Genomic DNA, 57,671 nt, shown 5'->3' on the forward strand with positions numbered 1-57,671 from the left:
ATTGCCCAAACAATGGGCGTTTTTTCGCTGGTAACTACTTTACTAGCGATTTCAGGTCTGTTTTCGTTGGTATCGCTCAACGTGATCAAACGGATGCGCGAAGTCGCCATTCGTCGGGTGTTGGGAGCTACAGGTGTTCAAGTCGGCTGGATTCTGCACAAGCATTACGTCTGGATTCTGGCTATCTCTACCGTAATAGGTTGCGCTATGGGGTATTTCCTGGCAATTTCACTCATGAATAGCGTCTTCAAAATCAATAACGGCGTGTCAACCAGCAGTATCATCATGGCGGCCATTTGCGTATTGCTGGTCGCTTTTTTCACGATCCTCCTAAAACTCTGGCAAACGCTTCAAATCGATCCCGTCAAATCGCTGAAAATGGACGCATAAGGGGTTATGGGCAGAGGGCATGGGGTTGGGGTATGAGCGACTATTTGCCATTGTTTACTGTTCTGATTAGCTGCAATTCAGCTGATCCTCAGCCCTTTCCCCTATGCCAGAAAAAAAATTTTCATTTTTTCTGTAACCTTGCTGAATTCGCGAAGTTTCCAGTTCAAAATCCATTAAACCAGTCACTTTTCGTTTGAACGCGCTAACAGATAATGCCCTGATGCTACAGGTAAAAGCAGGTCGTATCGATACGATGGGCTTACTATTTGAGCGTTATAACCGACCGCTGTTTGGGTTCCTGTTTCACATGACGGGGCAGCGCGAAGCCAGCGAGGATATGGTTCAAACGGTTTTTTACCGCATGCTGAAATACCGCCATACGTTTACCGGCGAAGGTGAGTTCAGAAGCTGGATGTATCACCTGGCCCGCAATGTACTGGTCGATCACAGCAAGCAAAACAAACGGTCGTCGCAGCAGTATGATCTGACCGACGTAGCCGAGAAAATTGGGGGTGGACAAACCGCCGACGAACAGTTTCAGAAAAATCAGGAACTGGAAACACTCCACCGGGCCATGGCCAAACTAAGCGAAGACAACCGCGAAGTGCTGGTACTGAGTCGGTTTCAGGAGTTGAAATATGAAGAGATTGCGCGGGTACTCAACACGACGGAAGGCGCCATAAAAGTACAAGTACACCGCGCAATGAATGAGTTACGGAAGATTTATTTGACGATTGAAAATGGAAAAACTGCCTATAAACTGTGAGCAAACTCAGGAGCAACTGACTGAATTTCTCAGCAATCAATTGCCCGATGCTGAGCGAGTCATCATGGAAGCGCACCTGGCCCAATGCTCAGCCTGTGAGGCAGATGCAGCCTCCATTCGGCAGCTTTGGCAAATGATGGGGCAGTTGCCCACCCCTGAACCAAGTCCGCTGGCCCGCGTACGGTTCGACGCCATGCTGGATACCTACAAAGAAACCATTGCGAGTCAAGAGCCAAGCGTTTTCGAGAATTTGTTAGCGAAACTTCGGGGGCTCTGGACACCAGCCAATGCCCTTCGTCTGGCGTATAGTATCGGTTTGCTGGTGGTTGGCGTAGCGGCCGGGTATTGGTTCCAGCGCTCCAGCGCGCCCACGGTAGCCTATCAGCAACAGGTCGATACGTTGTCGAAGCAGGTTCAGGATATGCGCCAGATGATGATGTTATCGCTGCTCGAAAATCCGGCGGCTTCTGAACGGCTTCGGGCAGTAAGTTACACGGAAGAAATTAGTGAAGTCGACGGTAAAGTCGTCGACGCCCTGCTGACAACATTAAACAACGATGCCAATGTGAACGTACGTCTGGTGACGCTGGAAGCTCTAGCGAAACTGGCTGATAATCCGAAAGTTCGGGAAGGTTTGGTCCAATCCATTACGCAACAGGATTCCCCATTAGTACAGTCAGCGCTGGCCGATGTGATGGTGAAGTTGCAGGAAAAACGATCCATCAAACCACTCCGGCAATTGCTCCACGACGATAATACCAACCATCTGGTGAAAGGTAAAATTGAGCAAAGCATCCGGGAGTTATCCTGATTTGATTAAAAGACAAGAAACCGCCCCCGTGTCTGTGTCCTCACAGACACCTGCGCGTCAGCAAACACTTTCCTTCCGGGTGGGTGTCTGTGAGGACACAGACACGGGAGTCGGGAAAATACACAAACCCCTTAAATCCAAACAAACTATGCGACTATTACTAATCTCCGCGCTGGCGGGGTTGGCCTTCTCTTGTGCCCAATTGCCAGCCAACGCTCAGGAATTTAAAGAGCACATTACCAAAGAATTTACGGTTTCTAAAAGCACAACAGGCAGTTTCCTGGGCATTTACAACCTCAACGGCTTTGTGAAAGTTGAGGGTTATTCAGGCGATAAGATTGTGTTTGAAGTCGATAAAACAATATCGGCCAACACAGCCCAGGATCTGGAATTTGGCAAGAAAGAGTTTCAGCTTCAGATGGAGCAAAAAGGTGATAGCGTTATCGCATACATTGCTGAACCTTACGATACGCGTCCCCGGCGCTATCGCAACCGCAACAACTGGAACAACGACCGCGATGTGGATTATAGCTTCACCCTCAATTTCACGGTGAAAGTGCCGAATTACATGAATCTTGCCGTTTCGACCGTCAATCACGGTGACGTTACGGTGAAAGATGTAAGTGGCGCACTGAAGGTCAATAACGTGAACGGAGCCATTGCGCTGACCAACTTAAAAGGCACGACCAGCGCTCATACGGTGAATGGAGCTGTGGATGTCACGTACCTGGCTAGTCCACCCGATAACTGTTCGTACCATACAATCAATGGCGAAATCAGGGTAACGTATCCCGCCAACCTCTCGGCCGATCTGCAATTCAAAAGCATGCACGGAAGTTTCTTCACCGACTTCCCAAATGCGGAAGCGATACCCATGCAAGCGGTGAAAACAGAGCAGAAAAACGGGAACGGTACGACCTACAAAATCAACAAGACGACCGCCGTCCGCATTGGTAGTGGCGGCAAGACATTCAAGTTTGAAACACTAAACGGAAGCATTTACATTAAAAAACAATCCTAATGAAAACGATTAAATTGACAATTGGAGTTCTGTTGATCAGTCTATTCACCATCAACGCATTATTTGCTCAGAATGAAGTAAAAGAACAATTGGTTGTGCCGCTGAGCGACCCTGGCAAACCCGGTTCTTTAAAGGTAGGGTTAATAAATGGCTCGATCAGCGTAGTCGGCTACAGTGGTAAAGATGTTGTGATCGATATTGCGTCTAGTGGAGGTCGAAAGGGTCGACGTGATGACGATGATCGGGACCGCCCTAGCGATCGGTCGTCGGCGGGCATGAAACGCATCAACGCTGGTAACCCTCTTGACGTGAGCGCTCGCGAAAAAAACAATACCGTCAATATTGATGCGAACTCAACCAATCAGACAATTGATCTGACGATTAAAGTACCACAACAATTTAACCTTCGCATCAGTACGATCAATCATGGCCAAATCAACGTCGAAAACGTATCAGGCGAACTGGAGGTGAATAACGTAAACGGCACTATTGAGTTGACCAATATCAGCGGTTCGGCAGTGGCCAATACGGTAAATGGCGGAGTGATCGCTACGTTCAAAAGTGTAAACTCCGACGCGCCAATGGCTTTCTCGACCCTAAATGGCAATGTCGATGTAACGTTCCCGGCCAGTGCCAAAATGAACGTGAAACTCAAATCAGATCGGGGCGATATGTTCAGTGATTTTGATATTGACATCGACAAGGGGCAATCAAAAGTGAATCGGACGAATCAGAATGGCATGTACCGCGTAAGTATCGACGATTGGGTACAAGGCAAAATCAATGGTGGTGGCCGTGAGATCATGATGAAGAACATGAACGGCAATATCTACGTCCGCAAAGCGAAGTAACCGTTTCAAGTTTGGCGTTCAAACAGTGCATTTGAACGCCAAACTAAATCTAGCCTACGCAACCTGTTTAGGTCAACCTGCATCTACTGGTTATCTGACGAAATCCTCTAATCGACCTGATCCCATGAATGCCTGGCTTACAATAGCTCTTTTGCTCGTAACGATCGTGCTGGAGCCTGTCCATTCAAAGCAGACTATCGTACCGACTAAATTCCCCGAAAAAGCATCGACGGATAACCCCCTCGAAACGTCGGTCGATTCGGTGGTAGAACGCGTGGCGCAACAGTTCATGGCGGCACCTCAGGCTGTAGGGCTTTCAGTAGGCATTTTTAAGGATGGCCAAACGTACGTCTACAATTATGGTACAGTAGAAAAAGGTCGACACCAATTACCCACCCGCCACACAGTTTATCCAATTGCTTCCATTACCAAAACGTTTACCGGTGCATTACTGGCGCAAGCCGTCGTAGAGGGAAAGGTAAAGCTGGATGATGATGTTCGTAAGTACCTGACCGGTGATTACCCAAACCTGGCCTATCAGGGGCAACCCATTCGGCTATTTCACTTGATTAATCATCGGTCGGGCTTACCGTTTCTGTTGCCCAATCGCCCGGAAGCCTTCAATAATACGAATACACCCGCATCAGCAGTGGCTATGGAATTACTACGCCCATATTCGCGCGCGGATTTTTACGCTGATTTACACGAGGTGAAACTCGATACGATTCCCGGCACTACGTTTCGCTATTCCAATACAGGCGCTCAATTGCTTGGGTATATTCTGGAGCGGATTTATGGCAAAACGTTTGAGCAGCTCGTTCAGCAGAAAATCGCCCAACCGCTGGCCATGAATGACACCCGGATTACGCTGACTCCATCGGTGCAGAATCGGTTGGCGAAAGGGTATGATTGCGATGGTATTTTGATGCCCGATAGCCCGGATGAACTACAAGCTGCCAGTGCCCTCAAATCAACCGTAGCCGACATGCTCCACTATATTCAATGGAACGTCGCCGAGCAAACCGAAACGGCCAGATTAGCCCATCAGCCAACCTGGAAATCAGGAAACAGTTATTCGGCAGGACTAAACTGGCAGATGCTGCAATCGTCGGGAAACCGGGTTATCTGGCAGGATGGTAACATTCCCGGCTTCAGTTCGCTATGCATAAATTACCCTGAACTGAATATGGGAATCGTCGTCCTCTCCAACGAGTGCGACCGCACAACCGCTTCCCGGATCACAACGCTAGCTAATCAGGTTGCCAAAGCCATCGACAATCGGGCATTGTTGTTACCTAGATGAATATACTGTAAAGGTTCAAGCGGTATTAGTTCGCCCTGCCTTTGATCCGATAACTCACCACGACCAATAATAGCAGCAAGGCCGCGAAGTATAGCGCCACGGATAAGGAAAAATGGTGAGCGATAAAACCTAGCAAAGCCGGTCCGGCAAGGAGTCCGGCATAACCAATAGTTGTAATCGCCGGCAGGCTTACTGTTGGCGAAATACCGGGTAATCTCCCAGCTTCGCTAAAGAATACAGGGACGATATTAGCCACTCCTAGCCCCATTAGCACAAAGCCAAGTAAGGCTCCCCATGCCCAGGGGCTTAAGACCGCAATAACCAGTCCGATAGCGCCCATCAAGCTACCACTTACTACGACCGTTCTGGCATTCAAACGGGCTACCAGTTTATCCCCAACTAATCGCATGATCGCCATGGCAACCGAAAAGGCTGCATAACCTGCGCCAGCAAGCTCCGATGGCATCCCTTTTGTATCTCGCAGAAAGATGGCACTCCAGTCGAGGATAGAACCCTCGGCAAGAAAAGCAGCAAAGCACATGGAACCCAGAAATAACACACGGCCATCTAGCCACTGGAATCGCTGATTGCCCGACTCAGGCTTTTCGGCAGTAGAGAATTGAGCAATAGCCCGTCGCTCAACATCGGCAGGAAACAGGTTTCGATATTGGGTTAAGGTAATAACGATCATCAGTCCGGCAATACTGACAATAGCCCAGATCGGATTGAATCCCAGCTTGATCAGAAAGCCTAAACCCAGCGACCCGAATAGGCCACCTACACTAAACAAACCATGTAAAGACGACATAATCGGCCTTCCATAAAGGTTTTGCACCTGTACACCATGCGCATTCATTGCGACATCAATAGTGCCAATGCTTGAGCCAAAAATAAAGAGCGTGATAGCCATAGCTGGCGTCGACGAAAGGATAAGCAGAAGCGGTAGCGCAAATGCCATCACCAGCCCCGCGCAAGCCATTATAATTCGACTCCCGAAACGGCTCACCAATATACCCGAAATGGGCATCATCAGTAAGGCTCCTCCGCCTAGCAGCAGTAGTAACAAACCTAAATTGGCGTCGTTCAGAGCTAATCGGTCTTTTGCATAGGGAACCATCGGCGCCCAACTAGACATGCCCAGACCGCAAACCAGAAAAATCAATTGGGTGGCCAGACGGGCCTTTAACACCTGTCTTGAGGGTGTTGCCAGCGCTACATTCATACGGCAAGCAGGTTATTCTTGTTCGAATCTGGGAAACTAGTAAAATACTATTGAATAACCTGTAGATTGATCACGAGTTTTTATAGGGTACTCATCATTATCCAGCAACCGAATCTGTAGCTCGGTTGCTGGATAAGTCGTCTATTTATAGAAATAATAGACCGGTGGCTGCCGAGGAATAGAAGTCCCCTGTTGTACCATGATGCTACTCGATAAAGTTCCAGATGGATTATAACTCAGCTCGTAATTAGTGTAACTGGTCATATCCACATTGGTATAGCGGACCGTTTCACTCAACTCATTGTTAGCACTGACGGGATTGTAAGGTAATTCAAGCTTTTTCAGCGGGTTAACCTTATCATCGTGCGTATAGGTATAGCCGAAACCTATAGGAGTGCCATTCCCATAGTAATCCTGACGGCTAATAATATTATCGCCTTTCCAGGTAAATACAGGGTAAGCAGTATTCTCTCTTCGATCCTTTATTGCCGTTATGTGCCCCTGCGGATCCGTTTCAAAATCAGTTATGCCATTGAAATAGGCTTCGCCCTTGGCTAAATTGAGGTAATACAAGTACATGGTCTTCAGTCGGCCATTGTCGTAGTGCAGTTCGTTCAAGAAATAAATAAAATCTCTAGCCAGTTCACCTTCATACACTTTGGTGTAAACGCGATAAATACGGTTGTCGGCATACTCGTAATAGAATGTATGTCCTCCCCATATTTTGTCTTGCGGAAACGAAGCTGACCCCATCGGTTGCCCCTGGTCGTTATAGAGATACTGCGTACCTGCATCGGATTTGTTATACCAGTTACCTACGGTTCTATCGAGCTGACCAGCTGGTGTGTGACTCAGCCGAACAAGGGCGTCGAAACGGGGGAGCTTCATGGTAATCGTTGGGCTGGCCGGTTTGCCATCCGAAACATTACTGATGAGCTTGAGCGTAATCAGCGAGTCAATGGGTTCACTCGCTTGTTGGGGAGTTACTGGTTGATCGGGGTTACAAGCCAGGATGGCGGTACACAGCCCTCCAACAAAAAGAAAATGTTTAAACATACGTTTGTTCTGTAAAATAATGGCCCAGGCATTAGTAGACGTCAATGAATAGGACATCATTTGAAAAGGTAATTGTACTTGATCGCAAATATTAGTCGGCTGGGTAGCTTATGGGCGTAAAAGCTAGTGACTGTGTTGGCCGGTTCGTCGGTAAAGCCGAAAAGCGGCAATCAAATAGCCAATAGTAGCCAGCCCATAGGCAATGGGCAGAGCCTTCTTGCCATCCTGAAAATACAAGACACTTACTATACCCAGCACTATGGCTTCAACGAAAAACACCAGGCTATCGAAGCTCTTGATATACCTGGCTAAGCGATGGTGAAAGATCGTCAGCACGAACACAAAGAGGCCAAATGCAATTAAAATTCCCCCGGCTATAGTATGATGGTGCTCAGCTTTATCAATTCCCTTAATCATGATAATCACTCCGGCCAGGCCATGAGCTAGTTGCTTGCGTACTTCTAGAGATGGTGGGCGCATTCGATTTAGACGCTTAAATAAGGGAGATGATTAGCAGACGAGAAACTAATTTCAGAATAGGCATTCTCTACCCTGTAAACGCAAAGATGATAAAAGCCTGATCTAACACAAACATCCTTCTATAAGAATATTTCCCGGTACGATCAGGCCAGATTTCCAGTTCTGATTTTGCGCTTGAAACCTGCTCATTATCTCTTGTCCGCATTTGAACGGATTCCGTCCGATACCGGACGGAATCCGTTCAAATTTCAAAGGTAACAATCTTAAAATCAGACGCTTAAAAGCAATGGTATAATATTTGAGCGAATCAACAGAAACGCATGCGTCCAGAATAAAAGCCAGGATATACCCTATGCCCTTACCCCTCTGCCCCATGCCAATCCTATGCTAAGGAATTACCTAAAAATAGCCTTGCGAAATCTCTGGCGGAATAAGTTGTATTCCGGCTTGAATGTGGGTGGTCTGGCGATTGGATTGGCAGCTTGTTTGCTGATGACCCTGTACGTCGATCATGAATTTTCGTACGATAACTATCATCCCAAGGCAAACCGGATTGTTCGGGTAACGTCTGAGATGAAAACACCGGAGTCAACGCTGGCTATAGCTTCAGACCCGCTACTGCTAGGCCCGACTTTAAAACGCGATTACCCAGAAGTTGAAACGGCGGTTCGCTTTTTCCCCACTGCGGCCACGATCAAAACAAAGGATAAACTGGTCAGCCAGGGCGATGTCTATTATGCTGACAACGATGTTTTTTCCGTTTTCTCCTACAATTTTCTGGCAGGAAATCCAGCAAAGGCGTTAGCCAATCCTACCTCTGCCGTCGTTACCGAACGCTTTGCCAATACTTATTTCGGGCGAACCGATATTCTGAATCAATCGATTGAGATTAACAAACAGCCGTACCGGATTACAGGCGTTATCGAGAATCTACCCAGCAATACAGACCTAACGTTCAGCGCATTATTGTCCAGAAAACCGGATAAAACAACTAATTGGCTGGAAGAAGATTTTGCGGCTTACACGTTTGTTCTGTTCAAGCAAGAACCTGATCTGGCCAATTTCAGTAAGAAACTGGCTATACTTTCGAAAAATGTGCTGGGTCCTGAATTGAAAAAAGCCGGTGCCGAAAATTACTCGATTACTTTCCCGGTTGAATTACTAAAAGACGTTCATTACAGTCAGGGAAAACTAGAAGACACGCCTAAAGGCAATAAGCAATACAGCTATTTGTTCGCCTTTCTGGCCGTATTTGTTCTGGTGATTGCCCTGCTGAATTATATCAATCTAGTCACAGCTAAAGCCACCGAACGGTCGAAAGAGGTCGGTATCCGCAAAGCGGCCGGTGCTCAATACAGTCAACTCGTCCGGCAATTCCTATTCGAATCGGGGCTACTGAGTGGAATCGCCATTTTGTGCGCCGTTTCGCTGATGCAGTTTGTGATTCCGTTTTTCAATACGCTGCTTTCCATTCAGATAGCGATCAACTGGCGTGAAGCCACCCCGATGATTGCGTTCACCTGGATCGTGGTTACGTTATTGGGTGGCTTATACCCCGCTTTTGTCCTGTCGAATTATCGCCCGGTTGATGTATTGAAAGGAAAACTAACCAGTTACGGGCAAGGTATCTGGCTTCGGAAATCGATCATTGTTTTTCAGTTCGTACTAGCCGTGGGCATGATTGCCAGCGTATTAGCCATTCATCGGCAGATGGATTATTTGCGGCAGTATGATCTCGGTTTCAGCAAATCGCAAGTGCTGAGCCTGTATTTGCCCGATGATTCGACCGCACGAGCGGGTGCTAAAGCATTTGCCAATAGCCTGAAAAGTCGTAGTGAAATTAAAGGCGTAACGCTTGGCTCTGGCCTGTCGGATGGAGCCATGGCGATGGCGTCGACCAATATCCAGTCGAATGGCAAGAAGCGGGAATTGATGGCCAATTACCTGTTTGTTGATGAGTCATTTGTGCCTGTACTAAACATGCGGCTTAAAGCAGGACGAAACTTGTCAATCAAGTCGCAGGCTGATGTGAAAGGTGGTTTTCTGGTTAACGAAGCTTTTGTAAAAATGGCTGGCTGGAAGCAAGGTGTTGGTCAACCCATAGATGGTTTCGGTCATAAAGGGAGTGTTGTGGGTGTCGTGAAAAACTTCCACTACCAATCGCTGCACAATCTGGTCGAGCCGTTGGTGATGATTTACAACACGTTCCCGACAAACTGCGTGATGGTGAACGTAAAACCAGCCGATCTGCCAACTGTAAAAACGATCTGGCAAAGTCACTACCCAAACTATCCGTTTGAGTATAGCTTTCTCGATGACTCGTTCGACAAACAGTACCGTAAAGATCGGCTGATGGCTACGCTATTCAACGTCTTTGCAGGATTGACCATTCTGGTTTCCTGTCTGGGCCTATTCGGATTAGTCGCATTTACGACCGAACGCCGAACAAAAGAAATCGGCGTCCGGAAAGTGCTGGGTGCATCGGTGACCAACATTGTTTCCCTACTCTCAACCGATTTTCTAAAACTGGTTTTGATCGCTATTGTGATTGCCTGCCCTTTGGCGTGGTATGCCATGCATAGCTGGTTACAGGATTTTGCCTATAAAACGAATCTTTCATGGTGGCTCTTCGCGCTGGCGGGTCTACTCGCTATTGCGATTGCCTTATTAACAGTGAGTTACCAAAGTATTAAAGCAGCACTAATGAACCCAGTAAACTCATTACGGTCTGAATAATATGCTAACGAACTTCTTTCATACTGCCTTTCGTAATCTCTGGAAACACAAACTTTTTTCCTTTATCAATGTGTTTGGTCTGGCGTCGGGCATGTTGGTGTGCCTACTGGCGATGATCGGGATTAAAGGCGCTTTTGAATACGATTCATTTCATCCCCATCCTGATCGTACATATCGCATTCTAACGGACGTAACGTTCAGAGACAACGGCGAGAAAGGGTATGCCACGTCGCCTATACCCTTGGCCGATGTACTAAAGCAGCAATACCCGTTTGTTGAAGAAGCAACGCGGGTAATTCGCAATTATGGCGACTTTACGGCCAATCGGAAGCAATTACCTACTGTTTATAGCGCCGTTGATCCCGGTTTTTTTAAGGTATTCGGATTTCGTCTGGGAAAAGGTCAGCCAGCGGTTGCTCCGAAAACGGTTGTACTAACGCAGAAAACAGCCGAACGCTTTTTCGGTATTGAAAACCCGATTGGCAAACGGATGGAGCATCCTGATCTGGGAGCTTTAACGGTTGTCGGCGTTTTTGCAGAACCACCAACCAAAACCCATCTTAATTTCGATTTGCTGGTTTCGATGGCGTCGTATTCGGGCGTTGCCTGGGAACGTTCACGAACTGATTGGAAACAATATGCAAGAGGCTATACCTACGTATCGCTAAAGCCGGGCATACCTGCCGAAACGCTGGATGGTGTTTTGCCATCATTAGCCGGTCGGATGACCAAAGGCGTAACGTTCAAGGACGAGAAAGGCTATACATTCCGCAGCCAATCATTAGCCAGCCTTTCGCCCGCCCGCGAAGAACTGATGAACGGAACGTTTGAACCCTCGCTTGGCAAGTTGGAAGTGCAGATGTGTGTTGGCTTACTGACGTTATTACTGGCAGCTTTCAATTACATCAATTTAACCCTTGCCCGTTCGCTCAGCCGGGCTCGCGAGGTGGGTATCCGAAAAGTTTCTGGCGCGTTACGCTGGCAACTGATGGGCCAATTTATGGGCGAATCGGCTTTTCTGTCGCTGATTAGCCTGGGGCTGGCGTATGGTATGCTCCAACTGATCAAACCGATGCCATTCGTACAAGAATGGTTGATTGGCGGAGTCGAATGGGAACAGGACCCGCGTGTGTGGACCGTATTCATCTTCTTTAGCATTATTACGGGCTTGCTGGCAGGTGTATTGCCTGCTCGCGTGTTATCCAAATTTGAACCCGCCCAGGTACTACGGAGCCAAACTGGGATACGCGTATTTCGAGGAATTACACTTCGTAAAGCGCTGATCGTGGCTCAGTTTTCTATCTCGCTGTTTGCCATGATTGCGTTGCTTGGCATGGCTCGTCAGCAGCAGTATATGGGCACAGCAGATTATGGATTTAGTCGTAAAAATGTACTGACGATCCCTCTGAATGGCATGCCCGCTAACCGATTAGCGGATAATCTGAATCGACTGTCGGGCGTAGAACACGTATCGGCTACAGCGGCTCGATTTGGCGATCACGGCGGTGACTGGCAGCTGGTATACAACCAGCGAACCGGGGGCGATTCCACAATAACGGATGTTTTCTCGACGGATGCGCAACTGCTCTCTACTGTTGGCCTGACGCTCCTGGCCGGTCAGAATATGCCAGCTTCGGTGTCGGATTCTGCGTCGCACCTTGTCCTGATTAATGAAGAAGCCGTTCGTGCCTTTAAGCTGGGCGAATCGGGAGCGGCTGTGGGTAAAACACTCTGGCTAAACGATAGTACAGATGTCCAGATCGCGGGGGTTGTGAAGGATTTTCAATTCACGACGATGGCTATGAAATTACGTCCGCTAGTGCTTCGCTATCAACCCGCCCGCTTTCGGTATCTGAACGTGAAAGTTGCCGACGGTAATCCCGAAGCAGTTAAAACGGCCGTTGCCCAGGTCTGGAAACGTATGAATCCCTATGAACCCTTCGAAGGTGTTTGGTACGACACCTATCTGACTGATCGGCACAGCCATACCGACGATATTTCCTTTATGGGATTATTACTCGGCTTTGCGTTGTCGATTGCCTGTTTGGGACTGTTGGGCATGGTTACCTACACGACCCAGTTGCGCAGAAAAGAAGTGGGCATTCGGAAAGTGATGGGTGCTCGTGTCGATCAGGTTGTCTGGCTGTTATCGTGGGATTTCCTAAAGCTATTGCTGATTGCCGGGGCCATTGCGTTGCCGTTAGGCTATCTGACAACGAGTTTCTTTTTAATGACCTTCGCCTATCACATTACGGTCGGTGTGGGTATGTTAAGTGCCTGTTTTGGCACGATGTTGCTTTTAGGCGGTTTAACGATTGGCTGGCGTACATACCGAACAGCGCTGACCAATCCAACCGATAGTTTGCGGTCTGAATAGCAAAAAATAGTTTTAACAATTTTCCTTTTCCTACAACTATGTCTTACATCGCCATCCCCATTTCTTCGATGCCTGGAAAGCAGGAAATCGAAATCGACGTGACCATCAACGGGCAGAAACAGGCGCTGCACTATCGCGTTGAATTGTTCTACTGGAGTGATTGCATCGTCCCTACTTTCGACCGCGTCGAATGCATTCGACAGATGCTAGCCGGATACGACCAGGATTGGACACTCTACTACATTGGCTCGCCTACGGATGACTTTGTTCCCATCACGTTTGTCAAGAAGGAAGATCTTGTCAAGCAGCGAACGCTTCTAAGGAGTCATTAATATGGATAAACTTTACTGTTCAATACGAACGGCCAGTCAACTTGACTGGCCGTTCGTGTATTTGGAAACTGTTTGAGGGTTGGAGCCTGAGTTTTGACGTTTTCCGTGGTCTGTGTCCTCACAGACCACCTGTGCGCCAGCCAACACAAAACCATCCGGGCGAATGCTCTGTGAGGACACAGACCACGGAACGGACCTCAAACAAACTATTTATAAATCGCCAGTGCTTCAAAGGTAGCTGGTACCGGTTTGGGTGCATTTGGATTTGAGTTCAGCTCATTTTGTGGGTAAATGAATCGCCAGGGAAGCTGTGTGCCCGTGTTCGGTGTTAGTTTAATACCATAGGCCTCAGCACGAGTCCGGCGCTCATCGTTCCAGCCAATGTGTTGTCCGTAGAATGACACATACCGTTCCTGCAAAATTTCCCGTAACAGAGCGTTATTGGCTGTAATGCCATCTGCATTTTCAATACCACCAGCCGCAAAATCAGCCGCTACATAGGGATCGTATTTGTACGTTCCAGCCGTCAAATAGGTCGAGTTGATATTACCCCCGGTATTCATCCACGCCCGGTACGCATTCAAATGTCCCAGAGCAGTGTCAAATCCTTTTCCCGACCGTAAAGCCGACTCCGCCAATGTCAGACTATTTTCCTGATAAGTAATAAGCGGGAAGCTAGCACCTTGGGCAAAGAAACCCGTTGCTCCCGACGTATTTGGCTCAATTTTACCTGGCGTATTGATACCGTTTTCGAGGTAGTAAAACCGGAATCGGGCCGTCTCGATGGTCTTCGAATTACCTCTGTACGTAGCACTTGTCGGATTCAGGATCGTCGTGTTATACGCGCCTACAGCATTTATATCGCCGGTACGGCTAACGACCAGAAAGGAATAATACGAATTCTGGTTTACGTTTGCCGTGATACCGTGTGGTGCATACAAAGAGTTCGCAAACACACTGACCCCCGTCTGAGCGGCTATATAGGCTTCATCATACTTCTTCAGATCGGTCAATAACCGAGCCTTTAGCGTATAGGCAACCTGCGTCCATTTGGTCGCATCGCCCCCAAAGTGAATATCTTCTGTCGTAACCGTACCGACACCCGATTTCAGATCGGTAATAGCCTCTTCGAGCGAAGCCAGCAGCTTTGTGTAAACAGTCGCCTGGGCTTCGAACGCCGGATTAGGATATTTAGCAATGTCGCCTGCCTGATCCACCGGAATATCACCCCATAATTCCGTACCCGTAGCGAGTGCATTGACGCGCAGGATTTTGGCAATGGCTACCATTTTCCGGTTACCAAGCGCGGTTGCCTGCTCAATAGCGAGAAGTGCATTGGCATTCGTCGCCTGATACACCAGATTCCAGTCGCCATCATAGATACCCGCCGATACGTTATAATTATAATAATCCTTCCATTGCCGGTCGGCCCCGGAGGCATAGCCAGACCAGATGGTTGTTAAACGACTAGCCATACCCTCTTGAGTCGCCATGTTGGCAATCTCCGTACCGGTTAGCAACAGACTGGCTGTCGATTTGGTCGGGTTGTTTGGATCTACGTTCAGATTCTCGACAATTGATGAGCAAGCGAAGAGCTGGAGACCAAATACCAGGGCGAAAACTGATCTATATATTCGTTTCATAAAAATGGCTTCTTCGTGGTAATTAGTAATTGATTTTTATGCTGAAAAGCAATGACTTCGTGTTCGGACTGTTGAAATAGTCCTGTCCGCGCGAGTTGCTGGCTCCGTTAAGGGCCGTTTCGGGATCGACCCCAACCATTTTCGTCCACAATACCGGGTTACGGCCGGTAACGGTTACGTCGATCGACTGCAACTTGGTTTTCTGGCGAAACTTTGGTGAGCTGAATGAATAACCAAGCGAAATCTCCCGAATACGAGTCCAGCTGGCATCCGTAATAAACTGTTCGACAAGGGTACTGAAACCACCCCCAATAGACGTATAATACGACTGATCGAGCAGTACTGGTCCGGCACCAAAATCCTGAATATTCCCCCGAACCGTGCTTCCCGACGCGATGGTTTTACCTGCATAGTTCTTCAGATCCTGCGTCAGTGTCACGTCGTTCCCCACATCGGCATGAGTACCGAAATTATAGAGCGTTCCTCGCGTTCCATTGTAGAAATCACCGCCCTGAAACGTTTCAAAAAGAAGGTTCATTGAGAGTTTCTTGTAGGACAGGTTTGTTCCGAAACCACCCCGATAATCCGGGTTTGGATCGCCAATTACCCCAAACTGCGAAGCAACCTGTGGGAAACCATTCGCATTGAGGTTCAGTGAGCCATCCTCCTTACGCATGTACGTACCGCCATAAAGCGACGACATGGCATAACCCACTTTAGCCACCGTACTGGCCGTCGTACTGAATCCTCCCAGCGTAATGATATCCGTTCCTGCCAGATTCGTCACCCGATTGATATTGCGGCTTATATTACCAAATACGTTCCAGTTGAATCCACTCTTATTCAGGATATTGAAGTTAAGCTCTGCCTCCCAACCCTTGTTGGTCATCGAACCCGCGTTGGTGTATTTTGAGGTATATCCCGTCGAACCAGCCACGGCTACGTTGAGCAACAAATTCGTGATTTCGTTCTGGTAATAGGTGAAGCCAGCTGTCAACCGGTTGTTCAGGAAACGGAGGTCGGTACCTAACTCCCATTCGGTTTTCCGTTCGGGTTGCAGGAATGGATCGCCCTGGGTAGAACTTCGCACATAGGCTCCATTACCGTATCCAGCGCCACTAAGTGAATTGGCCCAGCTGCTAAACGACGCATTTACGTAGGTCGTTGCGTTCCGATACGCATCGGGCTGCACCCCCACCGTACCGTAGGAAGCACGCAGTTTACCGAACGACAACACAGGGTTATCCCGGAAAATGGGAAGTTGCGTAAACTGCCAGGCGACGTCAGCAGACGGATAGTAGAATGTCGATTTTGTCTGGCTACCGAACGTCGAGCCCGATTCGCCAGCCAGCGACGCATTGACGTAGAGTTGATTATAAAAGCCCAGATTCAGAGTTGAATACAGACGAGCCATCCGTCGATTCGTGGTTGTCCGGTAAGGAGCATCGTTGGATACCAGCGAGTTACCAAAGTTGGCGGGCGCATCTGGAATAATGAACGTGTTCATCGTAGCGCCCAGATTGAGGTATTTCCGGTCATTGATGTTGAAACCGACGATCAGCGTGCTCGTAATATTCTTGCCAAAATCCTTGAATATGCGACCAATTACGTCACCATTCATTTCGGATTCCTTGTAGATATTCTCCTCGTAACTTCCCAAACCACTGTTTGCGGCCGAGTTTACCGGATAATTCGTGATGCGGTGATCGGTATTCGCATCAAGACCACCTCGAAGGGTAATATCGAACCAGGTTGCGGGTGTAATGAGCAATTCAGAACTCATAATGAATCGGTCTACTTCCGAAAAATTGGTCAATTCATTGATCGCCCACATGGGGTCGTTATAGATCGGATTCGCTAATGCCCCTAAGTAATTTCGGTACGCACGCTGCCGGTTTGGAACCGCGCTGGCTGTTGGCGACGCGAAGTAATTTCCTTTGTAATCGCGGCTGTCGAAATCAGTTGGGGTACGGAGATAACCAATGTACAGACCGTTTACGCTATTACTTCGCTGAATCCGGTTTGAGGTTGTCCGGGCGTAGGTTGCGTTGGTCGACGATTTAAGAATATCGTTGAAGCGCCGTTCAGAGTTGAATCGAAGCGTGGTCCGATTGTAATCGCTTTGGCCGTTGATAATCCCTTTCTGGCGCAGATCACCAAAGCTTAGGTAAAAATTTCCTTTTTCGTTACCACCACTGATTGACAGATTATTGTCGATGAACGTACCTGTTCTGAAAACCTGATCTTTCCGAATGTCGTTGTACGTTTCCTTCGAGTTTTTGGTAAGAATAGGGTAATATGTTTTTCCGCTGTAAGCCTCAAAACGAGCACCATTCATATTAACAATATCCTCTCCCCCGGCCCGATTCGCGATTTTATCCCCCCACGAGTTGGCAACCGTTGGATTGTAGACTCCGTCTGATCCCTGTCCGTAATTGCTTTGCAGTGGGTGCAGCAAATTGGGTTTATCGAACGAAACCGTAGAGCTAAAAGAGATATTAACTTTATCGCTGTTTGCGCCTTTTTTCGTTGTAATAACGATTACGCCGTTGGACGCCCGCGATCCCCATAAAGCTGCTGCCGAAGCGCCTTTCAGAATTTGCATCGACGCAATGTCTTCAGGATTGATATCGTTCAGGCGCGACTGTTGCGTAACGCCAGCCACCCCATCGCCCAGCGTCGAGTTACTGATCGGGATACCATCCACAATAACCAGCGGTTGGGTAGTGCCTGTAATGGTATTCTGTCCGCGAATCTGGATATAGGAACCAGCGCCAGGGTCACCAGCCGATTTTGTAATCTGAACGCCAGCCGCTTTACCGGACATCCCATTGATTACCCCCGTTTCACCTGATCGAACGATATCTTTCGCTTCAATTTTCGAGGCTGTAGCACCGCGTTTATCTGCATTTTCTTTAAACCCTAATGCACTGACAATCACCTCATCAAGTGATGTTTCATCGCGACTTAACTTTACAGATATGGTACTCTGATTGCCAATTGGAGACTCCGTGGTTTTCATGCCAATAAAGGAGAAAACCAGTACACCATTTTTAAGCAGATTGTCAGGAATCGACAATGTATAAGCTCCTTCCGCATTTGTTGACGCCCCTATGGTAGTGCCTTTGATCACCACGTTTACACCGGGCAATGATGAATTATCCTCGCCAGAGGTAACAGTTCCTTTAATAACCCGGCTCTGCGCAAACAGCTGCATCGGGATAGAAAAGGCAAACAATACGAGAAACAGTAGTTTTTTGTCCTGCATTTCCGTTTTTAGTTAGGTTGAAAAAGTACTAGTACAACAGCCCGGTAGGTTCTGTTGGCAATAAGGGTATTTACTCTATGTACGTAGAAAAAAAGCTCGAGCAGACCTGTAGCAAATGGCCTTCTCCTGAAGTAATCGAAAAATCACTGAATGCCTGGCCAGCATGCGAATGCGCTTGTTACAGACACATTCCGTATGTCAAATATAATTCCTATAAAAGGAAAATCACAATAGTATATTTCTAATTACTTCGATATTTCACAATTATATTCTATTAATATCGCTTTTATTTAAAATAAAATTCCAAATTCTTCATATAATTAAAAATTAAATAAAAATCTCACCAAACTTTATTGTTATTAATTCAACCAGTTAAGGGCTTCATTGATAAATCGCTGTATACGATTTAAGGGTAATTACTTATAAAGCCGAATCCTATTTTGTAGTTTTCCAATAGGTAGGCATCCGTTAAACCTTCTTAATTTTCACTAAGGCATATGCAAGCCAATAGGCAAAAGCATCATATTTGATAAAAGCTTATCTATGAAAACGATAACGCTACTCTTAGCCGTTTTCCTCTGGTTAACGAGCCATCCGATATGGTCGCAGCAAGGCCTCAAAGGAGAATATTATGTCGGCACGGATTTTAAACGGAAAATCCTGACACGTATCGACCCGAAGCTTAGTTTCGATTGGTCAGCCGGAAGTCCTGCCCGTGGTATTCCTCACTCCTATTATTCTGTTCGATGGACGGGCAAATTATTAGCGCCTGTCTCAGGTGCCTATAAATTTTATGCGACAGTCGATGACGGCATTCGGGTTTGGGTAGACAATGAACTGGTTATGGAATCCTGGCAGTTGAACGACTCGAATCATTATACAGGTACGATCACCCTCAAAGCTGGGCAGTTGTATGATTTGCGGGTAGATTATTTCAACGACATGATGGGCGGTGAGCTTCAGTTATTTTGGCAGCGACCCGATAAGAAAACCATCTATATCGATCGGTTTATCCGAAGTGGCGAACTAATACCTGCCAAGTATTTCTTCCAGAAGGCAATGCCAGAAGAGCGATTTACCTTGGTTAGAGAGTCTAACCCACCCATCAATGTAGTTCCTCCAGCTAAGGTTATTCCGAAGTCAATAAAAACGATTCCCCAAAAACGGCCAACCCTTACCGTAAAAAAGCCTACTCCTATTCCACCGATCGTAAAACCCATAGTTCCTCGTGATACGACAGTCTCATTAGAAACAGAATTCAAACGAGGTTCGTCGGCCATTTTGAACCATGTCCAGTTTGAGCAGAGTAGCTACATACTCTTGCCCGAATCATCGACGGAGCTGGACAAACTGGTAACCGTTCTGAAAATCAATCCAACCTGGCAAATCGACATAGCGGGTCATACAGACAACGTCGGCGATCCACGACTGAACCTGTCTTTGTCGGAGAATCGTGCCAAAGTTGTTTCTCATTACCTGACGCGTCACGGAATAGCGGATGATCGCATTACGACAAAAGGTTACGGAGGCACTCGCCCAATCGCCGATAATACTATTGATCGCGAACGACCTAAAAACCGGCGCGTCGAGATTACAATTCGGTAAGATTTTTATTGCATCCTGCACGAAATTACTGTCCGTGAGCGAACATACGCATGTCCGTTGGCGGACACGTGTGGCCTTTGCTACTAAACATATAACCTTGATAGCTAGCCATTTACCTCATTTGGCACAGTGCTTGTCGATATCTATTTAATTGCTGAATAGCTTCTTGTTAGACAAAGGCAATAAACAGATGCAACCCTCATTCTCGGATACGCATCTTTGAGACATATACATAAAAACAAATCGTATGAAACGGAATCAATTCTTCCTGACCTTACTCGGTGTAGCCACAATCTCACTGACTTCTTTTGCAACAAATCCTACTGATGATCGGGAGCCATACCAGGTCAAAACCTTTTCGGGGAAAATTAACGCTGTACGTGCCGAAACATCGGGCGGTAGTCTGAGCATCGAAGGTGGCACCGATATGAATGCCAAAGTCGAAATGTACGTTCGGGGCAATAACGGCAACGAAAATCTGGACAAAGAGGAAATTGAAGAACGACTGAAAGATTACGAAGTAAGTATTACGCAGGAAGGCGGTACGATTGTCGCCATTGCCAAACGCCGAAATAACGACAACAACTGGAAGCGCTCACTAAGCATTGGTTTCAAATTCTACACCCCCCGCAACGTTACCACCGACTTACGTACCTCAGGCGGTAGCATCCATCTGAGCGCGCTAACAGGTACACAAAAATTCCGTACCAGTGGAGGTAGCCTGCACATGGATGATATTGCCGGTGATATCAATGGACAAACATCGGGCGGTTCGATTCACATGGATCGCTGCAAAGCCGGAAGCTCAGGTCAACTCGACCTACAAACATCAGGCGGTTCAATTGAAGCCAAATCATCGACAGGTAAAATGCGGTTGCATACATCGGGCGGCAGCATCCGTTTGGCCGATCTCAAAGGCGACGTAGATGCGCAAACCAGTGGTGGTAGTGTACATGGCGAAGACATCGAAGGCGATATAAAAGCAGGCACATCGGGCGGTTCTGTCCGCCTGGCGAATGTAGCGGGTAGCATTGATGCCAGCACCAGCGCGGGTGGTGTCGATGTCAGCATTAGCAAACTAACTGGCCCTGTTCGTCTGTCAACCAGCGCCGGCAGCATCCACGTAAAAATGCCTCTCGATAAAGGCATCAGCCTGAACCTAAGCGGCAACCATATCAAAGTTCCGCTGAACAATTTCAGTGGCGACACCGATAAAAATCACATCAAAGGCTCATTGAACGGTGGTGGCATTCCTGTAACGCTTTCGGCTTCTGCTGGCAGCGTGTATGTGAACCAGTAAGGAATGTATAATGTATGATATAGGATGTATGTTCGTGCTTTTGCAAATCATACATCCTATATCATACATCATACATTTAAAATGAATTCCTCTTTCTTCGATCGGCGACTTCTGGTCAATATAGTCCTTACGTTGCTGGGATGCATTTTACTGCTGTATTGCATTAAAGTGGCCATAGCAGCGCACTTGCCCTATCTGGTAGCAACGCTCCTCGCTACCACACTCGGCTTTCTGGAACCACGAAAAGGTTGGTTTCTAGCTGTCATCCAGGCTGTTACCATCTGGACCGTTTACACATTTTTTCTCGAACACCCCACAAATTCGTTCAACATCGAACTTGAAAACTTTGGGCTTTATGGCTCGATGATTTTAAGTTTTGTAGGTAGCTATATCGGTGGCCGACTAAAACGATTACTAGATCGGAGTCAATCAGGTAGAAGTAAGTAGTAATCAATTGCGCGACGTTCAGACTTTTCGTCTTTTAAGGTCTGCTATATAATCCCATACGCCTTTATAAAGCGACATACGAATCAATTTGGATGCACTCGGATTCGTCGCTTTATACGTTTCATATTTTTGCAAGAGGCTTTTTTCTCCTGAAGTCAGTTCATAGGCTAATCTAAATCGTATTTTGCCATGAATTTGCAGTTCGTCGAACACATCAACTAGGTTTTTGTAGGTTGATTGTACAGTTGGAATAATCAACACAACAGTACGTTTATCGGGCATTAGATACATCAATTGTTTTCTGAGGCCTTCTGAAGAATAACCCGTCTCTAAAAATTCAGCATTTGAGCCGTCACGTTGGTAGGTCAAAAAGCCAATTCTATTGTTTCCAAGAAGAAATAAAGTGGCCGACGCTGGTGGAAAGCTTTCGAAGCAGCCGTTATCATCTGGCAAGTCAACCCTCATTTGATTAGGCTTCTGTATTGTTTTTATTAGCATAAAGAAGGTAAGTAACAAAAAGGCAGTATCAACAAAGGGCGTAAAATCAATGCGGATTGGCGTATAGGTCCGGCGCGTTTTCATAGCAATAGTGTTTAGTCGATTGATGCCTGACAACATCTATTTCCATAATCTACATACGGTTTCCGTATCTTTACAGAACGTTTAGATACGTGATCGTCTATGTTCCTTTTAGCTCAAAAACCGCCCTTTGCCAATCTGTTGCCTTCGTTCGAAGGTGATTTATATTTTGATGAATCTTCTGAACATACAGCCCAGCGCATCCTCTATGCAACCGATGCGTCGGTCTATCAGGAAATGCCTATTGCCGTCGCTCTGCCCAAATCAGTAGCCGACATCAAATTACTACTCCGATTTGCGCAGCAACATAAGCTAGGGCTGATTCCTCGTGCAGCTGGAACATCGCTGGCAGGCCAGGTAGTGGGTAGCGGCATCGTAGTCGATATTTCGAAATACTTCGGGACCATTCTGGATATCAACAAAGAAGAGCAATGGGTACGCGTGCAACCGGGCGTCATCCGCGATGATCTAAACGCATTCCTGAAACCACACGGATTACTTTTCGGGCCAGAAACGTCAACCGCCAGCCGAGCCATGATTGGCGGTATGATTGGCAATAATTCCTGCGGTCTTCACTCCATCGTCTGGGGCACCACCCGCGATCATTTGCTCGAAGTAAAAGTCGTTCTGAGCGATGGTGCTGAAGTCACGTTTGGTGCCCTTACCCAAGCGCAATTCGACGCAAAATGTCGGGGAGAAAATGTTGTAAGTCCGCTCGAACAAAAATTATACGTCCAATTCCGTGATTGGCTTTCGCAACCTGACATTCAAAAACACATCCGCGAAGGCTACCCCAAACCAACCGTCACCCGACGTAATACAGGCTATGCGCTGGATGCGCTGATGGAGTTTTTTGAGACGACCTCACCCCCGGCCCCTCTCCTAAAACAGGAGAGGGAGGACACAAGTCCCCAACTTTCTCCCCTCTCCTGTTTTAGGAGAGGGGCTGGGGCGGTTCGGCGTTCCGATGAGGTGAACCATTTCAATTTCGCCAACCTTATCGCTGGCTCCGAAGGTACACTTTGCTTTATTACGGAAGCGAAACTGAACTTACTGCCGTTGCCGCCGAAGGAAACAGCGCTTGTCTGCGCCCATTTCACTACGATTCAGCAATCGTTGGAGGCTAATCTGGTGGCGTTGGCCCATCGCTGTTTTGCGTCGGAACTGGTAGATGATTATATTCTTCAACTGACCAAAACAAACATTGAGCAGGCTAAGAATCGCACATTTGTTGAGGGCGATCCAAAAGCCATTCTGATGGTTGAGTTTTTTGATGATACTGTTGATAGCGTCGAGCAGAAGGCACAGGATTTTGTGGATGCACTTCGTCAGAAAGGGCTTGGCTATGCGTATCCAATTCTATTTGATGAAGAAACGAAAAAGCCGTGGGCGTTGCGAAAAGCCGGACTCAGTATCATGTACAATATTCCCGGCGATGAAAAACCAGCGAATGTTATTGAAGATACGGCCGTTGACGTTCACGACTTGCCAGATTATATCGATGAACTGGATCAGATGGCCTGGGAGCAACACGGGTTACGACTAGAATATTCGGCCCATGCCGGTGCTGGTGAAATTCATGTGTTACCACTGATCAACCTGAAATCTTCGGAAGGACGAACGAAGTTTCGGGCGTTGCTCATGGATACAGCGCAATTGGTTAAAAAATACGGTGGCTCGCTATCGGGCGAACACGGTGATGGACGATTGCGTGGCGAATGCATTGCGTTTATGCTCGGCCCCGAAAACTACCAATTATGTAAAGAAGTCAAAGCCCTCTGGGACCCACATAATACGTTCAATCCGGGTAAGGTGGTCGATACACCACCGATGAATGAGTTTCTGCGCTCGGAAGCCGATGTCGTAATTCCGCAGCCCAAAACGATTTTCGATTTCTCGAAAGACGGCGGTTTACTCGAACTGGCGGAAAAATGCTCTGGCTCTGGCGATTGCCGAAAAACGGCCATCTCGGGCGGGACAATGTGCCCTAGCTATATGGCTACCCGGCGCGAGCGCGATACAACACGAGCACGAGCCAATATCTTGCGGAATTTTTACAGCCATACACAGGCCCCCACCGACCATGATTTCGAAACCGTTAGCGACGTCTTGGATTTATGTTTGTCTTGCAAAGCCTGCAAAGCCGAATGCCCGTCGAGCGTTGATATGACGCGGATGAAAGCTGAATTCACCCAGCAGAAATACAAGGCAAATGGCATTCCGTTACGGGCCCGTCTGGTTGGGAATTTCACGAAATTAATGTCGCTGGCAAGCCTTGCGCCCTGGGCTTATAACGCTATTTACCACACCCCTACCCTACGTCGATTAGCTAATAAAACCGTCGGCTTTCACCCTGACCGTACGATGCCCGAATTGGCAGGTACTACGTTGCGGCAATGGGTAAAAAGCAGAGGCCATGGGACGCGGGGCATGGGGCAACGAGTCGACAGCAAATCGAAAGAAGTAGAGAATTCCTCTGACTCTATTTCCTCGAGCCCCTTGCCTCAATCCTTACACCCCATGCCCCATGCCCCGCGCCCCATGCTATTTTGTGATGAATTCACAAATTACAACGATGTGGAGGTAGGGAAAAAAGCTATTCAACTCTTGGAGCGGCTGGGCTATTCGGTCACGATTCCGGAACACGCAGAAAGTGGACGTACCTATCTATCAAAAGGGTTGGTAGACGACGCTCGAGAGCTTGCCATTCGGAATGTAACGTTATTCAAAGACTTTATCACCGATCAAACGCCCTTGATTGGTCTGGAACCATCGGCCATTCTGACGTTCCGCGACGAATACCCGGATTTGGTTCCAGCGGAATTGAAAGAAGACGCACTCCGAATTGCGAAAAACGTTTTTCTATTTGAAGAATGGTTTGCGCAGGAGATCGAAGCCGGGCGTATCGATCCTAGTTTATTTACGACCGAATCGCGACTGGTAAAAATACACGGACATTGCCACCAGAAAGCGTTGTCGTCGATGATTCCGGTCAAAAAAGCCCTCTCGCTTCCAGCGAATTACAATGTTCAGTTGATTCCGTCGGGTTGCTGTGGCATGGCGGGTTCGTTTGGGTACGAAGCGGAGCATTACGATCTCTCGATGCAGATTGGCGAGCTGGTACTTTTCCCGGCTGTTCGTCAGGCTGAAGATGCCATTATTTCGGCTGCGGGAACGAGTTGTCGCCACCAGATTAAAGACGGAACGGGCCGGAAAGCACAACATCCCGCTGAAATTTTATTTGATGCCCTCAAGTAGAGCAGCCAAAACACTTTACCAGACTCGGTGGTTTTTAATACAACTTAAACCACAATAGTCATGGAAGATTTATCAGCCCTTAACGAGTCTCGGCAGGCCGACATGGTTTCGAACGAAAACGCAGAAACCAAATATGGCGCCGATCAGGGCGAAACAAATATGGTTAAGCTCGTTGATGGTAAACTCACGCCCATCGGCGACACAGAAGACGATGTCGTAGACGAACAACTTCGAAATCGGTATAGTTCCGATGAAGAACGGACCGTTCAGGGCGATCCATCGCGTGGTAAAACGTATGAAAATTCCGATGCTTCGCTATACGTCGGTGAGGGAGTCGATGAAACTATTTTACCCAACGATCCGATTGCCGTAGCTGATATTACGGGCAACCCAGATGCGGGTTCGACAGTAAATACAGGCTTGCCATCGGAAGATGAACCCGATAATTCTACGAATAAATCGACGCCAACGAATACATTCGGCGGCTGGAATTACATCGGTAGCGATCAGCCATTTGGCAGCTATCCTTCCGGTGATATGGTTCCGCCAACACCCGGTACGCCCGATCCGATGCAACCCGTTCCTGGCATTCCCGAAACGCCACCGACACCTCCCGTACCCGGTCCTGAAATTCCTGATTTACCTGGTACCCCTAAGCCAGCCGTACCCGAAATTCAGGAGCCCAGCGAACCAGATCGCTCGCATGAAGTCAATTCGCAAACGGTAACGTTCACAACATCTGGCCCCGGAGTCATTCCAACCAATGGCCCAAAACCGGATGGCTACGTAGCGAAGACAAACTACGAAGGTTTGGAGGAGGGCTCGAAGGCGAAACCCGGTACAGAAGAAGGCATGGAAGATGAGCCAGATACAGGCGATTCGGCTCGTCCGTATGACGTTAATGCGAAAGATAAAGCGCAGAATCAGCCGGGTGAACGACCAGAAGAAAAAGAAGAAGCAGAGAAACTTCCTCGCGAACTGGCCGACGAAAGCAGCATTCAGGCTCAGGATATGATTTCAGGCCCGGATCGTTCTGATCAGAAATCGACCGAGGGCCTCGACCGGAAATACAACGACCCGGAAGCCGCCCGCGAAATGGCTACCTAGGCAAACTAACTTGACAAATAAACGCGGTCAGAGAAGAAGAATGTGCTCTTTTCTGACCGCGTTTTCTTTTTATATACCTTTAACTCAAAATTCTAAACTCCATGAAAACAATACCTCGCTCCGTGAAAGTATTACTCCCCCTTGAAATTCTATACTGTCTAATAGCCCTTGTGGCCACCTCTGCGGCTCCTCCTAAATGGACTTCGTTGTTTGATGGTAAGGCTATAAAAGGTTGGCACAGCTACCATAAAGATGGCGTTGTGGGCTGGTACGTTGAAGATGGCGCTATCACACCCGACGGCACGGGTGGTGATCTGGTGACGGACAAAGAATACGAAAATTTCGAACTGGAGTTTGATTTCAAAATTCCCAAAGGCAGCAACAGCGGTGTTGTCTATAAAATCATCGATAGCCCCGATATTAAATCGACCTATATGTCGGGTCCTGAGTATCAAGTGATTGATGACAAAGGGTATCTGGATGGCGAAGGCAAGCCATATAAACTAAAAGATACGCAGATGTCGGGTGCCAATTACGATATGATTCCACCGTCGGATTTTAATGCGATAAAAGCACCAGGCGAATGGAATAAAGGCCGGATTGTTGTAAACAAAAATCACGTTGAGCATTACCTGAATGGCAAAAAAGTTGTCGAATACGAATATGGTTCAGACAACTGGAAAACACTGGTAGCCAAGAGCAAATTTGCCAATTGGCCCTACGCTACGGCACATGCCAAAGGAAAAATCGCCTTGCAGAATCATAGCCCGAAAGAGCGCGTCTGGTACAAAAACATCCAGATTCGGGAATTGTAATAACAGTTAGCTCATCCTTAATTGAATTGACCAAACAATCGCCAAACTCCCTGGGCCTATGCAACTCCCCAGGTCTGTGTCCTCACAGACCCTTTTCCGGATGGTAGCGCTGTGCAACTCCCTGGGTCTGTGAGGACACAGACCCAGGGAGTTGCACAGCCTTTGTTCGTTTCAGCGATTAGCTTATTCAACTCAATTAGAAGTGGGCTAAAAAATGGGTTTTATGATCAATATCGTCCAGCAGGCGCATCGTCACCTCACCAATACGGCTATCTTAGCCGGTGGTCAATCGTACACCTATACCCAACTTCTAGCTGACTCTGCACAGTTTGGGCAGCAACTCCTGAGTGATCAGCACGATCTGCTCGAAGCCCGAGTCGCGTTCATGGTTGAACCTGGCTACGACTATGTGCGTATCCAATGGGGAATCTGGCGAGCGGGCGGCATTGCCGTTCCGTTATCTACGTCGTATCCGCCCGCTTCGCTACAATACGTCATCGACGATACCGCTACTGAAGTTATTGTGGCTTCGACTCGATACGCAGACGTACTCCGTCCCATTGCCGAGACGCGAAATATTCGTTTTATTGAATTAGGGGTATCGGAAAGCAGTAGTTCAGTTGACCTACCTGATGTCGATCCGTCGCAGGGTGCTATGATTCTGTATACGAGTGGTACGACCAACCTACCGAAAGGAGTGGTCACTACACACGCCAACCTCGATGCGCAGATAACAACGCTCATCGATGCCTGGGAATGGCAATCGACCGATCATATCCTCTGCGTATTACCACTCCATCATGTACATGGCATAGTCAACGTAGTCAGTTGTGCGCTCTGGGCAGGTGCTTGTTGCGAGTTTCTGCCCGAATTTTCGGCTGAAGCTATTTTTGCTGCTTTCGGCCGAGGTGCCATAAACCTATTCATGGCCGTTCCAACCATTTATTTCAAATTGATTGCTTACTGGGAAGCGTTGCCCGAAACTGAACAGCAGGCGGTTACAGAAACTATGCGCTCGTTCCGATTGATGGTATCTGGTTCAGCAGCTTTGCCCGTAACAGTAATGGAAAAATGGGAACGAGTCAGCGGACATACATTGCTTGAGCGTTACGGAATGACCGAAATCGGTATGGCGATCAGTAATCCGTATCGTGGAAAACGTATTCCGGGGCACATTGGTCAACCCTTGCCGGGTGTTGATGTTCGGTTGGTGGACGACGAAAATAATCCCGTGGTAGAAGGTCAACCCGGAGAGATTCAGGTGAAGGCGGCAACGGTGTTTCGGGAATATTGGCAACGCGCAAAGGCTACGGAAGAAGCGTTTACCGATGACGGTTGGTTTCGGACGGGCGACGTCGCTGTCTTCGACGAAGGCAGCTACAAAATTCTGGGCCGCAGTTCGATTGACATCATTAAATCAGGTGGCTACAAACTGTCGGCCCTCGAAATTGAAGAGGTGCTACGAACCCATCCGGCCATTGGCGATTGCGGGGTAATTGGCTTACCCGATGAAGAATGGGGCGAAACGGTAGGAGCCGTACTGGTAACCAAAGAGGCTATTGACTTAACAGAACTCAACGGTTGGATGCGTACCCAAATGCCCGCCTATAAAGTGCCGCGTCAGTACCGGATTGTCGTTGACTTACCGCGTAATGCAATGGGTAAAGTGACGAAAAACGACCTAAAACAACTCTTCTAACCGATGGATTTCCTGACCGCTTTTCCCTATTGGTTCATCATCGTGATTATGATTCTGAACGCCATCGCCGTGCAATTCATAGATATCGATGTAAAGGACGAACCCAAATGACCTATTTCTCCGAACACGCGACCGTCCTGCTTTGCATGGTGGTATATTTGATCCTACTCATCACGTTCGGCTGGTATCTACAACGACAGGCCAGCAAAACCGTCGGTGAATATTACGTGGCCAATCGCCGTATTCCCGGCTGGGTTGTTTCACTGGCGTTCTTTTCAACCTTCGTTAGCACCAATACGTATATTGGGCAGGCAGGGGAATCGTTCCGGTATGGATTATCGTGGACGTGGGTGGGCGTTTTCTGGGCGGTTTTCTGCATTATTTCCTGGCAGATTTTAGGTCCCCGAATGCGGAACCAGAGTATTCGGCTCAAGTCGTTTACAGTTCCCGATTATTTCCAACTGCGCTATCAGAGTCAGCTCTCGCGGAGCATTCGGGTGTTGTCGGCGGTGATTATTCTCTTTGCGACGATCTGGTACATGACCGGTATTGCGAAAGGTTGTGCGCACTTGCTTCAGTCGCTGCTTGATATTCCGTATGCGTACGGCGCTGCGTTTATGCTGTTCTTCACCTGCTTTTATACCATCGCAGGTGGCATGTATGGCATTATGTGGACCGACGCTGTTCAGGGTATCCTAATGTTTATCGTAGCGATTGTGATGCTATCGCTACCCTTCATCTACGTAGGTGGCTATGATGCGCTGATGGCGAAAATTGCACTCGTAGACCACGTTTCTAAAAAAGGTACGCCTATTGGCAATGGCTTGGTGACGTTCGGGCAACTTACCTCATTTACGTACATCGTCGGTATCGGCTTGTCGATTGGGATGAAACAGATTTCTGAGCCCAAACTCCTGATTCGGTTTTATACCGTGAAAGACAAAGCCGGTATGAAATTCGCCATGACCTGGACACCGATTTTCATGGGGGTTTCGCTGGTATGCGTGATGGGTCTGGGAGCACTGGTACACGGAATGGTAACTACCGAAGAAGCCGCCCAACTCATCAACAATACCGATGAAGTGGTAGGATTCATGCTCAAAAAATTCAACAATCCGCTGATTAGTGGTATCTGCCTGATGGGTCTTTTTGCTGCGGGTATGGCTGCCCTGGCATCGGTAACGTTAGTGGTCGGCACCACGCTCGTCAAAGACATTTGGAATGTGTGGCAACCCATGCCTGTGGAGAAAATCATTCCCCGCACCAAAGTTATGATGCTGCTCTATTGCATCATCGTTTATTACTTCACCATTTTTCCACCTGCTGATGTGGTAGAGTTGTCAGCTTTTGCGGGTTCGGTATATGTAGCCAGCTTTTTCCCAACCATCTTCGGCGGGCTCTATTTTCGGTGGGGCACCGATTTAGGTGCAATAGCTTCTATGATAGCCGGTATCGTCGTCAATATTATCTGGCGATTTGGTGTACGAGGTCGCTACGAAGGTTTGAGCGATATCCACGAAGTGTTCCCGGCCTTTCTAGCTTCCTTTATTGCGTATGTACTGGTAAGTCAGTTCACGGCCCAGCGCAAACCTAGTCCAGAACATCTGGTTACCGTATTCGGTAGAGACAGCGAGTAGACCGAAAACAGCCCTATAGCCTTGGTTTTCCAGACATAGATATTTGTATTATTTTTTACTCTGTCGTAGTAGATCGCGTTCCTTAATCAACTCATCCCAGGTCCAGGGTTTTTCGCGACCAGCGGTTTGCTCGCGTATTTTTTTCACCTGTTCGGGTTTTACGATCACGAAGTTGTTCATGTAGCCTGACGACATTTCCGGAAAGCTCTGCATGCCCAACTCCAGCCGAACAAACGTCAATACTGACGCAATCCAGTCGTCGCTATTAGTACCCATTGGGGGCATGAGTTCATGATACGTAACCCCATCGACCGGACCAGTCAAGCCATGCAGCATGATTTTGACGACCTCGTCGCGGTTTTCGAGCAATTTGAATTTTCCGGCCAGATGTGGGGCAATTTTGGTGGGCGTTCCCTCCCCCTGTGCACCATGGCAAGCGGCACACAGCGACGTAAAAATCTGTCGGCCTTCCAATACGCGCTTACGGTCGTCGGCGTTCAGCGCGGCCAGTTTGCTATTACCGATTTTCCGGGCTTCTTCAGCTTTTTTAATCGTCCGTTCGATTCCCGAAAGAACTACATTGTCGGGGTGTCTGGCTAGAATATCCTGTCGGGTAGCTTGCGCCTTCGCCGACTGGTTATAGTTCAGCGATAGTAAAAGCTGCGCCAATACGTCGTAGCTGGTATCTTTTTTCAAATAGTCCAGTTGCGCCAGCGTTACCCCATCGTTGGCCCGAACGAATGGTTCACTGAGCCAGACCGACGTTTTTCGCATGTTCGGATCGGCATCGTTCAGCGTAACCAGTAGCAGGTTTTTATCGATAGCGTCCAATCCTTCCAGCGTCCACAGGGCATGCATTTGCGTGATTGTCGAAGGCAACTCGGCCAGCGGCCCCTTTTTGCCAGAGGCAATCTGTTTCAGCGAAGTCACCACCGATTTGTCGTTGCGAATGATGATTTCTCTCTGGGCATTATCGCGCCACCATCCGTTTGGATGCGCCAGATGCGTAACGAGTTTCGGGGTAGGCTCATCAAGCATTCTCGGAGCGGAGCCAGGGTTCATACCGTCGTAAACCAACCGATATATCCGTCCGCGCGCTACGTTCTTGTCGAGCCCTTTGCTCTTGATCTGGTCGTAAAGGTAGCTGCCCGGCTGCGCCCAGGTCGATTCCTGAATAATTCCTCTATACATATCCACGATGTATAAACAGCCATCGGGACCAGTATACGTGTTGATGGGCCGGAAGTTCATATCGGTCGACGTAATAAATTCGTCCTGATGATAGACGTTCGACAGCAACACTTTCCCGTCTTTGCTCTGTATGTTGGCCCGGCGAATTACCCGCGCAACGGGTTCGGCTACGATATAATCACCAAAAATGCTTTTCGACAGACGGTCGCCACGGAAAACGGATTGCCCACAGATCGACGTAAACAATTCCATCGTACTATCAGGCCGTAGCGTTTTGGCGCCACCGTTCACATCCGGTGTTTTTATGGCCGACCATACGCGATTGAAACCTTCTTCAAACGCATCGGGAAAATCAAGCTGCCCATAAGCCGGATTGATCTGGAAACCCGATGCCGCAATCCCCGAAGCTGCCCGGCTGAAAAATACGCGTCCATAATCGTCATGCGTAAGTCCCCACTGACCAGCCGCAAAGGGCAGTGTATCAGCTTTTAGCAAGCCATTTTTGTACCGATAGCGAATGGGGTCGATGGTTTCGTAAATCCAGTTATCTAGGTTCCAATCGAGACCGCTCCGTTGGTGTTCTACGTTGCCAAACGCTTTGCGGGTGCTTTTAAAAACCGGTCTTTTTTTATCCGCTTTTCCATCGCCGTTCGTGTCCTGATAGGCGTAAATATCATACGAATTGGTTTCGTTAACCAGCAGTTCCTTTCCGACCGTGAGAATGGCGCGGGGGTTCAGCAATTTATCAATGAAGACCGAGCTTTTGTCCATTTTCCCGTCGCCGTTGGTGTCTTCCAGCAGCATAATCCGACTGTGGGGTTCGTCTTGTCCATCGGCCAGCACCGTCTGCATATAGGTTTCCATCTGCGCTACATACAGCCGAGCGTTGCCATCCCAGGCCAGCGCTACGGGCTCCGAAATCATGGGCTCACTGGCGACTAGTTCGAGGTGGTACCCTTTGGGCAATCGAAACGTTTTCAGACTCGCTTCGGGTGATAGCGGCACCGTAGTTGGCTTCTGGCTGACGGTTCGGGGCGTTTCGAACGGGTCTTCCTGCTTATCATCAGTCCGTTGATACGCCGTCATCATTACCATCGACAACAAAATGCCAACCGTAGCAATCCAATACGTTTGTTTCATACGAGTCAAGGAAGTTCTTCGATCTCAATATCTTTATAAGCTACCTGCGTTACGCCGTTTCCGTGAATCTGAAGTCCGATTAATCCCGACTGCGGAATGGCCACATCTTTTTCGGTATAATCGACAGTTTGGGTACCATTCACGTACAATTGAATCCGACGATTTTCAGCCCGTATTTCGTAGCTATTCCAATCGTTTAGCTTGAGCCATTTCGCCATTTTTATCGAGTCGGGTTGAACGAGCGTTACGTTCCGACACGATTCATCGTACAGACTACCCCAATATTTAGGTCCCCAATCGGCCTGATAGCCGATCATTTCGAAGGCAGGTTTGGTCAATCGTTTACTCCGAAACTGGATACCTGCATTGACAAATCCTTTCGTACCTGTCAGCCTCACTTTCAGCTTCAACACGAAGTTGGCGTATTCGCGGGTCGTACACAGGAAATCGTTGTGCGGTACCATCTCATCCGGTTTTCCGGCGACAATAGTGCCGTTTTCGATTCGCCAGGTTTTTACCGTATCGCCTTCCCAACCCCGAAACGTTTTTCCATCAAACAGCTGGACGCTCTTTTTTACCGGCATTGTCCAAAAGCTAGCTATGACCCATGCAGAAGAGGCAAAAAAAACCGAAAATGCGTTCATCATACTACAAAAGTTTAAACAGCTTTTAGTTATAGTTGAATTGTTTTATCCTAACAAAACATCCATGATTGGTATATACCAAAAAAGCAGGATCGTAGGTAACGCTACCTACGATCCTGCTTTTTTGGTGGAAGATGACTATTAGTTCGCTATCCGCCCTACTTCGCGGACGTTGGTTCCGGTGCGTTTCTGTAGATCATCGCCTAGATCGGCTCGGGCTTCTTCGGCCAGTTTTTCGAGTTTGGCAACAATTTCTGGATGCTGCTCTTTCACGTCATAGCGTTCGCTGGGGTCGCGTCGAAGGTCGTATAAACCGCCCAAAATCTCGTGCGTTTCGGTGCTGGGGCCGGGTTTGCCGTTTTGACCGGGCAGAAATCCTTCATAAGTGCGTCCGGGGTGTGGGAATACGAGTTTCCAATCGCCCTGCCGAATCGCTTCCAGGTTGTTTTTTCGGTAGTAATAATAGAAATGATCGCGCGGAGTTACCGAATTATCACCTTTCAGTAAGGCAAGCCAGTCGATACCATCGATTCGTTGTTTGGGTAATCGCGCTCCGCAGATTTTAGCAACCGTCGGCAGGATATCCATCGTCGTCAGGAGTTTATTGCTAACCCGACCAGCCGGAACGACACCCGGCCAGCGAACCAGACAAGGTACGCGATGTCCTCCTTCAAACGACGTTCCTTTTCCTTCGCGAAAACCACCTGCCGAACCCGCATGATCGCCATAATTGAGCCAGGGACCGTTGTCGCTGATGAAAATGACCAGCGTATTTTTATCCAAACCCTGTTGTTTCAACTCCGCCATTATTTGTCCGATAGAAGCATCCAGCTCCGTCATTACGTCGCCGAAAATACCCCGTGCACTTTTGCCTTTATACTTAGCCGAAGCCGCCAGTGGCACGTGTGGCAACGGATGCGGTACGTACAAAAAGAATGGTTTATTCTTATATCGCCGAATAAACGAAAGTGCCTTTTCAGTAACCGTAGAGGTAATCAGGCTGGCATCATCCAGATCCTTGATTTCCTGCTTTGGTTCGTTATTCTCGATCCAGTGCAGGGGTGGGTATTTTGCCTGAGCCTGTGCTGGGTGCAGTGGCCACATATCGTGTGAATAGGGCACGCCATAGTATTCGTCAAAACCCTGTTGCAACGGCAAAAACTGCTTTTTATCTCCTAAATGCCATTTGCCGAAAATACCGGTTGCATAGCCTTTTTCTTTCAGCAATTCAGCTAACGTCTCTTCATTCGGATTTAAGCCAACGGGTGAATTGGGGCCTAATGCGCCTGAAATACCCAGTCGGTTTGGATAGCAGCCTGTCAATAAAGCCGCTCGCGACGCACTACAAACGGCCTGAGCGACTAGGAAATTTGTGAATCGAGACCCTTCGGCAGCCATCCGATCCAGGTTGGGCGTTGTGTAGTCAAGCGCACCGGTTACGGACAAATCGCCATAGCCCATGTCGTCCATAAAAAACAGAACGACATTCGGCGGAATGGCAGTAGGTTTCTTAATCCAGGCACTGGCGAGTAACCCCAGGCTAACCAACGTAATGGCGCCAACCATCAGGCGAAGCGAACGTTGAGGAATATGTATCATGGAGAATGGTTTTATTAATATTTAAACTAGTCGATTAGCCATCGTTTTTTCATTTATGTCATCCTGACGACAGGAAGGATCTTACAATTTCCTAACTCTCAAAAGAGGATACTTTGAGATCCTTCCTGTCGTCAGGATGACATAAATTCACCTTGAAGGGAAACACTTTACCAGCCCGGATTCTGCGAGAGTGTTGGTGTCAGGTTTCGTTCTTTTTGCGGAACGGGCCAAAGATAATGACGCGATTTATCAAACGTCCGATTGATGCCAACAACCTGTACTGTCGTAAGCTTTCCGTCGGCGGCTTTATAGGTAATTCCATAAACTGGCCCTGGCAATACCGTTTCGGCAGTTTTCCAGCGACGAATATCGAACAAGTGCTGTCCTTCAAAAGCCAACTCAACCGTCCGCTCCCGACGAACAATAGCCCGTAATTCAGCCTGGGTAGCGTTGCTGCTGATGGCTGGTTGCTTTACATCCGCCCGTCCATTCCGAACGGCATTGATGGCATTAATCACGCTCGCATCAAGCTGATTCAACTCAATTTTCGCTTCTGCATAGGTCAGCAGAATTTCAGCGTAACGGAGCAAAATGATGTTAATACCATTGTTTCCCGGATTGGCGTAATCGTCGGTATTGATGTACTTCTTCAGGTTGAAACCCGTCGTCGAGGCAATGTACGTGTTCCCAACGGCATCGGCGGTTCCGCTGTTCGGTTCAGGTCGGAAGGTAATACCGCTGGGCAATACATCGCCAGTCAGGAAAACAGAGAATTTGAGTCGTGGGTCACGATTGGCATATGGATTGGCTGGATCATAACCGCTTGTCGGGTCGGTAATGAGCTTACCTGATGTAGTTTCGTACATATCGACCAGCGGCTTTGTGGGAACGAAGTTGCTGTTGGAGCTTTTCTGGCTATACGGCCCCATGTAGGCAAACACGTTTACGGGATACGTGTCTTTAATAAACTGCCGATCTAAAATGACTTCCTTGTTGTTTTCAGCCGCGTAGGAAAACAACTTCTCATACGAATCATTCAACCCGTAAATACCAAGTTTGATTACCTGATCAGCCGCATCAGCTGCCTGCTGATAACGCCCAGCCAGCAAGTTGGCCCGCGCCCGAAGGCCAATAGCAGCTCCTTTCGTAAAACGCCCTTTGTCGACAGCCGTATAGGTTGCAGGCAACAGACCCGAAGCGTCGCTCAGTTCTTTATCCACAAAATCCCAGATTTGTGCCGCTGGCGTACGCACCAAAGCCCGACTTTCATCCAACGAAATAGCCGTAGTCACGAGCGGAACATCGCCAAATAAACTAGCCAGTTTCAGGTATTGATAAGCCCGGAGCGCCCGCGCTTCGCCTTTAAACTGATTGATCAGTGCCGTATTGGTCGATGGCACTTTATCGATATTTTCCAGCAGGTAATTGCACGCTCGAATCCCTTTATACGCTTTTGCCCATTCGCCGTAAATCCGCGAACTCGTAGCATCGTATTGCCCCAGTTCAACATAAGCGTGTAAGTCGAAGGGCTGATTGACGTGCCCGATGTCTGTCAGCGCATCCCAGCTGAAAATGTTGGTACTGTCGAGATCCGTGTAGAGCGAATTGGCTGCTAGCCGAGCGTCGTTTTCGGTTTTCCAGAATAAGCTTTCTGATAGCCGGTCGTTTGGAACCGTGTCCAGTAATTCCCTGTCGCAGGCAGTAAATGTAAGGCCAATACCAAGCGTCAGAAGAGTTAATTGTATTGTATGACGAATTGATTTCATGTGATTTCAGTCTGAAAAGTGGGCAGATTAGAAGTTCAGATTAAGGCCAAGCGTGTACAGCGACGTTTGCGGATAATACACCGCCCGACCTGAACCAACTTCGGGGTCCAGATTCCACTCATTCAATTTTGAAATGGTAAAAAGGTTAGTCGCCGACACATACGCCCGAATCCGATTCAATCGTACTTTGTTGGCGAGGGCGATTGGCAATGAATACGCCAATTGAATGTTTTTCAACCGGATATACGACCCATCGATGATCAAGCGGTCTGAGGTAGCCACGTTCCGCAAATCAAATTTCAGGGGCCGGGGAAAACGTGCTCCCGTATTGTCGGGTGTCCAGTAGTTATTCGTATAAATTGAGTGGGTAAACCCTTCCTGATTGCCCATTTCGGCCAGTGCACCCGCCAGACGCGTATCTACTTTGGCCGCTCCCTGAAACAACAAGCTCAGCTCAAAATTCTTGAAAGAGAAATTCGAGTTGATGCCAAACGTGAATTTGGGGAACGAGTTACCAATATTGGTCATATCATTGGCATCGATTTTTCCGTCGCCGTTGGCGTCGATGTATTTCACGTCACCCGGTTTGGTGTTGGCCGCATAGGTAGCTTTGTAGGCGTCAATTTCGGCCTGCGATTGAAATAGTCCTGCCGTTTTGTACCCCCACAGAGCATTGATTGGTAAGCCAACCGCAATGATGTATCGGGGGTCAATATCCGATCCTAACAGATACGGTCCCGTTCCTTTCAGATCGACGACTTTGTTCTCGTTGATGCTGAAATTACCGCCCAGATTATACTGGAATCCTGACGAGCTTTTCGCACCCCGATAATTCAGACTAAATTCCCAACCTTTGTTTTCAACCGAACCAGCATTTTGCGGTGGAGCCGTCAAACCCACCGTCGCCGGAATATCCAGATTCAGCAGAATATCACTAGTGAGTTTTCGGTAATAATCAACGGTCAGGTTTACACGTCCCCGCAGGAACGATGCGTCCAGACCTAAATCCAGTTGTGTCGTTGATTCCCAACCGAGATTCGTATTCGCCAGATTCGTTTGCCGATAGCCTTGCACAGCTGCTCCGTTGAAGTCATAACCGCTTGCTCTCAGCGATGCATAATAGCTGTACAGATCGACCGACTGATTACCCGTTATACCCCACGAACCACGCAGTTTCAGGTCACTAACGTTTTTTTGCAGACCTTCCCAAAACGCTTCTTTCGATAGCCGCCAGCCAGCCGAGAACGACGGAAAGAAACTATACTGTTTCTCGCCAGTAAACTTCGACGAGCCATCGTAACGGCCGTTCACTTCGACCAGATACTTCCCGTTGTAATCGTAGTTGACCCGTCCGAAATACGATCGTAAGCCATATACAGCATCGCTCCCCGTATTGCTCTTGGTACCATCGTTAGCGCCTTGTCCAATTGATTGAATGTCATTGTTGTAGAACCGTTCGCGGTAAGCGTTTAGAAATGTTTGTGTATTCCCGATCTGCGAATAGCCTAACAGTCCCTTGAAATTGTGATCGCCAACATTTTTGGTATACGTCAGTAAGCTAATCAAGGTGTACTCTCGCAAGGTATTCCGAACTTCATTCAGCGTATTGTTAGCGACCGTTTTAACGATACCGGTATTCTTGTCCGTATTCACATACGAATTGGCAAAGTTCTTCTCCTGGGTATAATAAGCCCGACCAGCCAGTTGAGTCGAGAACGTCAGTCCATCCACAATGTCCCATTCTCCCTTGACCGAACCGACCAGATAATCGGCAAATCGCTTGTTTAGCCCACTGATTTCGGAATACATAATCGGGTTATTTCCCTGCGTACTCAGCCCATAGGTACCATCCGCGTATTTCGGAACGGCCCACAGCGAACCGTGTAAAATGAAATTAATTGGGTCAATAGCAGGCGTTTGAGAATAATTGTAGCGATAATTCAGGTCAGCGTTGACACGTAATTTAGGCGAAATCGTATAATCCGTATTCAGCCGTATTTCGCCGATTTTACTATTATAATTCGTGATAATCCCGCCCTGATCCTGATAGCGTAAACTCAGCCGGGTACGCAACGCTTCCCCACCACCCGCTACGGATAGCGTATGGTTTTGCTGAGGTGCGGTTTGTAGAACGGTTTGAAACCAGGTGTTCGGGAGCGGGTATTTTTCGCGATCCGTAGCCGTTACATACGCCTGAATCGATTGCTCCGTAAATCGGGCGGGCAATGCTGAACCGGCATTTGTGTAGGCCGCCACCTGCATGCGCATGTAGTCCTCAATACCCATCATGTGTGGGGTGTTGATGGATTTCTGAATCGCGTAGTAGCCATTATAATCTACCTGAACTTTGCTACCTTTTGCCCGTTTGGTCGTTACCAGCACAACTCCATTCGTCGCCCTCGATCCGTAAATAGCCGTCGAAGCAGCATCTTTTAGAATAGAAATGGTTTCAATATCATCCGGGTTAATATCCTGCAAACGTTGCTCAATGCCATCGACAATCACCAACGCATCATTTTTAGTCATGTCATAACCACCTGAGCCATTGTTGGTTCCGGCTGTATTACTAATTCCATTGATATTGAAGGTTGTAATCCCGCGAACCCGGATGGCTGTCGTCGAACGGCCGGGTGATCCGCCCTGATCAAGTACGGTAACGCCCGGCAATTGCCCCTGCAATGATTGCTGAATGTTTGAAACCGGTCGCCGGGAAATTTCTTCGCTCCCAATTTGAGCTACGGAATTGGTCAAACTTTCGCGTTTCTGCGTACCATAACCAACAACCACGACTTCATCGAGCTGCTTATTATCCCCTGCCAATGTAACATCCAGTCGACTGCGATTATTTACCGCAATCTCCTGCGTAGTAAAGCCGATTCCTGAAAAAACCAGCACAGCATTAGCTGGTGCATCGATCGTGTACTTCCCGTCGGCATCGGTACTGGTTCCTTTAGTGGTATTCTTGACGACTACGTTGATCCCCGGCAACGTCTCGCCCGTCTGGCTTTTGACAGTACCTGTAATCGGGCCTGCCGCCACCTCCGTTCGAATACCCATCGCGGTCAAGGCAGCTGGCGTTTTTATCGGTGTATCGCTCGATGGATTCGTCTCTGAATTACTGGCTGGCTCTGCTAGCTGGCTATCGAGAAAAGCTACTTTTTTAGTCTTTTTCTCAGCCAGAATCAAATAAGAATTACTGTTTACTTTTTTGTAGCGTAAGCCCAATGGCCGTAGTAACGTCTCCAGATTTTTTTCAAGAGTCGAATTCAACTTGAGCTTCTCGGGCGACACCGAAATGCCATCTACCGTTCGCAACTCAAACATAATCTCAGCGCCATACTGCGTTTTCAGCTCGTTCAGCACATCCTTAAGTTGTCGGCTAACTACATTGGCCGGGGCAACCTGTTTTTGCTGAACATTACTAGCGAACACAACCGACTGCGACCAGCCTGGCCGAAGCCCAACCAGCAGCAACGTCGACAATAAAGCTATAGGCAAGGCTTTTCGTAACGGATTTATCATAAAAATGAGGGGTTAATAAGTTAGTGGTCCTGAAGCAGAAGTAGTTGAGTAATGGCAAGCAATTTTGGGTCAAACTAGCTTCGGCCTTGCGCCGTTAAAGCAGACAAAAACATAGTAGTATTGTTAATTGGTGGGCAAAGATGACTAAGCAAAAACCCTTTTCCAAGAAAAAGACAAAAAATTGATTATCAATTATTTACCAAATAGTCTATCGAGAAATACGGTTATTCATACGTTACCAGATTGATTTGATGGGATGCATTCATCGCAAAGATTCTGAGGAACAGGCGCTTGTCTTATAGCTATCCTATACACCTACGCCACAATACATACTCTGTCTGCTATTGATCCTTGATTTGCACCTGATTTCCCTGCCGAACCACGTTAATGTCCAATAATTCGGAAATGGATTGCAGAAGCTGATCAACGTTGTCGGCACGGAACGATCCCATCAATACGCGCTCGGCTAACGCCCGATCTTTGATAGACACCTGCAAACCGTAATTCTCCTCGAGCAGATAAGCCACCTCCTGCAATGTTGTTTCGTCGAACACAAACCGCTTCTCCTGCCAGGCCAGTTGCTGCTTTGGCTGACTGAGGGTTTTTAAGGCCATATGATTCTGCGGATCGAGCGTAACCAGATCGCCCGGCTTCATGATTACCTGTTTAGCCGTTTGGCCTTCCTGATACTGAAGCTGAACTTTACCTTTATTCAGCACCACTCTGGCCCCACGTTTCCGCGCAAAAACGGAGAACTCCGTACCTAATACAACCACATCAAATCGATTGGCCGTTTTCACCACAAACTTCTGCGCATCAGGCGTATGCGTTACAGAAAATACCGCTTCACCTGTAAGCAGGACTTCACGAGTGTTACGTCCAAAATTCCAGCGAGGAACCTGTAAGTTGGAATTCGCATTTAGGACAACCGTACTTCCATCACTCAACTGCAACGAATGGGTTTCTCCGAAAGCTGTCTGATAGGTTTTGTACAGGATTTGATTTCGAAAGACAAAACTGCCCAACCCTAGCACGAGTAAAATCGAAGCCGCTACCAGCCATTGTCGCCAATTCCGTCCATTCTCCAGCGGACGAACGATTGTATCGTCAGGCACGATTTCCTCTTCTGAATGTGGATTTTCGACCATAAATGTGCTGTAACGAAGAATTGCCTCTTCCGATTGGGCCCGGTATTGCGGATAGCGATTTTCCCATTCTTCCAGCCATACGTAGTACTGTTCTTCATTCGCTTTTTCCCGTAGCCATTGTGCAATCAACTCACGCTGAAGGGGTGACGACTTCCGGGCGAAATGGCTAAATATCAGATCCTTACTAATTTCAGCTTCCATGGCGTAGAGTAGTTTGCTTTTGATGAGACGTTCGTAATTAACAGAAGAAGCTTGCCAATACCACCAGCAGCCAATGATCCTTCAGCCCTTTCCGGACGATGCTCAATGCTTTGACGATGTGGACTTCAACAGTTTTAATGGAAATGCCTAATTCCGTCGCAATGTCCTGATACTTCTTTCCCTCGAATCGGCTGAGCAGAAACACTTTACGGCATTGTGGCGGTAAGGATTCAACCAAATCTTCGACTCGATGAAATACTTCCTCGAATTGAAAAACCTGATCAGGGCGCTGACTTACGGTTGTCTCCCGCGTCTCGGCATTTTCAATATCATCGAGTTCCTGAAATTCAAGTCGGAGGTAATTGTAGGCTTCGTTGCGAACGCTGCGGAACAGGTAGTACCGATAGGATGAGGTTACGCTTTCGTAGGCTTTGGTTTTCCAGAATCGGCAGAATACCTCACTGACTAAATCCTCAGCAGTTTCGCGGGAATAAACGAATCGTACAGCATGGCTACACAAAGCCTGATGGTAGCGACGAAACAGTAATTCACATCCCTTTTGCGGACTTTCAGCAAAGGCCCGCCGAATAAACAATTCCGAATCGTTATCGACAGATTTTTCGGGCGTTTGCTCGATAGCCTCGTCAAACAGCCGTTCGGGCGTACGATTTGCCGAATTCTGTTGATCAGCAGAAGTAGTCAGGGGACGAATGTGCATAGCCTGTGACAAATCGAGCGAGTCGTCAAAAAAGTCAGTCGTTTACTAGCAAGACAACTTCTGGCAAAAACCCCCTTAGTTGATTTTAAATTTTTCTAAAATAAAGTCAAAAATAGATATTCAAGAGCCTGATCAAACATGAGTTTTGGTAAAAGACGGACGGTAAACTAAAGGCCTCGAACTGGCTTCAAGCTATTAGATTCGAGGTGCAGCAATTGTCGTCGTGGGCTGCCCTATCCTATTCTAGCAATTGTTTCCCATTAGAGAGCTATCGTTCGGACTGATCAAAAATTGAGATTGTCTTGACGGGTTTACCCTAATCGGCGCTTCAATTTTACGTAGGCATTAATAGTGTTTAGAAAAGTGTAGAAAATCCATTCAAGCTGCTCAGGATGTTCAAGATTTTTAGTATGGTCTTTATTATGGCGTATGTCAAATTGATTTACAATTTAAAAAAAATCATTTGTGTCTTTTGAAGTAAAATAGCCATATTTAGTTAGTTCATCTCGAAGCGGCTCAAGTTCATAAGCCAATGCCTGACAAGCAGAACGCATATTTTCGATAGTTACAGGCTCCGTTGTAAATAAACGAATTGTGTGTTTAATCCGGTTATCAGATGCTTCATCACCTGTATCAATCCTCTGCTCCACGAGACCCACCATCGGCACTTTAGGCAAATCTCTCTCAACTTCATCAATACCAGATTCAGTAAGTGTAACACCTATGTAAGCCTTATTTCCCAGAGCAAAATTTGCAACCTTTTTATATTCTAGCCAGTATTTCTTCTCAACTAAAAAATCAACAATTCTTATGAATTCATTAATATCATCAGCGTAACAAAGAGGATAATCTATTACCGCTGTAAGCTTCATTTCGATAAAATCTTTACCACCTTTATCATAAATAAACTTCAGCAAATGCCTTGCCTTTTCTCTAAACTCTTTTGGATAAGGAACATTCTTTACATCATCAGAAATATATTGATCCGTGAGCAAAGGCGGCTCTTCTCCTTTCTCAAATGCATTTCTACATATTCCTGCTAATATCGGATGTATTATTCATCCTTATTCTGAAAGCTAATGGCTATACCAATCCCAATTTTAACTTTTCCAACGGCTACATGACTGTATGTAATATACATTTCCTCAATACTAGCTGGCTCTCCTAGCTGATAACCCGTAAGTAAGCAACGCCTGAATTCCATAATTAGCTCTGATTTGATTTTCTCGACATTCGACCTGTTGTAAAAGAATCCGGGAACCTGTTACAGTTCCCGGATTCCTATTTGACCAATACTTTGTTCTTCTCTCGACTCCGCTCCAACACTTCTTTCAGTGTCAGACGTGTAGTGTCTGGATAGCTTTCAAAATATTTCTGTTCTTCTTCTGATGCCTCAACCATTACACGTTTCGGCTTATCCGATTTATTTCCTTTGGCTTTCATACTCCTTTAGTTTGGTTTGCTTCGTTCGCCAAACATTAATCGGCCTGATTCGGTCGCCTGGCTGTCTCACTACGAAGATAACAGTAAGTACTTGATTTTGATTGCTCATACCACGAATTTCGTAGCGCTCTTCATCTGTTTTAGGATCACTGTAAGTTAACGTAACAATCTGGTTCGGATCAGCAAAAACACTTTCTATTTCCTCGACGTAGAAAATTCGGCCACTTTCCTGAACCTGTTTCAGTTTCGCCAAATTCCCATCGTCCCATTCAAACGTCATAGACTGTACTATTTCAGGATTTCTAATAATCGACTCGTTTCCGGCTAGTTTTCACATCGCTTTTGCGTTTTTTTCCAGCAATACGCTCTTCAATGGATGCTTTTGAAGGCTTTGTAGCTTTGCGAGGTTTAGGGATTTCGAACGCTTTTTCAATCAGTTTATAAAACTTCTGCGTCACCTTTTCCTTATTCGCTAATTGGGTACGTTCGGTCTGATGGGTCAAGACTAATTCACCCTCAGTGGTGAGTTTGGTAGCTAATTTTTCTTCCAGAATCGCTCGCTCTTCATCAGTCAACAAAGCCGAATTGCGTACGTCGAACCGCAGTTCGGCTTTCGTTGCGACTTTATTCACATTCTGACCACCCGCTCCCCCGCTGCGAGCAAACTGGTATTGAATTTCGGGCTGTAATCGGGTGGCATCCATAGGCAATCAATCGCAATAATGGGTGGTAAAACTTGTCTCTCTCCTGAACAATCTTTGGTAGAGTCGGTTCTTTTTTCAAAACTAATGGATTCAACGGTATGGCTAATCAAGATAAAACAATTGCCCCTGAAAGAGATCTCTCAGAATTGGGCGATATAACCAATACGCCCATTGCCGATATGGATGATACAACAGGCAGTAATGGCGGATCACCCAAAGATCGTTTCCTGGATGAGGCTGATGACGATGTTATAGAAAATGAATCTTTCGACGATTTTCAAAAACCTCATTCCAATGTAGCGAACTCGAATAGTACTGCCGATACCGGCGGAACGGGTGACGCTTATACGGCTCTATCCGCAGGAAGATCGCAATATTAAGCAGCTAAACAAACCTTGCTAAAGCGGGTTATTTCATTAACAACAAATCACCAAAATTATGGCTTCTCATGCACTGGATCAGCGACTGTTTGACTTGACAGGTAGCCTTACAGACGATCATAATTCGACGCTGAACTCGTCGCCCGACCGGGTTGAACTGATCGATGGCTGGCTAAAAGTCATCGAAGGTAACGAGCGTACGCAACAGATCGAAGGGAAATTAAAAGACCTGCGCGATCAATTAAAACTCAATCACCCTGATCCTGACCGCGTTCAGGAATTGCTGTTTAGCCTGGCCGAATACACTTCACAGGTAGCACAGGGATCGCACATGACGGAAGAAGTTTCCAGAGAATTGGAAAAATTGGCGATGACGCTGCGCCAGTTAGCTGGTTTACAAGTTGTTGATAGTCGAGAGTAAACAAACAACTATATGTTAGGAACGAATCAGTTGGAAGAGGGAATGCTTGATGACACCCTCCGTACATTTCGTAATAGCGATAATGATCTAATTTCTCCAGCAGAAGGCGTTAGGTTGATCGAGGGATGGCTGGAAGCGTTAACCGGCGACCCAAATATGGATCAGTTGAAAGGTCAGCTTGGCGAGTTGCGGACGGCATTGCAAGCTAATCAGCCAGATAGCCAATACGTACGGGATTTGCTCAACAGTCTGGCCGATAAAGCACAAGCGATTGCCGAAGACGAAAACTCGGAAGGCACCTGGACGGGCGGCCTGGAAAGTTTGTCAAAGATTTTACGCAGTGCGGCCAATAACCAATAAAAAGCCCTCATTTAATCAATCACAACACGAAACGTAATTCACTACATACACCATGGAAGGAATTGGAACTACACTTGAACACCGAATGCTGACGGATACATTAGGCGCATTCGGAACGGGTCATCATGTTACACTTACTCCCGAGCAGGGAATTTTATTACTTGAGGGATGGCTTAACGCGCTTCCCGGCGATGTAGGAGCCGAACGAGTTCTGGCCGAAGTCGAAACTCTTCGTGACCACCTGAAAACAGGTAATTACGACGGTGAGAAAATTCGGCACTTACTGCTCAGCATGGCCAGCCATACGCTCACTCTCTCACATGAACCTTCTGTCGATGAAACGACAGCCGGACAACTTCGGCAATTAGCAAATGCCTTACGGAACTTCACTAGCCAGATAACGCTATGATTACACATGCAGAATCGACTACCTTACTTGACTCAACAATGGATGTCCTGGAAAGCGATCTGAACCAGGAAAGCTCTCAAAGCGGAAAGGAAGTTATTGACGAGTGGCTTGCGCAGCTAAATCAGGCCGAAAATGCAACCGAAATCGTCGATACGCTGGAAAAGGTTAAAAATCAGGTAGCTAGCAAAGAGGCAGATACGAAGCAGTTAAGCGACCTCCTGAACACGCTGGCTACGCAGACAGTGGAATTTAGCACACGAATGGGCTCTGAAGGCGACATTGCTCCCCGGCTGGAAGGATTAGCTTCGGCGCTACGCACGATTGCCGGCCAACTAAATCACGCCTAATTCTACTCAGTTATAGTCCAGGCTCGTCTACCTTTTTTCCACGGCTTTCCGTAACGATTGCCAGGATTGATGCAGAAGAGTCTGGATTTTTTGCCAATCGGCCTCGGTTATTGCTTCTCCTTTCTGGTCGCGAAATAACATTGCATCGGTACGCAATTGGGCATATTCGATACAATCCCCTACAGAAATCTGATACATATCAGCAACGGTTTGCGCCTGTAAATTAGCCCATTCCATGGGTGGATGCTTTTCGCGTTCTCGTCGAATAATCCACCACTCCAATTCATTTCGAGCTGTTTGTGGTACATCCAACGATTGATTGCCAAGTTTAGCAATAGCGGCATAAAACGCTTCCAGATCGGGTAAGGCTCTATTGTAATCAGCTCTCCCTTTTCCATCTTTGAAAATGAACGCAGCCTTCGCGGCATGATAGGCAATCACGAACGAACGCCAGAACGGCGCATGCACCTGCGTCCGAATCAATTCAGCCGACTGCCAGAATAGTTTTGCGGGTTTGCGTTCGTAATAAGAGCGCCACATATCAGCATCCAACCGCGCGACTTCAGCAGGGTCAAAACGGCGTAAATCGGCGTGTCTTGGTATCAGCAGATCGACCAGAATCCAAACGCCTAAAAGGATTGTTGCGGGGATTAAGTAGCGTTTCATTGGTAAGGCAGTTCACTAAGCCACCCTCTATACATTCGTAGTCTGATTCTGGATTTACGTACTACTCAATTAGCCTGTTATGGCTTTAATTGATTCCAATAGATCAATACGTTAAGTGTTGCCCGGCCGGATGCAATGATATCTAAATCGCCATCACCATCCAGATCGGCCGCTTGAATATCTTCACAAGCCATTCGGACGCTATCATCCAGCGCATACCCTTGCATATTATCATTTTCCTGCGGCTTGTAGAGCCGAACCCCTACTTTCTTATCTGCATTTGGATTGCGCCAACCCGCCACAATCTGATCGCTGCCTACCCCTAAGAAATCACCACAGACCAGCGCATGTCCTTGACTCAATATGTCTGTAACTAATGTAATTTCTTTATCATCAGTAAGTTTTCGAGGCTTCTGAAATGAATAAAAACCCGTTTCGAACTGAAGTAGATTGCCATGCATGGGCTGGATCGTAGCAATCCGTTTGCCTTTGTCCATCCGTCGGATTTCGCCAATACCATCAACATTCTTGCTCAACATAGGCAATGCATTTCGGACTGATTCATCGTCGACAGTTTGCCACTTCGTTTTTTGCCATTCAAAAATTTGTCCGCCTTCTTTGCCGGCAATTACGAGCCCGGTTGCTGATCCATTTTCGCCATCTTCCCAAATCTCAAAATTGTGCGTGAGGTGCATAGTTGAATCAATCAGGTGCCGCTTCCAGGCCGTGCGTGGATTTTTAGGGAATGCGTACCCCCAAACGCGTACTCCTTTTCCTTCGCCATTTTTATTACCTAACCCATGCAAAGGCAGAACAATCAGCTGATAATCAGATTTTCCGACTTTCGCCCAACGCATTCGGTGTGTGGTCACTTCGTGTGGCAATCGTACGGCTTCCCATTTTTGCGTTGGGTCCTGCGGGCGAATGAGATAAAAAACCGCTCCGGATTTCGTACTATCACTTGTCTCAGCGGGATTCCAACCTGCGCCAACGGCTACTTCCACCCGTCCATCGCCATCTAAATCGCGGGCGGCAATACAGACATTATCCTGCGGTGTCAGATTGGCCGCCATCACGTAGCGTTTCCAGGGAGACGTTTTATCGCCGGGATTTTTATACCAGACAAACTCTTTCTGATCAGCTAAAAGAATATCCAATTTCTTGTCACCATCGACATCACCAATCGCCAAGCCGTAGCCAATAGCAATTTGATTGTCAACCACCTGCAGTTTAAAATTCAACTTTTTCAGACTGGCCGAATCCGTTTGAGCCAGCAACGGCGACGTAATGAGCAGGCAACCAATCAGGACGTTTTTCATAATCATAGTAGCTTACTAATGAAAGCGGCTTAAATACCGCTTCTACCGACTTATTGTTATGCCTTCCCCTAATTGCATGACCCGATAAGGCGTACCATATTGCTCGCAGGCTTTTACAAAATCGGCGGGATCGGCCGTATTAAATTCAAACAGATCGTAATGGTGCGGAATCACGAGTTTAGCCCCAATTTCCACACCCAATCTGGCGGCTTCGTCGGCATTCAGATTCCCGGCTACACGCCGTTCCGGTTTATTTCCATTGATCGGTAGAAACGCTACATCGACGGCAAACGGTCGCAAAATATCGACCATGCTATCGTACCAGAGCGTATCTCCCGAATGATAGACTCGATACGGCCCAATTTCCACAACATAACCCATAAACCTGCAACGACCTTCGGCATCGCGCTCCAGTTCGTTATGAGCCGCCGGAACACCATGAAAGACGAATCCATCGACCGTAGCCGATTGCCCGTCGGTTAAACCAACAGGCCAGGTAAGGTCAGTTTTTAATCGGTCCGCAATGAATGCCCGATTCGCTTCGGGCATTACAAACTGGATTTGAGAATTAGTAGTGATCAGAGGTAACAGGGTTTCCGAATCCAGATGATCGGTGTGATTATGACTGGAGGTTACGACATCAATCATCGATAATTGCGCCGGATCAATTACTAACTCTGAAATGCGAACGTGTGGCTTATCGGAATTGGCGTATTTCTTTGATAACGAATCGGATAAATACGGATCGAAAAGTAAATGTTTGCCATTGTACTGTAATAAAAATCCGCTCTGGCCTAGCCACCAAATATGAAGCTTATCCAACTGACTAGTAGCTGCTTCAATATCTGCCAGTAAGGCTTCATCTTTTTGAAAGGCGGGTTTTAATAAGGTTTGCATACGTTATTTCTGTTGAGTTAATCCACTGATTCGTCCCATAATCCAGTCGACAAGTCGATCCGATAATCGAGGAACTAGCCAGCCAGTAAACTTATTCGGTACAATTGCATATCGGATTCGGGGCGAAGCGGTTTCGTAAATATCGACGATCCGCTTACCAACATAATCAATAGAAAAGCCTGTTGCTTCAGACTCGTCTACCTGCTTCATAAACCACTGAATTGCCGGATAGTACGGCGTATGTTGGTACGGACTCATATCGGTTCCTTTTCCCCAAATCGGTGTTTTAACGGCTCCCGGCCCCACAATCACTACCTTGATTCCGAAAAGCCTAAGTTCTCTGCGCAAACTATGCGAAATACCCTCTACCGCGTGTTTTGAGCCTACATAAGCACTCATAAAGGGAATCGCCAATTGCCCGTTGACCGAGCTAATGTTCAAAATGCGCCCTGGCTCAACTGGATGATTCTCCTGAGCACCCAGTAAAGGCAGAAACGCTTGTGTAACCTGTACTAACCCAATGACATTTACCTCAAAATGCTGTCGAAATGTAGAAATCGGCTGATATTGAACTGGCCCGCCTATAGCAGTACCGGCATTATTGATCAGTCCACCTAAACCGCTTCCTTTCAGACGTTGCGTCAGTTGCTCAGCCGTTTTAGTTACAGCTTCAGCATCGGTCACGTCGAATACAAGTGGCTCAAACAGAGGGCCAAACTCAACCCGTAGCCGTTCGGCGTCAACCTGATTACGGACGCTGCCAAAAACGGTATACCCACGACCAATAAACTGTTTCGCAGCACCATAGCCAATGCCGGTTGATACACCTGTAATCAGAACGTTTTTACTAACAGATTTCATAGCGTAAACATACCCATAATCCCCTTCAACAATCATCTAAAATCTGACGTTATATTTAAAGAGTGAAATCGGACCGCCAAAGCGGAGCGAATGAGTGAAAATTTGTGTTAATCATTCGCTCTTTCATCGCTCCGGCGGCCCGGTCATTCACTCTTTTACTCATTGATTATGCAGGACATAGAACCTTTCTACGGCTGGGAGAAATATTATACGGCTTCGGAAGATGAGCAATCGCCGTTCTACGAACGGGAGTATAATATGCAGCAGTACGAAAACACGATATACGGCTATTATATCCATCCGCTCTGGGATGAAATTGGCTCGGAGACGCTGTATTGCAAGATCCTTTTCGCCAATTACGATCGGCAATTTGTTGTCATCGAACTCTTTGGTGAGTGGAACGATACACTCCATAACGACATCATGTACCTAAAGCGGCAGGTTATTGATCCACTCATTCAGCAAGGCATCAAATATTTTATTCTGATTGCCGAGAACATTCTCAACTTCCACGGTTCTGACGATAGTTATTATGAGGAATGGTTTGAGGATGTGGAAGATGGCTGGATTTCGGCTATTCATTCGCCGGAGTTTATCGAGCAGGAGTGGAAAAAGTATCACCTCGATTATTACATCAACTTCGGTGGTACACTCGACATCGGTAACTGGCGCACCCTAAAACCGGCTGGTCTGTTCGACTTGGTAAACAATCTGATTGTCCGGCGATTGGGGTAGATCAGCAAACAGAATTTCAACCATCCTAACAGTTCTTTTTACCCTTCTTCCTTTTTCTTTTTGGTTTTCCTGATGATTCTAGTCAACTTTCGATTGTTACCAACGCCCACAAGTAATCACTATTATGGATCCTAACGAAAAGTCCAGCGCTACCGAACAGGCGCAGGCTGCTAAAGCAACAGCCGCCGAAAAACTGGAAGCTTTTAAAATAGAAGCTAATCAGCACTTGAACTCAGCCGCAGCCCAGCTCGATGAGCTAAAAGACAAGCTGGTTGCCCAGGCGCAGGAGTTTGGAAAAGACATTGATATAGAAGGTCTGAAAGCAAAAGCGACCGAACATTTTGAAGCAGCAAAAGCCTCTACGGCTGAGAATCTGGCCAATTTACAAGCGCAGGCCGAAACCGTTTTTTCGGCAGCAGCTGCCAAAGCCGACGAATTATCAGATGTAGCCGAAGATAAATTCGACGAATTTAAAGCCGATGCCGCTGTACAGCTCGACGCTGCTCAGGCCAAATTAGATGAACTAAAAGCCGAAGCAGCCCTCCAGATCGAAGTAGCCAAGGAAAAGGCGAAAAGTGTTTGGAATCAACTATTTAGTGAATAACCAACTTATTTGTTTGTTCTTCTGAACGAACTGAAGAACCTCACAATTCCCTCATAGTCAAGCTTGAGATTCTTCACATCGTTTAGAAGGACAAATACTTTAATCAAAAAGCCAGATCCTGAAAAGGATCTGGCTTTTTGATTAAAGTACTTCCTCAATTAATGAGGTCTGGGAGGTTTTGGATGAGCTGTACCACTTTGCGGTGGAGTAGCAGTGCCACTGTGCGGTGGGCCTGGAGGAGGGCCGCCAGGACCGCCTGTTCCACTATGCGGAGGAGTACCTGTTCCATTTTGAGGTGGTGTAGCCGTCCCGCTATGTGGTGGCCCTGCTTTCGGACCGCCAGGACCACCCGTTCCGCTATGTGGGTGAGAATCAGTTCCTGAATGTGGGCCAGTAGCTGTACCACTGGTCGTAGCGCCTGCCCGCGCCGATGCGTCAGACGAATCTGGAGAAAGGTCAGAGCTTTTCGTACAGGCGTATCCTACCAGTAAAGCGGCAATCACACAACCTGTTGCAATCAATTTCTTCATTGGATTATTGTTTAGGCAAATCGGTTTGTTGGTTTTAAAAAGCCATACGCCGACATACCCAAAAGCGTGGCATTTTTAATAGAAAATTAACCTCGCAACTATTCCTTACAAATCATTGATAATCAACAAAATCTATCAACCTTATATAAGTAATTATCCTCATATCTATAAGCAACTTATAACTATTTGTATCCGAGTAAATTAGTAGGTATCCTCCAACTATTTATTGCCTTTACGGGTCATATAAAGAAACAACACAGCTATGAACTATCTCATTTCGTTATTTCTGATGGTATCCATGATTACTTGTCACTCTAATTCTGACGTACAACCCGTTCGTGGACAAGGATTGGCCGGAACGTGGCTATTGTATGAAACAGGGTATTCGCCGGGCGCTGGTTATATTGTCGACAAGGTTCCAACGTCTCCCCAGCAAACATTGACTTTCACTGCTGATGGTAAGATTCAGGCGCAGGGTGATAAATTAAAAAGCTACCAATCTTATACCCAGTTTAGCCTGGATTCGACTGCCAACGGAGTTCATATCCGTTACGCTCCTACCAATAATGCTACTTATTTCGAGCGGGTTACGGTGCGCAACGACACGCTTACCTTATCTCCTCCTTGTATTGAAGGCTGCCATTCTGCTTTCATACGAATAAAATAAGGGTAATACATCTCGCTTCGGCATCAGTGGTTCAGCAAACTTGATTTCCAGGCTGAATGCTTACCTTTGCGCTTTGTTTTCCCTTCTTTTATCGTGGATTCTATTCGTGTGTTTGCTCCCGCTACTGTTGCCAATGTAGCTTGTGGGTTTGATATTTTTGGGTTTGCTGTCGATAATCCCGGCGATCAGGTTATTCTGACAACCAGCGAGGAACCTGGCGTTCGAATCACCGACATTATTGGTGATGAAGGCCGTTTACCACGTGAAGCAGGTCGAAATACAGCGGGTATCGCTATTCAAACTTATCTTAAACAGATCAATCGGCTCGATCTAGGTCTCGATATTGTCCTGCATAAACAGATGCCCCTTGGGAGTGGTCTGGGTTCCAGTGCTGCCAGCGCTGTAGCGGGTGTATTTGCCGTGAACGAACTACTGGGCCGTCCATTGCCGACGATGAAATTGTTACCTTTTGCGATGGAAGGCGAACGCATTGCCTGCGGATCGGCCCATGCCGATAATGTAGGTCCATCGTTGCTGGGTGGTTTTGTTGTGGTTCGAAGTTATCAGCCGCTGGATGTTATTCGCATCGAAACGCCAGCCAGTTTATACTGCACGCTTGTGCATCCGGATATTGAGGTCAATACGAAAGATGCCCGATTTATTCTCAAGAATGAAGTATCGCTAAAAAATACCATCACCCAGATGGGCAATGTAGCGGGCCTTATTGCGGGTCTGATGACTCCAGACTACGATCTCATTAGCCGTTCACTGGTTGACGTGATTATCGAACCAGTCCGATCGATTCTTATTCCGGAATTTAACGAAGTCAAACACGCAGCATTAGATAACGGCGCTTTGGGATGTAGCATTTCTGGATCAGGTCCTTCGATGTTCGCCCTCAGCCGCGATGCCCAAACCGCCGAGCAGATCGGAGCCGCCATGCAGCAGGCGTTCCTGTCGGTTGGTATCACCAGTGAAGCCTACGTCTCCGAAATCAACAAGCAGGGGCCGAAGGTAATTAATTAGTGATGAGTGATGAACGATAAGTGATGAGTTTGCTGACGCTAACAAACTCATCACTTATCGTTCATCACTCATCGTTATCAAAGTGCTTCCCACGTCAATCGCCAGCCTTCTAAGCGGAAGGGATTTGTAACACCGGGTTGCCGGGGTTGGCCGGTAGCCACCAAACTAATGGGGATTGACTCCTGCGTCTGAGATACGGTCATTCGTTCGGTGCGCAGGAAGACTTTTCCAGAACCGGGGTCGATGACGTCAATATGCGCCTGGATCATATCGCCAACCACGAATGTACGTCCATTGATTGTTACCGGCTGCACTACCTGAAATATGCATAACTGCCCTTCAGCTAAAGGGCCTTCACTCAAGCTTCGAGTTACTAGCTGAATTACTGGTGACGTAGGTTCAGCAGGTATTACGGGCTCAGCCTTTGTGAGCAGTTCTGACTTCTCCGGGGTTACTCCCGTTTTGGATTCGGGTTCATCGTCCGTGAGTAAGACAACAGTCGTTGTCGAATCCGTTACGAATGCAAGACTGGTATCCTGACCGGCCGTCAACTTCTCAAACGCTTTTTCATCCATATCGAACGAAGCCAGAATATCCGCTCGTTCGGTTGATGCAATTGGCTCAGTTCGTTCACTTAGTGCGGCAAGGTGTCGGCTATTTAACCGATCACTGTAGGCTTGTGGGCGGGTAAGCAATTCTTTGATCGCAACTGTTTGGTATAAATAAGCTTTGGTTTCAGCAGCCCGATAAGGTAATGCCATCGGATGAACGTCAGGATGCTGACGTGATAATTGCTGAATATAGTTTGGCCCAGCATTGTAAGCCGTTGCGACTAACATCCAATTGCCCAACTGGTCATACAATTCATTGATGTATCGACAGGCCGCGTGTGTTGCTTTTACCAGATTAAACCGATCATCGTGCCGACGTGATACGCTAAGACCAAGCGACTGAGCCGTTTGTGGCATCAATTGCCAGAAACCGGCAGCCCCTTTCCGCGAAACAGCCCGATTCATTACTGCACTCTCGAGCAGGGGCAAAAATTTAAAATCTGACGGAATTCGATATTGCTTTAGAATGGGTTCGATAAGTGGAAAAACAACCGAAGCCCGACGCTTTAACACGGTTAAATCGCTGGCAAATGAAGCCTGCTGATTGAGCGTACGAATCCAGCGTTGAACTATGGCAGGATGATTGGTTGGGACTGTTTCGCCACAGAAATGAACCGGGACTTCTTCCAGAAGTTTATGGGTTCGTTGCTCAGCTAGTGCCTTGACGGGTGCGGCCACATGCAGGGCCAGAAGCTGATTTGATTGAGCGATCGCCGATACGGAGACGAGTAATGAGCAGCCAATGCCAGCCGCAACAAGTCGGTACAGTTTTGTCATTAACAACAGTGAGTTACGGTGGTTACCTACTCCGCCATTCGACCTGAATGGCACTCGATACTAAAGCGGCTTCGCACTCCTCTGTGTTACTTCAACCCTACCAATTCAATAGCCGCACTCTGAAATTCTTTACTGAACTACACTTACTTTTTCGCTAAAAGACCGTTATACTTTCAGGTCTGATAATTAGCAATGGATGGTTCAGAGACTAATTACTTGAAGGCAAAGTGATCAATAAATCACCTGGCCTATTTCCTTTATGGGCGTCTGAGTTTGTAAAAGTACAAATGACAACTAAAAAAAACAACATTTTATTGCGTCAAATCGGAATTGGTCAATAGATGCTACGATTTCCAGCCAACCTGTACGTACATAAAGACTTCATTTGATTACCCAAAGTCACTCTCCTTGTCCCGTTATGTTTACGCGATTTTTGTCGATTCTCCTTTTTTCGTTTTCCAGCATACCCGCTTTCTGCCAACTCTCCGATCGATATACCATTATTCCTCGCCCGGCGCAATTAGAAACACGGGCGGGGGAATTTATCGTCAGCCAGACGACAACCATCATGGTTCCATTTGCCGATACGGAGCTAAAAAATATCGTCGAACAATTCGCGAATCAACTCCACCAGAGTGTCGGTTTGACCGTTCCGGTGCGTACGTTGAATAAGGTTTCACCCCCCGGCAATCTTATTCAGTTTCTCCCGCTCCGCGATACGACGATGGGTGCAGAAGGTTACCGAATGGATATAACCTCACAGGTTGTAACGGTTGAAGCGGCTACGCCAGTTGGCTTCTTCTACGCTGTCCAAACGCTTTATCAACTGCTGCCTCCTGACGTTCTTCGCCGGGAGCAGGGAGCGCGGGGTAAGGAGCCGATTCTGGAGAAAAGCTCGTCTAATCTGCCACCTAGGTTGCCCATTCCAGCCTGCCGCATTCAGGATAGCCCACGCTATCCGTATCGGGGCCTTCACCTTGATGTATGTCGGCATTTCTTTCCAGTATCGTTTATCAAGAAATACCTTGATTTGATGGCGCTGCACAAATTCAATAATTTCCACTGGCATCTGACCGATGATCAGGGCTGGCGCATCGAAATCAAAAAATACCCTAAACTCACACAGATAGGCTCACACCGAACTGAAACGATTGTTGGTCATTACGATGATTACGATCCGCAAGTGTTCGACGGCAAACCCTATAGCGGTTTTTATACGCAGGATGAGATTCGGGAGGTAGTGCGATATGCCGCTACAAAATATATCAATATCATTCCGGAAATCGAATTGCCTGGTCACGCACTGGCGGCTTTGGCGGCTTATCCCGAACTAGGTTGTTCGCCCAAGGAAGGGTATCAGGTGGCTACTAAATGGGGTGTATTCGACGATGTGTTTTGCCCGACCGAGAAGACCTTTTCGTTTTTACAGGATGTATTAACCGAAGTAATGGACTTGTTTCCAGGAAAATACATTCACATTGGTGGTGATGAATGCCCGAAAAAGGTTTGGCAACAAAGTACATTTTGCCAACAATTAATTAAACGCCAGAAGCTTAAAAACGCGACGGAATTACAACGCTATTTTATCAAGCGCATCGATCAGTTCGTAACGGCAAAGGGTCGGCGGATTATTGGTTGGGATGAAATTCTGGAAGGGGCCAATCCCAAACTTCGGTTATCGGCTGGGGCTACGGTTATGAGCTGGCGGAGCATAAAAAGTGGAGTTCAGGCTGCTCGACAACAGCATGATGTCGTAATGACACCCGGCCAGTTTTGTTATTTCGATCATTTTCAGGGCGATCCGGGTCAGGAACCAACGGGATTTGGTGGTTCATTGCCACTGGCAAAAGTATATTCCTACAACCCAACACCAGCAGAACTATCGACTGAAGACGCCCGACACATCCTTGGTTCGCAGGGGAATCTTTGGACAGAGTATATACCGACTCAGCAACAGGTTGAATACATGATCTGGCCCCGCGCAGCCGCCCTGGCCGAAGTTGTCTGGACGCCATTGTCGGAAAAAAATTACGATGATTTCCTCCGTCGATTCGCCATTCATACGAAACGATTGGCTAATCTGGACGTAAACTACGCCCGTACTATCTATGATGCAATTCCAACGTCTCAACCAACTGCAGATGGCAAAGTAAGTCTTACAATTGCAACGGGCACCCAGGGAACTGATATGCCCACACCAGACATTCGCTACACCGAGAACAGTCAAATTCCATCGGGCGAATCACCCCATTATGAAAGTCCAATTCTTCTCACGAAATCCA

50 protein-coding genes (2 of these 50 cut by a window edge) are annotated in these 57,671 nt (G+C 47.4%); 27 read left to right on the forward strand and 23 right to left on the reverse strand.

Annotation, left to right across the window (positions count from 1 at the left end; translation table 11 throughout):
• The 6 genes from ACYVE4_RS19410 to ACYVE4_RS19435 all read left to right on the forward strand — a co-directional run.
• Positions 1–390, forward strand: the 3' portion of a protein-coding gene (locus ACYVE4_RS19410) for an ABC transporter permease (protein WP_461041858.1). 1,974 nt of this gene lie to the left of the window's left edge; the window shows 390 of its 2,364 coding nt (coding positions 1,975–2,364); its start codon lies off the left edge, out of view; its stop codon occupies positions 388–390.
• A gap of 220 nt (positions 391–610) precedes the next feature.
• Positions 611–1,156: an RNA polymerase sigma factor gene (locus ACYVE4_RS19415; RefSeq protein ID WP_461041932.1), complete on the forward strand. Its 546-nt coding sequence runs from the start codon at positions 611–613 to the stop codon at positions 1,154–1,156.
• Positions 1,131–1,967, forward strand: coding sequence for a HEAT repeat domain-containing protein (locus ACYVE4_RS19420; protein WP_461041859.1), 837 nt, complete (start codon positions 1,131–1,133; stop codon positions 1,965–1,967). The genes ACYVE4_RS19415 and ACYVE4_RS19420 overlap by 26 nt, the downstream gene beginning before the upstream one ends.
• Positions 1,968–2,115: 148 nt before the next feature.
• Positions 2,116–2,988, forward strand: coding sequence for a DUF4097 family beta strand repeat-containing protein (locus ACYVE4_RS19425; protein WP_461041860.1), 873 nt, complete (start codon positions 2,116–2,118; stop codon positions 2,986–2,988).
• Positions 2,988–3,839 carry a DUF4097 family beta strand repeat-containing protein gene (locus ACYVE4_RS19430; protein WP_461041861.1) on the forward strand — a complete coding sequence of 284 codons (852 nt, stop codon included), beginning with the start codon at positions 2,988–2,990 and terminating at the stop codon, positions 3,837–3,839. Before ACYVE4_RS19425 ends, ACYVE4_RS19430 begins: the two co-directional genes overlap by 1 nt.
• Before the next feature lie 31 nt (positions 3,840–3,870).
• A complete protein-coding gene (locus tag ACYVE4_RS19435; protein WP_461041862.1) occupies positions 3,871–5,142 on the forward strand; it encodes a serine hydrolase domain-containing protein in 1,272 nt (423 codons plus the stop codon).
• A gap of 25 nt (positions 5,143–5,167) precedes the next feature.
• On the opposite strand, the gene ACYVE4_RS19440 is transcribed toward ACYVE4_RS19435, so the two are convergent.
• The 3 genes from ACYVE4_RS19440 to ACYVE4_RS19450 form a co-directional block, all read right to left on the reverse strand.
• The gene (locus ACYVE4_RS19440; RefSeq protein ID WP_461041863.1) at positions 5,168–6,364 is read right to left on the reverse strand and encodes an MFS transporter; all 1,197 of its coding nucleotides are present in this window, start codon (positions 6,362–6,364) and stop codon (positions 5,168–5,170) included.
• Positions 6,365–6,505: 141 nt separating this feature from the next.
• Entirely contained in the window at positions 6,506–7,420 is a 915-nt protein-coding gene (locus tag ACYVE4_RS19445; protein ID WP_461041864.1) for a hypothetical protein, read from the reverse strand.
• 123 nt (positions 7,421–7,543) lie between these two features.
• Positions 7,544–7,900, reverse strand: coding sequence for a hypothetical protein (locus ACYVE4_RS19450; protein WP_461041865.1), 357 nt, complete (start codon positions 7,898–7,900; stop codon positions 7,544–7,546).
• A gap of 384 nt (positions 7,901–8,284) precedes the next feature.
• On the opposite strand from ACYVE4_RS19450, the gene ACYVE4_RS19455 reads away from it, so the two are divergent.
• The 3 genes from ACYVE4_RS19455 to ACYVE4_RS19465 are packed head-to-tail and all read left to right on the forward strand — an operon-like array spanning position 8,285 to position 13,345.
• Complete coding sequence (locus tag ACYVE4_RS19455) at positions 8,285–10,636, forward strand: ABC transporter permease (protein ID WP_461041866.1); 2,352 nt, start codon at positions 8,285–8,287, stop codon at positions 10,634–10,636.
• Position 10,637: 1 nt separating this feature from the next.
• Complete coding sequence (locus ACYVE4_RS19460) at positions 10,638–13,013, forward strand: ABC transporter permease (protein WP_461041867.1); 2,376 nt, start codon at positions 10,638–10,640, stop codon at positions 13,011–13,013.
• A 38-nt stretch (positions 13,014–13,051) separates the two neighbouring features.
• Positions 13,052–13,345, forward strand: coding sequence for a hypothetical protein (locus ACYVE4_RS19465; protein ID WP_461041868.1), 294 nt, complete (start codon positions 13,052–13,054; stop codon positions 13,343–13,345).
• Positions 13,346–13,551: 206 nt separating this feature from the next.
• Here ACYVE4_RS19465 and ACYVE4_RS19470 read toward each other — a convergent pair whose 3' ends face one another.
• Together ACYVE4_RS19470 and ACYVE4_RS19475 are read right to left on the reverse strand one after the other, a co-directional pair.
• Positions 13,552–14,988 (reverse strand): SusD/RagB family nutrient-binding outer membrane lipoprotein, encoded by a 1,437-nt coding sequence (locus ACYVE4_RS19470; protein WP_461041869.1) that lies wholly within the window; start codon positions 14,986–14,988, stop codon positions 13,552–13,554.
• Between the two features lie 22 nt (positions 14,989–15,010).
• Positions 15,011–18,256 (reverse strand): SusC/RagA family TonB-linked outer membrane protein, encoded by a 3,246-nt coding sequence (locus tag ACYVE4_RS19475; RefSeq protein ID WP_461041871.1) that lies wholly within the window; start codon positions 18,254–18,256, stop codon positions 15,011–15,013.
• A gap of 543 nt (positions 18,257–18,799) precedes the next feature.
• Between ACYVE4_RS19475 and ACYVE4_RS19480 the strand changes: the two genes are divergently transcribed.
• The 3 genes from ACYVE4_RS19480 (at position 18,800) to ACYVE4_RS19490 (ending at position 21,608) form a co-directional block, all read left to right on the forward strand.
• On the forward strand, positions 18,800–19,861 hold the full coding sequence (locus ACYVE4_RS19480) for a PA14 domain-containing protein (RefSeq protein ID WP_461041872.1): 1,062 nt from the start codon (positions 18,800–18,802) through the stop codon (positions 19,859–19,861).
• A gap of 247 nt (positions 19,862–20,108) precedes the next feature.
• A complete protein-coding gene (locus ACYVE4_RS19485; RefSeq protein WP_461041874.1) occupies positions 20,109–21,161 on the forward strand; it encodes a DUF4097 family beta strand repeat-containing protein in 1,053 nt (350 codons plus the stop codon).
• Positions 21,162–21,242: 81 nt separating this feature from the next.
• Positions 21,243–21,608: a hypothetical protein gene (locus tag ACYVE4_RS19490; protein WP_461041875.1), complete on the forward strand. Its 366-nt coding sequence runs from the start codon at positions 21,243–21,245 to the stop codon at positions 21,606–21,608.
• An 18-nt stretch (positions 21,609–21,626) separates the two neighbouring features.
• Here the strand turns inward: ACYVE4_RS19490 and ACYVE4_RS19495 are convergent, their stop codons facing one another.
• Complete coding sequence (locus ACYVE4_RS19495; RefSeq protein WP_461041876.1) at positions 21,627–22,226, reverse strand: ExbD/TolR family protein; 600 nt, start codon at positions 22,224–22,226, stop codon at positions 21,627–21,629.
• A gap of 63 nt (positions 22,227–22,289) precedes the next feature.
• Between ACYVE4_RS19495 and ACYVE4_RS19500 the strand changes: the two genes are divergently transcribed.
• The 5 genes from ACYVE4_RS19500 to ACYVE4_RS19520 all read left to right on the forward strand — a co-directional run bounded on the left by ACYVE4_RS19500 (position 22,290) and on the right by ACYVE4_RS19520 (position 30,703).
• Positions 22,290–25,445 carry an FAD-binding and (Fe-S)-binding domain-containing protein gene (locus ACYVE4_RS19500; RefSeq protein WP_461041877.1) on the forward strand — a complete coding sequence of 1,052 codons (3,156 nt, stop codon included), beginning with the start codon at positions 22,290–22,292 and terminating at the stop codon, positions 25,443–25,445.
• A gap of 60 nt (positions 25,446–25,505) precedes the next feature.
• Positions 25,506–26,552 carry a hypothetical protein gene (locus ACYVE4_RS19505; protein WP_461041878.1) on the forward strand — a complete coding sequence of 349 codons (1,047 nt, stop codon included), beginning with the start codon at positions 25,506–25,508 and terminating at the stop codon, positions 26,550–26,552.
• A gap of 101 nt (positions 26,553–26,653) precedes the next feature.
• Positions 26,654–27,367 (forward strand): 3-keto-disaccharide hydrolase, encoded by a 714-nt coding sequence (locus ACYVE4_RS19510; RefSeq protein ID WP_461041879.1) that lies wholly within the window; start codon positions 26,654–26,656, stop codon positions 27,365–27,367.
• A 223-nt stretch (positions 27,368–27,590) separates the two neighbouring features.
• A complete protein-coding gene (locus ACYVE4_RS19515; protein WP_461041880.1) occupies positions 27,591–29,066 on the forward strand; it encodes an acyl-CoA synthetase in 1,476 nt (491 codons plus the stop codon).
• 107 nt (positions 29,067–29,173) lie between these two features.
• Positions 29,174–30,703, forward strand: a complete 1,530-nt coding sequence (locus ACYVE4_RS19520) for a sodium:solute symporter family protein (RefSeq protein WP_461041882.1) — start codon at positions 29,174–29,176, stop codon at positions 30,701–30,703.
• Between the two features lie 48 nt (positions 30,704–30,751).
• Here ACYVE4_RS19520 and ACYVE4_RS19525 read toward each other — a convergent pair whose 3' ends face one another.
• From ACYVE4_RS19525 to arfB, 11 genes are all read right to left on the reverse strand, one after another.
• Positions 30,752–33,034, reverse strand: a complete 2,283-nt coding sequence (locus ACYVE4_RS19525; protein WP_461041883.1) for a DUF7133 domain-containing protein — start codon at positions 33,032–33,034, stop codon at positions 30,752–30,754.
• Between the two features lie 5 nt (positions 33,035–33,039).
• Positions 33,040–33,681 (reverse strand): 3-keto-disaccharide hydrolase, encoded by a 642-nt coding sequence (locus ACYVE4_RS19530; protein WP_461041884.1) that lies wholly within the window; start codon positions 33,679–33,681, stop codon positions 33,040–33,042.
• Between the two features lie 138 nt (positions 33,682–33,819).
• The gene (locus tag ACYVE4_RS19535) at positions 33,820–35,277 is read right to left on the reverse strand and encodes a sulfatase family protein (RefSeq protein ID WP_461041885.1); all 1,458 of its coding nucleotides are present in this window, start codon (positions 35,275–35,277) and stop codon (positions 33,820–33,822) included.
• 167 nt (positions 35,278–35,444) lie between these two features.
• Complete coding sequence (locus ACYVE4_RS19540) at positions 35,445–37,043, reverse strand: RagB/SusD family nutrient uptake outer membrane protein (RefSeq protein ID WP_461041886.1); 1,599 nt, start codon at positions 37,041–37,043, stop codon at positions 35,445–35,447.
• Positions 37,044–37,070: 27 nt separating this feature from the next.
• Positions 37,071–40,565, reverse strand: coding sequence for a SusC/RagA family TonB-linked outer membrane protein (locus tag ACYVE4_RS19545; protein ID WP_461041887.1), 3,495 nt, complete (start codon positions 40,563–40,565; stop codon positions 37,071–37,073).
• 341 nt (positions 40,566–40,906) lie between these two features.
• Positions 40,907–41,914 carry a FecR family protein gene (locus tag ACYVE4_RS19550; protein ID WP_461041888.1) on the reverse strand — a complete coding sequence of 336 codons (1,008 nt, stop codon included), beginning with the start codon at positions 41,912–41,914 and terminating at the stop codon, positions 40,907–40,909.
• 37 nt (positions 41,915–41,951) lie between these two features.
• Positions 41,952–42,632: an RNA polymerase sigma-70 factor gene (locus ACYVE4_RS19555; protein WP_461041889.1), complete on the reverse strand. Its 681-nt coding sequence runs from the start codon at positions 42,630–42,632 to the stop codon at positions 41,952–41,954.
• 449 nt (positions 42,633–43,081) lie between these two features.
• The gene (locus ACYVE4_RS19560; RefSeq protein ID WP_461041890.1) at positions 43,082–43,627 is read right to left on the reverse strand and encodes a hypothetical protein; all 546 of its coding nucleotides are present in this window, start codon (positions 43,625–43,627) and stop codon (positions 43,082–43,084) included.
• Between the two features lie 286 nt (positions 43,628–43,913).
• Positions 43,914–44,075 carry a hypothetical protein gene (locus ACYVE4_RS19565; protein WP_461041891.1) on the reverse strand — a complete coding sequence of 54 codons (162 nt, stop codon included), beginning with the start codon at positions 44,073–44,075 and terminating at the stop codon, positions 43,914–43,916.
• Entirely contained in the window at positions 44,056–44,355 is a 300-nt protein-coding gene (locus ACYVE4_RS19570; RefSeq protein ID WP_461041892.1) for a BrnT family toxin, read from the reverse strand. The genes ACYVE4_RS19565 and ACYVE4_RS19570 overlap by 20 nt, the downstream gene beginning before the upstream one ends.
• A 22-nt stretch (positions 44,356–44,377) precedes the next feature.
• Positions 44,378–44,779, reverse strand: a complete 402-nt coding sequence (arfB, locus tag ACYVE4_RS19575) for an alternative ribosome rescue aminoacyl-tRNA hydrolase ArfB (RefSeq protein ID WP_461041894.1) — start codon at positions 44,777–44,779, stop codon at positions 44,378–44,380.
• Positions 44,780–44,877: 98 nt separating this feature from the next.
• Between arfB and ACYVE4_RS19580 the strand changes: the two genes are divergently transcribed.
• From ACYVE4_RS19580 to ACYVE4_RS19600, 5 genes are read left to right on the forward strand one after another with little or no spacing between them, the layout of a single operon-like run.
• Positions 44,878–45,159, forward strand: coding sequence for a hypothetical protein (locus tag ACYVE4_RS19580; RefSeq protein ID WP_461041895.1), 282 nt, complete (start codon positions 44,878–44,880; stop codon positions 45,157–45,159).
• 58 nt (positions 45,160–45,217) lie between these two features.
• Entirely contained in the window at positions 45,218–45,580 is a 363-nt protein-coding gene (locus tag ACYVE4_RS19585; RefSeq protein ID WP_461041896.1) for a hypothetical protein, read from the forward strand.
• A 12-nt stretch (positions 45,581–45,592) separates the two neighbouring features.
• On the forward strand, positions 45,593–45,940 hold the full coding sequence (locus ACYVE4_RS19590; protein WP_461041898.1) for a hypothetical protein: 348 nt from the start codon (positions 45,593–45,595) through the stop codon (positions 45,938–45,940).
• A 52-nt stretch (positions 45,941–45,992) separates the two neighbouring features.
• Entirely contained in the window at positions 45,993–46,349 is a 357-nt protein-coding gene (locus ACYVE4_RS19595) for a hypothetical protein (RefSeq protein WP_461041899.1), read from the forward strand.
• Positions 46,346–46,696 carry a hypothetical protein gene (locus ACYVE4_RS19600; RefSeq protein WP_461041900.1) on the forward strand — a complete coding sequence of 117 codons (351 nt, stop codon included), beginning with the start codon at positions 46,346–46,348 and terminating at the stop codon, positions 46,694–46,696. Before ACYVE4_RS19595 ends, ACYVE4_RS19600 begins: the two co-directional genes overlap by 4 nt.
• Positions 46,697–46,723: 27 nt before the next feature.
• Here the strand turns inward: ACYVE4_RS19600 and ACYVE4_RS19605 are convergent, their stop codons facing one another.
• The 4 genes from ACYVE4_RS19605 to ACYVE4_RS19620 form a co-directional block, all read right to left on the reverse strand.
• Positions 46,724–47,362, reverse strand: a complete 639-nt coding sequence (locus tag ACYVE4_RS19605) for a hypothetical protein (protein ID WP_461041901.1) — start codon at positions 47,360–47,362, stop codon at positions 46,724–46,726.
• A 77-nt stretch (positions 47,363–47,439) separates the two neighbouring features.
• The gene (locus ACYVE4_RS19610; RefSeq protein WP_461041902.1) at positions 47,440–48,681 is read right to left on the reverse strand and encodes an FG-GAP repeat domain-containing protein; all 1,242 of its coding nucleotides are present in this window, start codon (positions 48,679–48,681) and stop codon (positions 47,440–47,442) included.
• A 42-nt stretch (positions 48,682–48,723) separates the two neighbouring features.
• Positions 48,724–49,578 (reverse strand): MBL fold metallo-hydrolase, encoded by an 855-nt coding sequence (locus ACYVE4_RS19615; protein WP_461041903.1) that lies wholly within the window; start codon positions 49,576–49,578, stop codon positions 48,724–48,726.
• Between the two features lie 3 nt (positions 49,579–49,581).
• A complete protein-coding gene (locus ACYVE4_RS19620; RefSeq protein ID WP_461041904.1) occupies positions 49,582–50,439 on the reverse strand; it encodes an SDR family NAD(P)-dependent oxidoreductase in 858 nt (285 codons plus the stop codon).
• Positions 50,440–50,607: 168 nt separating this feature from the next.
• Here ACYVE4_RS19620 and ACYVE4_RS19625 point away from each other — a divergent pair, with 168 nt between their 5' ends.
• Complete coding sequence (locus ACYVE4_RS19625; protein WP_461041905.1) at positions 50,608–51,174, forward strand: hypothetical protein; 567 nt, start codon at positions 50,608–50,610, stop codon at positions 51,172–51,174.
• A gap of 124 nt (positions 51,175–51,298) precedes the next feature.
• Positions 51,299–51,778: a hypothetical protein gene (locus ACYVE4_RS19630; protein ID WP_461041906.1), complete on the forward strand. Its 480-nt coding sequence runs from the start codon at positions 51,299–51,301 to the stop codon at positions 51,776–51,778.
• Between the two features lie 158 nt (positions 51,779–51,936).
• On the opposite strand, the gene ACYVE4_RS19635 is transcribed toward ACYVE4_RS19630, so the two are convergent.
• Positions 51,937–52,308: a hypothetical protein gene (locus ACYVE4_RS19635; RefSeq protein ID WP_461041908.1), complete on the reverse strand. Its 372-nt coding sequence runs from the start codon at positions 52,306–52,308 to the stop codon at positions 51,937–51,939.
• Positions 52,309–52,570: 262 nt separating this feature from the next.
• Here ACYVE4_RS19635 and ACYVE4_RS19640 point away from each other — a divergent pair, with 262 nt between their 5' ends.
• The gene (locus tag ACYVE4_RS19640) at positions 52,571–52,975 is read left to right on the forward strand and encodes a hypothetical protein (protein WP_461041909.1); all 405 of its coding nucleotides are present in this window, start codon (positions 52,571–52,573) and stop codon (positions 52,973–52,975) included.
• A 93-nt stretch (positions 52,976–53,068) separates the two neighbouring features.
• Complete coding sequence (locus ACYVE4_RS19645) at positions 53,069–54,001, forward strand: homoserine kinase (RefSeq protein ID WP_461041910.1); 933 nt, start codon at positions 53,069–53,071, stop codon at positions 53,999–54,001.
• Positions 54,002–54,078: 77 nt separating this feature from the next.
• On the opposite strand, the gene ACYVE4_RS19650 is transcribed toward ACYVE4_RS19645, so the two are convergent.
• Positions 54,079–55,389 (reverse strand): transglycosylase SLT domain-containing protein, encoded by a 1,311-nt coding sequence (locus ACYVE4_RS19650; protein WP_461041911.1) that lies wholly within the window; start codon positions 55,387–55,389, stop codon positions 54,079–54,081.
• 418 nt (positions 55,390–55,807) lie between these two features.
• On the opposite strand from ACYVE4_RS19650, the gene ACYVE4_RS19655 reads away from it, so the two are divergent.
• Positions 55,808–57,671, forward strand: the 5' portion of a protein-coding gene (locus ACYVE4_RS19655; RefSeq protein WP_461041912.1) for a glycoside hydrolase family 20 protein. It continues 548 nt past the right edge of the window; the window shows 1,864 of its 2,412 coding nt (coding positions 1–1,864); the start codon lies at positions 55,808–55,810; the stop codon falls past the right edge of the window.

Source organism: Spirosoma harenae, assembly GCF_054776975.1.

Coding starts and splice junctions, on each gene's coding strand:
- ACYVE4_RS19640 (WP_461041909.1), top strand. CDS start 52,571: ATGAACTATCTCATTTCGTTATTTCTGATGGTATCCATGATTACTTGT.
- ACYVE4_RS19505 (WP_461041878.1), top strand. CDS start 25,506: ATGGAAGATTTATCAGCCCTTAACGAGTCTCGGCAGGCCGACATGGTT.
- ACYVE4_RS19415 (WP_461041932.1), top strand. CDS start 611: ATGCTACAGGTAAAAGCAGGTCGTATCGATACGATGGGCTTACTATTT.
- ACYVE4_RS19500 (WP_461041877.1), top strand. CDS start 22,290: ATGTTCCTTTTAGCTCAAAAACCGCCCTTTGCCAATCTGTTGCCTTCG.
- ACYVE4_RS19440 (WP_461041863.1), bottom strand. CDS start 6,364: ATGAATGTAGCGCTGGCAACACCCTCAAGACAGGTGTTAAAGGCCCGT.
- ACYVE4_RS19550 (WP_461041888.1), bottom strand. CDS start 41,914: ATGGAAGCTGAAATTAGTAAGGATCTGATATTTAGCCATTTCGCCCGG.
- ACYVE4_RS19610 (WP_461041902.1), bottom strand. CDS start 48,681: ATGAAAAACGTCCTGATTGGTTGCCTGCTCATTACGTCGCCGTTGCTG.
- ACYVE4_RS19525 (WP_461041883.1), bottom strand. CDS start 33,034: ATGAAACAAACGTATTGGATTGCTACGGTTGGCATTTTGTTGTCGATG.
- ACYVE4_RS19600 (WP_461041900.1), top strand. CDS start 46,346: ATGATTACACATGCAGAATCGACTACCTTACTTGACTCAACAATGGAT.
- ACYVE4_RS19540 (WP_461041886.1), bottom strand. CDS start 37,043: ATGAAATCAATTCGTCATACAATACAATTAACTCTTCTGACGCTTGGT.
- ACYVE4_RS19585 (WP_461041896.1), top strand. CDS start 45,218: ATGGCTTCTCATGCACTGGATCAGCGACTGTTTGACTTGACAGGTAGC.
- ACYVE4_RS19650 (WP_461041911.1), bottom strand. CDS start 55,389: ATGACAAAACTGTACCGACTTGTTGCGGCTGGCATTGGCTGCTCATTA.
- ACYVE4_RS19465 (WP_461041868.1), top strand. CDS start 13,052: ATGTCTTACATCGCCATCCCCATTTCTTCGATGCCTGGAAAGCAGGAA.
- ACYVE4_RS19565 (WP_461041891.1), bottom strand. CDS start 44,075: ATGAAAGCCAAAGGAAATAAATCGGATAAGCCGAAACGTGTAATGGTT.
- ACYVE4_RS19535 (WP_461041885.1), bottom strand. CDS start 35,277: ATGATACATATTCCTCAACGTTCGCTTCGCCTGATGGTTGGCGCCATT.
- ACYVE4_RS19455 (WP_461041866.1), top strand. CDS start 8,285: ATGCTAAGGAATTACCTAAAAATAGCCTTGCGAAATCTCTGGCGGAAT.
- ACYVE4_RS19590 (WP_461041898.1), top strand. CDS start 45,593: ATGTTAGGAACGAATCAGTTGGAAGAGGGAATGCTTGATGACACCCTC.
- ACYVE4_RS19595 (WP_461041899.1), top strand. CDS start 45,993: ATGGAAGGAATTGGAACTACACTTGAACACCGAATGCTGACGGATACA.
- ACYVE4_RS19545 (WP_461041887.1), bottom strand. CDS start 40,565: ATGATAAATCCGTTACGAAAAGCCTTGCCTATAGCTTTATTGTCGACG.
- ACYVE4_RS19510 (WP_461041879.1), top strand. CDS start 26,654: ATGAAAACAATACCTCGCTCCGTGAAAGTATTACTCCCCCTTGAAATT.
- ACYVE4_RS19615 (WP_461041903.1), bottom strand. CDS start 49,578: ATGCAAACCTTATTAAAACCCGCCTTTCAAAAAGATGAAGCCTTACTG.
- arfB (WP_461041894.1), bottom strand. CDS start 44,779: ATGGATGCCACCCGATTACAGCCCGAAATTCAATACCAGTTTGCTCGC.
- ACYVE4_RS19625 (WP_461041905.1), top strand. CDS start 50,608: ATGCAGGACATAGAACCTTTCTACGGCTGGGAGAAATATTATACGGCT.
- ACYVE4_RS19635 (WP_461041908.1), bottom strand. CDS start 52,308: ATGAAGAAATTGATTGCAACAGGTTGTGTGATTGCCGCTTTACTGGTA.
- ACYVE4_RS19450 (WP_461041865.1), bottom strand. CDS start 7,900: ATGCGCCCACCATCTCTAGAAGTACGCAAGCAACTAGCTCATGGCCTG.
- ACYVE4_RS19445 (WP_461041864.1), bottom strand. CDS start 7,420: ATGTTTAAACATTTTCTTTTTGTTGGAGGGCTGTGTACCGCCATCCTG.
- ACYVE4_RS19580 (WP_461041895.1), top strand. CDS start 44,878: ATGGCTAATCAAGATAAAACAATTGCCCCTGAAAGAGATCTCTCAGAA.
- ACYVE4_RS19620 (WP_461041904.1), bottom strand. CDS start 50,439: ATGAAATCTGTTAGTAAAAACGTTCTGATTACAGGTGTATCAACCGGC.
- ACYVE4_RS19460 (WP_461041867.1), top strand. CDS start 10,638: ATGCTAACGAACTTCTTTCATACTGCCTTTCGTAATCTCTGGAAACAC.
- ACYVE4_RS19470 (WP_461041869.1), bottom strand. CDS start 14,988: ATGAAACGAATATATAGATCAGTTTTCGCCCTGGTATTTGGTCTCCAG.
- ACYVE4_RS19570 (WP_461041892.1), bottom strand. CDS start 44,355: ATGACGTTTGAATGGGACGATGGGAATTTGGCGAAACTGAAACAGGTT.
- ACYVE4_RS19555 (WP_461041889.1), bottom strand. CDS start 42,632: ATGCACATTCGTCCCCTGACTACTTCTGCTGATCAACAGAATTCGGCA.
- ACYVE4_RS19530 (WP_461041884.1), bottom strand. CDS start 33,681: ATGATGAACGCATTTTCGGTTTTTTTTGCCTCTTCTGCATGGGTCATA.
- ACYVE4_RS19480 (WP_461041872.1), top strand. CDS start 18,800: ATGAAAACGATAACGCTACTCTTAGCCGTTTTCCTCTGGTTAACGAGC.
- ACYVE4_RS19420 (WP_461041859.1), top strand. CDS start 1,131: ATGGAAAAACTGCCTATAAACTGTGAGCAAACTCAGGAGCAACTGACT.
- ACYVE4_RS19425 (WP_461041860.1), top strand. CDS start 2,116: ATGCGACTATTACTAATCTCCGCGCTGGCGGGGTTGGCCTTCTCTTGT.
- ACYVE4_RS19475 (WP_461041871.1), bottom strand. CDS start 18,256: ATGCAGGACAAAAAACTACTGTTTCTCGTATTGTTTGCCTTTTCTATC.
- ACYVE4_RS19495 (WP_461041876.1), bottom strand. CDS start 22,226: ATGTTGTCAGGCATCAATCGACTAAACACTATTGCTATGAAAACGCGC.
- ACYVE4_RS19485 (WP_461041874.1), top strand. CDS start 20,109: ATGAAACGGAATCAATTCTTCCTGACCTTACTCGGTGTAGCCACAATC.
- ACYVE4_RS19605 (WP_461041901.1), bottom strand. CDS start 47,362: ATGAAACGCTACTTAATCCCCGCAACAATCCTTTTAGGCGTTTGGATT.
- ACYVE4_RS19430 (WP_461041861.1), top strand. CDS start 2,988: ATGAAAACGATTAAATTGACAATTGGAGTTCTGTTGATCAGTCTATTC.
- ACYVE4_RS19520 (WP_461041882.1), top strand. CDS start 29,174: ATGACCTATTTCTCCGAACACGCGACCGTCCTGCTTTGCATGGTGGTA.
- ACYVE4_RS19515 (WP_461041880.1), top strand. CDS start 27,591: ATGATCAATATCGTCCAGCAGGCGCATCGTCACCTCACCAATACGGCT.
- ACYVE4_RS19490 (WP_461041875.1), top strand. CDS start 21,243: ATGAATTCCTCTTTCTTCGATCGGCGACTTCTGGTCAATATAGTCCTT.
- ACYVE4_RS19630 (WP_461041906.1), top strand. CDS start 51,299: ATGGATCCTAACGAAAAGTCCAGCGCTACCGAACAGGCGCAGGCTGCT.